Origin of the sequence: Comamonas sp. Z1 (assembly GCF_008121555.1) — a bacterium.
Lineage (GTDB): Bacteria > Pseudomonadota > Gammaproteobacteria > Burkholderiales > Burkholderiaceae_C > Comamonas > Comamonas thiooxydans.
Genome location: NZ_VOQT01000003.1, coordinates 334735 through 391329, shown reverse-complemented (window position 1 = coordinate 391329; position 56595 = coordinate 334735). Strand labels below are relative to the sequence as shown.

The following is a 56595-nucleotide window of genomic DNA, read 5'->3' as shown; positions in this document are numbered from 1 at the left end:
AGCAATTTTGCGCAATATTGGTGAGTACACCGCGTATTTGCTGCAGCTTGCCCATGGCTTTGAGTCGTTCACGTGCGACAGGAAGCAGTCGCTCGTTGGCTTGCCTGGCCGCGCGAAACTGCCCCAGTTCATGCAGCAGATATCCTTCGTCCTCATAGACGCCGAGAATCTGCATCTGGCTCGGAAAATCCAGAGCCCGTGCAGGCCTCACGCTCTCGTCCCAGCGCATTTCGGCGGGTAGCACGGCAATCTGCTGCAGCGGGTATTGAGCCTGAAAGGCTTTGACCCACTTGAGCGCCGCTTCATGCTGCCCGGCATCTGCCAGCCAGCGGATGCTTGAGTAGCGCAGAAAAAAATGAGCGTATGAAAGCTCCGGGTCCTGAGTGCCGGACAAAGCCGTCAGTGCCGTCTGCGCTGCTCCGGCTGCCTCTTTGGGCATGCTTCGGCGGGCGTAGACGCTGGCCTGTGTGTAGTAGAGCCGGAAGATATCGCGTGCAGCGAACCCCGGCTTTTTCAACAGCGGCTCCAGCGCCTGCAGATCGGCACTCATGGCTCGTCCGCTGAAGCTGCCGCCTTCGCTGAAGACAGTGGCATAGAGGGGCGCAAAACGGGCTTCGAATCCCGCATCAGGCTTTGCTGCCTGAGTGCTCAGCGACATGCTCGCCGCAGCGACGGCAAGGGCCTTCATGCCCCGAGCCGCGTGTCGAGCAAGCATGTTCAGACCCATCAGTCCGCCAGGGCGCGGGTGATGACCTCGCGCACGTCGTTGGACAGATCGGGCTTGGCAGCCACACGGGCGATGGCTTCGCGGGCCGCAGAGCGGTAAGGCTCAGCCAGTTTCTTCCAGCGGTCCATCACCCGGGCCAGGCGGGAGGCCACCTGGGGGTTGATGCCGTCGATCTCGATCACGCGATCGGCCCAGAACACATAGCCCGCCGCATCGGCGCGGTGGAAGGCGCCGGCATTGTTGCAGTAGCTGAAGATCAGGCTGCGTGCGCGGTTGGGGTTCTTGATCTGGAAGTCGGCATGCTTCATCAGCGCCTTGACTGCCGGAAGCACATCGCCACTGCGGTCGCTGGCTGCACCTTGCAGCGCAAACCATTTGTCCAGCACCAGTGCGTCCTGCTTGAACAGGGCGTGAAAGCGCTGAAGCGCCTGCTCGGCCAGCGGGCTGGCACTGTAGACCAGGGCGGAGAGGGCCGCCATGCGGTCCGTCATATTGCCGGCATCCTTACAGCGCTGGTAGGCCTTGCCGGGCCAGACCGTGTCGCCGGTGCGGGCCGCCTGCAGGCACAGCATGGACAGGGCGCGGCCCGCCAGCGCACGGCGGCCGGCGCTGACATGGTCGGGGCGATAGGCGCCGGTGTCGCGGTTGGCCTCCCAGATGCTCTCCCACTCGGTCTGCAGGGCGGTCGCCAGCTGCAAGATCATGGCTTCGCGCACGGCATGAACGCGCTGCGGATCGACTTCGGCCAGTTGCTCGGCGATATAGCTCTCGGACGGCAGCGTGAGCACCAGGTCCTTGAACGCCGCGTCCAGCTTGTCGTCGCGCAGCACGCGGCGCATGGCTTCGATAAAGGCTTCAGGCAGGATCTCGGCACTGGCGTCGCCGCTGGCCGCGATGGCCTTGAGGGCATAGCGCAGGCCCAGGCGCTGGCTGGCTTCCCATTGGTTGAACGGGTCGCTGTCATGAGCCAGCAGGGTCAGCAGATCGGTATCGCTGAATTCATGCTCCAGCACCACGGGTGCGCTGAAGGTGCGCAGCAGCGAGGGCACGGGGGCTTCGCTCACATTGCTGAAGACAAAGCTCTGCTCGGCTTCGGTCAATACCAGCATGCGGCTGGTGACTGGCTGGGCCGCATCTTCGCCTTGCAGTTGCAGGGCGATGGGTTGGCCGCTGGCCGTGAGCAGACCCATTTGCACGGGAATGACGAACGGCAGTTTCTCGGCCTGACCCACGGTGGGCGCGCAGCTTTGCGACAGCGTCAGCGTATAGGTCCGGGCGTCGGCATTGTATTGGCCAACCGCCTTGAGCACAGGCGTGCCGGCCTGGCTGTACCAGCGGCGGAATTGCTGCAGATGTTGAGCCAGAGCAGAGTCCGGGTTGGCATCGGCAATGGCTTGCGAGAAGTCATCGCAGGTCACGGCCTGACCGTCATGACGCTCGAAGTACAGCTTCATGCCCTTGGCAAAGCCTTCGCGGCCGACCAGGTTGTGCTGCATGCGCACGACTTCCGCGCCTTTTTCGTAGATCGTGACCGTGTAGAAGTTGTTGATCTCGATATAGCTGTCGGGGCGCACGGGGTGGGCCATGGGGCCGGCATCCTCAGGAAACTGCACGGTGCGCAGCACGCGTACATCGTCGATGCGCTTGACGGCACGGGCCGAAGCCGTGCCCGCCATGTCCATGCTGAACTCCTGATCGCGGAATACCGTCAGGCCTTCCTTGAGGCTGAGCTGGAACCAGTCGCGGCAGGTGACGCGGTCACCCGTCCAGTTATGGAAGTATTCATGACCGACGACGGATTCGATATTGGCGTAATCGGTGTCGGTGGCCGTGGCCTGACTGGCCAGAACATACTTGGTGTTGAAGATGTTCAGGCCCTTGTTCTCCATGGCGCCCATGTTGAAGTCGCTGGTGGCGACGATCATGAAGCGGTCCAGGTCCAGGCTCAGGCCAAAGCGGGCCTCGTCCCATGCAACGGAGTGCATGAGGGAGTTCATGGCGTGCTCGGTCTTTTCCAGATCGCCAGGGCGCACAAAGACCTGCAGCAGGTGGTCGCGGCCGGCACGGCTCTTGATCTTCTGCTCGCGTGCTACCAGATTGCCGGCCACCAGCGCAAACAGATAGCTGGGCTTTTTGTGCGGATCGACCCACTTGGCAAAGTGGCGGCCGTCCTCCAGATCGCCGGACTTCACCAGATTGCCGTTGGACAGCAGCACCGGATACTGGACCTTGCTGGCGCGCAGCGTGACGGTGTACATGGCCATCACGTCGGGGCGGTCCAGGAAGTAGGTGATGCGGCGGAAGCCTTCTGCCTCGCACTGCGTGAAGAACGTGTCCTCGCTCACATACAAGCCCATGAGCTTGGTGTTCTTGATGGGGGCGCAGGTGGTGAAGATTTCCAGCTCCACGGGCTCGTTGCCCTCGGGCAGATTCTCCAGCACCAGCTGGTCGCCATCCATCTTGAAGGAGGTACCACCACCGTTGACCATCACACGTGCCAGATTCAGCTCGTCGCCGTCCAGGCGCAGTGCCTGTGCCGGCACCTCGGGGTTGCGGCGCACGCGCATCTTGCTGAGCACGCGCGTCTTGGCCGGGTCCAGGTCAAAAGTCAGGTCCACCGTGTCGATCCACCAGGCCGGGGCCTCGTAGTCGGCACGATAAATCGCGGTGGCCGGGGCTTGCCCGTCACGCAGTTGCAGCATATCGATTCCTTTCTAGGATCAGAGGCCTTGCTTGAGCGAGGCTTCGATAAACACGTCCAGGTCGCCGTCCAGCACCTTCTGGGTGGCCGAGACTTCGACGTTGGTGCGCAAGTCCTTGATGCGGCTGTTGTCCAGCACATAGGAGCGGATCTGGTGACCCCAGCCCACATCGGTCTTGGTGTCCTCGAGCTTTTGCTGCTCTTCCATGCGCTTGCGCATCTCGAAGTCGTACAGCCTGGAGCGCAGGCGCTGCCATGCCACGTCACGGTTGCTATGCTGCGAGCGGCCGTCCTGGCACTGCACCACGATGCCCGTGGGGATGTGGGTCAGACGCACGGCCGAGTCGGTCTTGTTGATGTGCTGACCGCCGGCGCCGGAAGCACGGTAGGTGTCGGTACGCACGTCGGACGGATTGATGTTGATCTCGATGGAGTCATCGATCTCGGGGTAGACGAACAGCGAGGAAAAGCTGGTGTGACGGCCGCCCGAGCTGTCGAAGGGCGATTTGCGCACCAGGCGGTGCACACCGGTTTCGGTGCGCAGCAGGCCATAGGCATACTCGCCTTCGACCTTGATGGTGGCGCTCTTGATGCCGGCCACGTCGCCCGGAGTCTCTTCTTCCACCGTGGCCTTGAAGCCCTTGCGCTCGGCATACTTCAGGTACTGGCGCAGCAGCATGCTGGCCCAGTCGCAGGCTTCGGTGCCGCCGGCACCGGCCTGGATGTCGATGAAGCAGTTGAGCGGATCGGCTTCGCCGCCGAACATGCGGCGGAACTCGAGCTCCTCGATCAGCGGCTTGAGCTTGGCGGTTTCGGCTTCGATGGTTTCAAGGCCGGCATCATCGCCTTCTTCCTTGCTCATCTCGAACAGCTCGGAATTGTCGGCCAGTTCGGTGGTGAGCTTCTCCAGGGTCAGCACGACGGAGTCGAGCGACTTCTTTTCCTTGCCCAGCTCCTGTGCCTTCTTGGGGTCGTTCCAGACGGCAGGGTCTTCCAGCGAGGCGTTTACCGTGCGCAGGCGTTCGTACTTGGCATCGTAGTCAAAGATACCTCCGGAGATCTGCCGTGCGCTCGGCCAGATCTTGGAGGGTGTTGCCGATAGAGTTGACGCGTTCTGCTTCCATGGTGAATCCGTTGTTCTTGCTGATAAATAAGGGCTGATTTTCTCATGCCGGACGGCTGTAAGGATGCAATGGCCTTCGACAGGGTTTTTGAGTGCTTCATCGGGGTGTCTTTTTGAACCCAGCTATGCCCCTGATACCACCATCGGTTTTATTCATGGATGCCGTTACTCGAAGTAACAAATTCTGAATAGAATTCGCAGGCGCGCGCAGTGTGTACGCGCTTTCAGGCAGTTTTCCCTATATCCCATCTCGCAGGTGCCAGACCTTGCAGGTCGCCCAGGCGCCCAATTCCCCCATGAACTTCTTTCGCAACCTCAAGCTGGCCAACAAGCTGCTGGTGTCTTTTGTGCTGATCCTGCTGATCAGTGCGGTATCGGGTCTGTATGGCCTGGTCCAGATGGAGCGTGTCAATGCCACGGCCACCGATCTGGCGCGCCAGTGGCTGCCGGCGGCCCGCAACCTGCAGGACATGCGTTATCAGCTTCAGCGCTATCGCTCGCAGACCATGCAGCATGTGATGGCGCAGTCGTCCGAGGAAATGGCGGTCTATGACAAGAGCATGCCCAAGCTCTGGGACGAGCTGGTCCAGAACCAGCAGTCGTATGCCAAGTACGTGAGAACCGACAAGGAGCGAGCCCTGCTGGCCGAAATCGGCGAGGAGCTCAAGGCCTATGCCGTGCAGACGGCCAAGGTGGTGGATCTGTCGCACAAGCTGCTCAACGATGAGGCCAGCGAAATCTTGCGCGGCGAGTCGCTCAAGATCAGCCGCGGCATCAATACACGTCTGGATGCTCTCAGCGAGATCAACCATCAGGCGACCGAGGAAACCAATCAGGCCGGCGATGACCTGTATGCCGCTGCCCGCTGGTGGGTGATGGCGCTGCTGCTGGGCTCCATCGTCATCGGCGTGGCGCTGGCGGTGCTGATCGCACGCTCCATCTCGCGTCCTTTGCAGTCGGCCGTTCAACTGGCCCAGTCCGTGGCTGCGGGCGATCTGAGCGCCAGCATCACCGTGCAAAGCCAGGATGAGGTGGGCCAGCTGCTGCAGGCGCTCAAGGACATGAACACCAGCCTGCAGCGCATCGTGGGTCAGGTGCGCCAGGGTACGGACTCGATTGCCTCGGCCAGCAGCCAGATTGCCAGTGGCAACCAGGATCTGTCTTCACGCACCGAAGAGCAGGCCAGCTCGCTGGAGCAGACGGCGGCCTCGATGGAAGAGCTGACCGCCACCGTGCAGCAGAACGCCGGCAATGCCCAGCAGGCCAATCAGATGGCGTCTGCAGCGTCCCAGGTAGCCGTACGCGGTGGAGCCACCGTGGCCCAGGTGGTGCAGACCATGTCGGCCATCAACGATTCCTCGCGCAAGATCGTGGACATCATCGGCGTGATCGACTCCATCGCCTTCCAGACCAATATCCTGGCGCTGAACGCGGCGGTGGAAGCGGCCCGTGCGGGTGACCAGGGCCGTGGCTTTGCCGTGGTGGCCTCCGAAGTGCGCACCCTGGCCCAGCGCTCGGCCGAGGCGGCCAAGCAGATCAAGCAGCTGATCGACGACTCCGTGAGCAAGGTGCAGGAAGGCAGCACCCAGGTCGACGAGGCCGGCAGGACCATGGACGAGATCGTGATGAGCGTGCGCCGTGTCACCGACATCATGGGTGAGATCTCGGTGGCCAGCCACCAGCAGACCTCGGGCATCGAGCAGGTCACCCAGGCTGTGACGCAGATGGATCAGATGACCCAGCAGAACGCTGCCCTGGTGGAGGAGGCCGCAGCCGCGACCGACGCGCTGCGTAGCCAGGCCGCCGCGCTGGCCGAGACGGTGAGCTTCTTCAAGCTCGGCGCCCAGTCCGGTCTGCAAGCCACGCCAGCCCTGGCGCCTGCGGCGCTCAAGTCCGCGCCTGCCAGGGCTGCGATCAAGGTTTCGGCCCCGCTCAAGGCCCCGTCGGCTGCGCTCAAGCGCCCGGCGATGTCGGCGGGGAGCAAGCCGCCGGTCCTGAGCCCCGCGAAAAGCGCAGCAGCGCCCCAGCCGCAAAAGGTAGCAACGGCAGACGATGGCGAGTGGGAGAGCTTCTAAGTCCGGTACGGGCGTGCGGTGCCGGGCCTGGTGTTGTTAGCTATTTTGCTATTGATTAAGGAGCTTCTATCGTATTTATTCATTGAATTTCAATATGTTTTTCATCTGAAATCCTTTGATATAAGGCGGTATAAGCTTCTTTGTTGATAGCGAGTAACAAGCCTGCCTTCGAAACAAAAACACCCCGCAGCCGTGGCTGACGGGGTGTTTTTGTTTCCGGGGAGCAGGAGCGGCGTGATCCGCTCTTGCCGCCTCGCATCAGCCGCCGCGCGTGATGGGCACTTCGGCGTTCTTGCCGTAGCTGCCGTATTTGCCCAGCTCCCATTTGGCGATCGCGTTGCGGTGCACCTCGTCGGGGCCGTCGGCAAAGCGCAGCGTGCGTGCTGCGGCATAGGCATAGGCCAGCGGGAAGTCGTCGCACATGCCGCCTCCACCGTGGACCTGCATGGCCCAGTCTATAACCTGGCAGGCCATGCTGGGGGCGACGACCTTGATCATGGCGATCTCGGTCCTGGCCACCTTGTTGCCGGCCACGTCCATCAGCCAGGCGGCCTTGAGCGTGAGCAGGCGCGCCATGTCGATCTTGCAGCGCGCTTCTGCAATGCGCTCCTGCGTCACGGTCTGCTGGGCCACGCTCTTGCCGAAGGCCACGCGGCTGCTGGCGCGCTTGCACATCAGCTCCAGCGCGCGCTCGGCCAGGCCGATCAGTCGCATGCAGTGGTGAATGCGGCCCGGGCCCAGGCGGCCCTGGGCGATCTCGAAGCCGCGCCCTTCGCCCAGCAAAATATTGCCGACGGGAACGCGCACGTTCTCGAAATACATCTCCATATGGCCGTGGGGCGCATCGTCATAGCCCATCACGTTCAGCGGGCGCTCGATGCGGATGCCCTTGGCATCGGCCGGGATGATGATCATGCTCTGCTGCGAATGCTTGGCCGCTTCGGGGTCGGTCTTGCCCATGGTGATGAAGACCTGGCAGCGAGGGTCGCCGGCACCCGAGATCCACCACTTGTGGCCGTTGATCACGTATTCGTCGCCCTGGCGCTCGATGCGCGTGCAGATATTGGTGGCGTCGGAGGAGGCGACTTCGGGCTCGGTCATGGCGAAGGCCGAGCGGATCTTGCCTTCCAGCAAGGGCTTGAGCCAGCGCTCCTTGAGCTCGGCACTGCCGTAGCGGGCAATGGTCTCCATATTGCCGGTGTCCGGCGCGGAGCAGTTGAAGACTTCGGAAGCCCATGGCACGCGGCCCATGATTTCGGCCAGCGGTGCGTATTCCTGGTTGGTCAGGCCCGCGCCGTGGTAGCCCGAGGCTTCGGCGCTGTCCACGGGCAGGAACAGATTCCACAGGCCCGCGGCCTGGGCCTTGGGCTTGAGCTTTTCAATGGTTTGCAGCGGCGTCCAGCGCTTGCCGGCGGCCGTGTTGGCCTGCATCTCCTCGGCATACTCCTTTTCCGCCGGGTAGATGTAGTCGTCCATGAACTTGAGCAGGCGTTGCTGCAAGTCCTTGGTTTTGGGCGAGTAGTCGAAGTCCATGAGTGCTCCTTTTATTGTGGGACGGTCAAGTTGCGTGGTGGTGGATAAAAAGTCAGGCGCGCTGAGCAAAGGACCAGGCCAGCTCGGCCATGGGGCGGGCGGTGTCGCCCGAGGCCTTGGCCTGGGCGCTGGAGGCCGTTCCGGCCTCGACGCGCTTGGCAATGCCTTGCAGGATGGCCGCGATGCGGAACATGTTGTAGGCCAGGTAGAAGTTCCAGTCGCGCTGCAGCGTGGCCACATCGGCAATGCCGGTGCGCTGGCAGTAGCGCTGGATGTAATCGTGCTCGGCAGGGATGCCCAGGCCCGCGATGTCCAGCCCCGCGATGCCGCGGCCCAGCTCGGCCGGTATATGCCAGCTCATGCAGTGGTAGCTGAAGTCGGCCAGCGGATGACCCAGCGTGGACAGTTCCCAGTCCAGCACGGCGATCGCGCGCGGCTCGGTGGGGTGGAACATCAGGTTGTCCAGACGGTAGTCGCCATGCACGATGGAGACACGTCCCTCGTCGCGCGCGCTGGCCGGCATATGGGCGGGCAGCCACTCCATCAGCTTGTCCATCTCGGGAATCGGCTGGGTGACGGAGGCCACATACTGCTTGCTCCAGCGACCGATCTGGCGCTCGAAGTAATTGCCGCTCTTGCCGTAGTCGGCCAGGCCGCGCTCGGCAAACTTCACGCTGTGCAGGGCCGCGATCACGCGGTTCATCTCGTCGTAGATCTCGGCGCGTTGCGCAGGCGTCATGCCGGGCAGGGACTGGTCCCAGAGCACGCGGCCTTCCATGAACTCCATGATGTAGAAGGCGCGGCCGATGACGGATTCATCCTCGCACAGCGCATACATATGCGGCACGGGCACATCTGTGCCGGCCAGGCCCTTCATCACGCGGTATTCGCGCTCGATCGCATGGGCCGAAGGCAGCAGCTTGGCCACGGGACCGGGCTTGGCGCGCATCACATAGCTTTTGCCGGGCGTGATCAGCTTGTAGGTGGGGTTGGACTGGCCGCCCTTGAACATCTCCACCTGCAGTGGACCTTCAAAGCCTTGGACATGACGGCTCATCCAGTCGGTCATGGCATTGGTATCAAACGCATGCTGATCGGAAACCGCGCGGGTGCCGACGAAATGCTCATAAGTGCTCATGCTGTCTCAGTCCTTTGTTCGATTTGTGATGGGCAAGGCGCAGCCCGCCGTGCCGCACCAGAGGTGCGGCAAGCGAATGCGTGAAAGGGGGGAGTTGCCGCAGAACGCGCGGCGAAGATGCAAGAAAGCGTGAACGCTGAGGACGGCCAAAGATAGCTGCCCCGAAAACAGGCGCAGCCCAAGAGTGAGACATCAAGCAAGGGCCGCCCCGCAGCGAAGATGTCGTCCCCCCTTGGGGGGAAGCGGCGGGGCCGCCCCCGGCAAAGCCGCTCAGGGGGTGAATCAGTGGTCGGTGTCTGCAATACGCAGCAGCGTCACCCGGTCGCGCACGATGAGGCCACCCGGTTCGATGCGAATGACTTCCTCGCGTTCCATGGACTTGAGCTCCTGGTTCACGCGCTGGCGCGAGGCGCCCAGCAGCTGCGCCAACTCTTCCTGCGCCAGATGCAGGCCGATGCGGATCTCGTTGCTGTCCGACAGGCTCATCACGCCATAGCTGCGCGTCAGGTGCAACAGCTGCTTGGCCAGGCGCGCGCGCAGCGGCAAGGTGTTGAGGTCTTCCACCAGGCCGTAGAGCTGACGCACGCGGCGCGCATTGAGGCGCAAGATCGCTTCGGAAAACTCCACATGCTCTGCCAGAATGCGCTTGAAGTCCGCCTTGGAGACGCACAGCAACGTGGTCTCGCCATGTGCATAGGCGTCGTGCGTGCGCTTGTCGCCATCCAGAATCGCCACATCCCCGAACCAGATGCCCGGCTCCACATAGGTCAGCGTGATCTGCTTGCCCGTGATGGAGGTGGAGCTGACCCGCACCGCTCCACGTGCACAGGCAATCCACTCCTCGGGCGGTTCGCCGCGAGCGCAGATGAGCATGCCATCTTTGTATCGTTTGACGTAAGCGCATCGAAGAATGTCGTGCCGCAAAGAGGGCGAAAGGGATGAAAACCAGCGACCAGAGTTGATCGCCTCACGTTCTTCCATACTAAGAATTGGCTCGTCCATGTTCTGTCTTATGCGTGACTGGTAACCGCCCCATTGTCGCGTGTGGGACCGGCTGTGCCGCAACTGCGGGACTCAGGGTTGTCACCTGTGCGTCCGCTTTTACCGCGAACAGGGCTTGCGCCGATCAAGAAAACCCAGCAGATATGCGGTCTGCACAGCGGCTGCCAGCAAAAATGCCCGCTGGCTGCGGGCATTCAATCTTGTCATTTCCGGAGTTTCGTGCACCAGGCATGTTCGGCACTGCTGCAGTCGTTGAGCATGCAGTAAAAAAAGCTGCCGGCACCTATATCAAGCGCTGGCAGCTATTGAGTCGGAGGTAGATGCGCTCAGGCTGCGGCCTGCATGCGCTGCAGCAGATGTTGGGCGGCGGCTTCCGGATCGGGGGCGTTGACCAGGGCGCGCACCACGGCTACCGAGCCCACGCCCGTGGCACGCACGGCGGGGAACAGGTCCTCGGAAATGCCGCCAATCGCCACCAGCGGGTATTGCTGCATCAGTCGCACATAGGCCGCCAGACGCGCCAGACCTTGCGGGGCAGTCGCCATCTTCTTGAGCGTGGTTGGGAATACGGCGCCCAGGGCGATATAGCTGGGCTGGACCGCATGGGCGCGCACCATCTCGGCGTAGCCATGGGTGGAGACGCCCAAGCGTGTGCCCGAGTTGCGGATGGTCTGCAGATCGCGCTGGCCGATCACGTCCAGATCTTCCTGACCCACATGGATGCCGTAGGCGCCTGCGTCCAGCGCAGCCTGCCAGTGGTCGTTGATGAACAGGCGTGCCTGCGTGCCCTTGACGGCTTCGACAGCAGCCTTGACTTCACGGGCCACGGCGGCCTGGTCGCCGGATTTGAAGCGCAGCTGCACCGTGGGCACGCCCGCGCGGGCCATGCGGCCCACCCATTCGGCCGTGGGCAGCACGCCATACAGGCCCAGCTCGCGCGGGCAATGGGCAAAAGCCAGTGCCGGGTCGGCCTTGCCGAGACCGAAGTCGCGTGGGTCGTCGGGCCAGTGGGTGACATCGAAATGATTGTTGCGTTCGCTCTGGCACTGCCAGGCCTGGGCCAGTGTTTGTGCATCCACGGCGATAAAGCCCAGCTCGCTGCAGGCTTCCAGCGCAGCCAGATAGGCGGGCTCCTGGCGCAGCGCGGGCGGCACGGGCTGGGGCGTCAGCTCGACCGAGTTGGCATCGTGGTGCAACTGGGCGCCAAAATGGGCACAGTGCTGGTGGACGATGGCTTGCGCCAGGGCCTTGATTTCTGCGGAGTCCATGGGCCGGCCTTTATTCCTGATGCCAGAAAGGGGTGCCCAGCACGGGCGTGCTGGGCTGGGCGGCGTTCTGTTCGGCCATGGCGCCAGCGCGCCAGGCGGCGTGACCGGCATTGACGGCATCGGAGAATGCGCCGGCCATGGCTACGGGGTCTTCGGACAGGGCCACGGCGGTGTTCAGCAGCACGGCGTCATAACCCCATTCCATCACGGTGCAGGCATGGGAGGGACGGCCCAGGCCGGCATCGACGATCAGCGGCACCTTCAGGCGCTCGCGCAGCATCTGCATGGCATAGGGGTTGATGGGGCCGCGGCCGGTGCCTATGGGCGCAGCCCAGGGCATGACGGCCTGGCAACCCACGTCGACCAGTTTTTGGCACAGCACCAGGTCGTAGGTGGTGTAGGGCAGGACCTGGAAACCGTCCTTGATGAGGATAGAGGCAGCCTCCACCAAGTTGAGCGTGTCGGGCTGCAGCGTGTAGTCGTCGCCGATCAGCTCCAGCTTGATCCAGGGTGTGTCGAAGACTTCACGCGCCATCTGGGCCGTGGTCACGGCTTCCTGGATGGTCATGCAGCCTGCCGTGTTGGGCAGCACGGGCACGTTGAGCTTGCGCAGCAGTTCCCAGAAGCTGGCGCCGGTCTCGGCCGCATTGCTGCCCTGGCGGCGCAACGAGGCCGTGACCATGGCGGGCCTGGAACGCTCCACAGCCGCTTCGAGAATGGCGGGCGAGGGATAGCGCGAGGTGCCCAGCAGCAAGCGGCTTTCAAAACGTTGGCCGTAGAGAACCAGGGTGTCGTCGGTGGTTTTTGTATTCATGATTTATCTATATCTCTTGTCTTTGTACCGCAATGCGTGTGAAGCCCAGTGAGCCTCAAACAGACATGTGCCCAGTCAGTGACACCGAGCAAGAGCCGCCTCGCCGCGAGGGTGTCGCCCCCAGGGGGAAGGCGCGAAGCGACTCAGGGAGGTCATTCCTAGCCGCCTGTCACTGGAGAGATGACTTCCATCCTGTCGCCCTCGTTGAGCGCATGGTCGGCGTACTGCGTCTTGGGCACAAACACCGTGTTGACCGCCACGGCAAACGGGGGCTTGGCCTGCATCTGCGCCAGCGCATCGGCCACGGTGGCATGGGCTTGCAGCTCGGTGGCTTGCTGGTTGAGGGTGATCTTCATGGCATGAAACAGAAAATAAAGCGGGTGCTAAGTTAAACCTCTGCACGGCGGCGCTTGCGTGCGCAGGAGGTGCAAGTGCTGTGCGCCAAAGTTCGGGCTCGCGGCTCAGCCGCGATGCACGGCGACATCGAACTCGCGCGCCAGCGGCGAGTCGTTGCGGTCCACCAGCTCCAGCACCACGTCGAGCATGGCGGGCGAGATCATGAAGCCGTGGCGGTAGAGGCCGTTGACTTCCATGACGCGCGGCGTCAGCAGGCGCACGGCGGGCAGATTATCGGGCAGGGTGGGGCGGCACTGGGTGGCGATCTCCACAATCCGGCCTTCGGCAAAGCCCGAGTGCACGGTATAGGCCGCGCTCAGCAGCTCCAGCGTGGAGCGCACGCTGGCCGGCGACATATCGTCGGATTCGATCTCGGTCGCGCCAATCACGAACAGATGGTCTTCCTTGGGCGCGATATAGATGGGGTAGCGTGGATGGATCAGGCGTGTGGGGCGCTGCAGCGTGACTTCGGGCGCATGGATGCGCACCACCTCGCCGCGAATGCCGCGCAGCTGCTTCCATTGGCTGCGGGCACCCAGGCCCCGGCAGTCGAACACGAAGTCGGGCTGGCCGGCCTCGCCGGGACGTAAGTCGCCGACCTCGCGCGGGCTGTCCCAGTGCAGCTGCACGCCCAGGGCGCTGAGCTTGTCGACCAGCGCCGTCAGCAGCTGACGGTTGTCGAGCTGGCCTTCGCCGGGCAGATAGACGGCCTGGTTGAAGCGTCCCTGCAGCGCGGGCTCGCAGTCCTGCAGCGCCGCGCCGGTCTTCTCCTGCATGGCCGGCAGGCTGGGGTTGATGCGCCGGTTTTTCTCCAGCAGACCGAAAAAGCGCGCCGCATCGCCCTGATCCTGGCGGTGCCAGAGAATCAGCGTGCCGTTTTGCTGCAGAAACACATGCTGCTCGAGCTGAGCTATGAGCTCGGGCCAGCGCTTGAGCCCATGCTGGCCCATGCGCACCACGCCGGGCTCGGTAATGGCCGACTCGGCCAGCGGCGCCAGCATGGCAGCCGCCACGCGCGCCGCAGCACCATCGCCTTGCGGGCCATGGGCGTCATAGAGGTCGATGGCGTGACCGCGCTGGGCCAGGGCCAGAGCCAGCAGACGGCCCATGAGGCCGCCGCCGAGAATTGCGATCTTTGAAGAAGCTTGTAGCAATGACATGTGCAAATCGTTTTCCATCCGGACACAGGAACAGGGCCATGTGCAGGACAAAACGCGGCATGCCTTGCGGCTTGTGAAACTCCCCACGCCAGCATGACCTGGATCGGGTGCAGGGGGCACAGGGCACGGATGGTGCTCTGGTGCGCAGCCCGTGGCTGGCGCAGCCCCAGGGTGTTTCTCAGTCCGCACAGGCTGCTTGCCTGCGGGACACCCCTGTTTCGTCCGTTGGACATTACAGCACAACCGCAAACAGCACGCATTGACCATGCGCATGGGCGATAATTTTTGCCATGACAGTGATTGCTTCTTCCTCCATTTCCGGCGCCGCAAAAAAGCGCTACGCACGCGTGCTCTCCATTGCCGGCTCGGACAGCGGCGGTGGTGCCGGCATCCAGGCCGACCTCAAGACCTGTGCGGCACTGGGTTGCTACGGCATGACGGCGATCACGGCCATCACCGTGCAGAACACGCTGGGCGTGACGGGTATTCACGGCATTCCGCTCGATACCGTGCGCGGCCAGATCGATGCCGTTGTGCAGGACATAGGCGTCGATGCCGTCAAGATCGGCATGCTGGCAACCCCCGATGTGGTGAGCGTGGTGGCGGATGCGATCCGTCGCCACGGGATCAGGAACGTGGTGCTGGACCCCGTGATGGTGGCCACCAGCGGCGATCGCCTGATCGTTCCCGAGACAGCACAGGCGCTGGTCCAGGAGCTGTTCCCGCTGGCGACGGTGATTACACCCAATCTGGATGAAGCAGCTTTGCTGCTGGGTCGCAACATCGACGGCATTGCAGCGCTGGATGCGGCCGTGGCCGATCTGCTGGTCATGGGCGCGCCTGCAGTGCTGCTCAAGGGCGGGCATCTGAGCGGCGACTTGGTCATGGATGTGCTGGGCCGGCAAGGCCGGCAGGCCGGCGACTATCTGCGTCTGCAATCGCAGCGCATCGTCACCCATAACGGCCATGGCACGGGCTGCACGCTGTCGTCGGCGATTGCCTCCTTCCTGGCCCAGGGGCTGGCGCTGGAGGCCGCGGTGACCGAGGCGCGCAGCTATATTCTGGGCGCCATCGAGGCGGGCGCCGAGGTCTATACCGGCCAGGGTCACGGCCCCCTCAATCACGGCTATGCGCCGCGCGCGCAGCTGATCGTCGAAGGCTGATTGCCGGCACCCGCAAAAAAGGCCTGCTGCTGCAGGCCTTTGCTTTGGGTGTTCGTGTTGCAGGGCTTACCAGCCCCAGACCAGATTCTTGGCCACCCAGCCGCTCTGGCCGTTGCTGCGCTGGACCTGGGCCCAGCTGCCTTGCTTTTTCAGAGTCTGCAGCACCTCATGCTGCTCCAGCTTGCCCACGCGCTTGTGCTTCTGGCCGGGGCCGGAGCGCAGATTGGCCGTGCGCGCCGTCACCACCATATGCGGGCTCTTGCTGGTCAGCGGGGCGTGGACCCAGCCCAGCGTGGACTCATGGTCCTTGACGCGCAGCCACTGCCCCTTGCGCTGGGTGACTTGCAGCGGATAGCCCTTGCTCAGTTCCCAGAGGGTTGCGGAGCGGGTGTTGGGCTGCTCGCGCACATTCACGGTCGTGCCCTTGATGCTGACAAATTCCTGGGCTTGTGCGAGGGCCGGCAGCAGGCCGGCGGTGAGCGCACCCAGCGCGATCAGGCTTGAAGTGGCGGCGGTGCGGATCCAGCGGTTGCAAGGCACGGGGCAGATTCTCCTTCGAACGATTAAAAACAGGCTGTAACCCTCATCGGACTTGCGTGGCTAGCTATAGTTCCTGTAGAAAGCTGACAGGGGCTGAACACCCGACAGTCATAAAGGAATGCCATGAACCAGCCAGTTCGCGCCCATGGGAGCGCCTCGTTGACCACCCGATTGACGCTTGCGATGACGGCTCTGGCCGCCGCGACCCTGCTCACGGCCTGCCAGAGTAGGGCGTCGGCGAATGCTCCGGCTGTAACACCTGCCGCCGCTGCGGCGCCAAAAGCCGGGGACCCGCAGATGCCGGGCCAGCAATTGCTGGCCGCTGCCGCGCAGGGCGATGTCGTGGCGGTGCGCAATCTGCTGGCCGGCGCGCAGGGCCGGCTGGAGATTGTGCGCATGACGATTTCCTATGGCGCCGATCTCAAGAGCACCAACCGCTATGGCGGCACGGCCCTGATTCCGGCCTGCGAGCGCGGCCATCTGGAAACAGCCCAGGCGTTGATCACGGCTGGCGTGGATGCGAACCATGTCAACCGGCTGGGCTGGACCTGCCTGATGGAAGCCGTGGTGCTCAGCGACGGCGGGCCGCGCCATCAGGCCATCATCCAGGCCCTGATCGATGCCAAGGCCGATCTGAACCTGCCCGACAAGGATGGGGTGACGGCCCTGGCCCATGCACGCCAGCGCGGGCAGAAGGCCGTGGTTCATATGCTGCAGGCGGCGGGCGCCAAGTAAGAACAGAGGAGATGGCTGCAGAGCCTTTCTACCGCGCGTGTGATGCTATTGCTTTTGAGTTTCAGTCAGGCAGCAACGGAGCGAGGCTGCAGCTGGCGTGTGGCGACTGCCACCACAAAGGTCAGCGCCAGCGTGGGCAGGGCCGAGCCCAGGGCCGTGCTGACATAGGGCAGCAGGTGATAGAAGGCAATCCCCAGCACCCAGATGGTCACGGCATCCCAGCGCACGGCGGGCGCTTTTTGCATCAGTTGTACGGCATCGGTGCCAAAGGCCAGGCGACCCAGCATCACGCCGAACAGCGGCACAAAGCAGGAGCTGAGCAACAGCAAAAACGGTTCCAGACTGTGCATGGGCAGTACCATGGCCAGCGCCGTGCACAGGGCCGCGATCAGCAGGCCCCAACGGCGAATGCTCCAGCGCGGTTGCAGGCTGTGGGCCGACATGGCGCCCGAGTAGGCATCGCCATAGGCGTTGTCCACCTCGTCGATCAGAATCAGCGACAGCGCAATCAGCCCGCCCTGGGCCAGCAGCAGGGCCGTGACCAGGTCTTCGCTGGGCAGGGTCAGGGCCACCAGCACGCCCAGGGAGTAGCACCAGATATTGGCCAGGGCAAAGCCGGTCCAGGCGCCCGTCAGCGCGGACTTTCCGCTTTTGCCGTGGCGCGCATAGTCGGCCACCAGCGGCAACCAACTGATGGGCATGGCGATCACCAGATCGACGGCGCCGAGCATGCTCATGCCGCCTGCACCTTCGCGGGCCATCAAGTTGCCCAGGCCGGTGGCGCCGGCCATTTTGAGGAATTGCCAGCTCAGCCACAGCAGCGAGGCAATCACCAGCGGCAAGGCCACGCGCGAAATGATGCGGCGCACCAGGGTGGTCATGGAGCCGCTCATCAGCAGCAGGATCACGCCACCCCAGAGCAGCGTGGCCAGCCAGGGCCAATAGGCAGCGCCCATGATGCCGCTTTGTTTGCCCAGCGCCACGGTCGCGTCACGCATCACCACCAGCTCGAAACTGCCCCAGCCCAGCAGCTGGATGATGTTGAGCACGATAGGCAGTCGTGCGAAGCGGCGGCCGTAGACACTGTGCATCAGCCCGGCGCTGGACAGGCCGCTGTCGCAGCCCAGCTTGCCCACCCAGCCCAGCAGGCCGGCGCCGATCAGGGAGCCGATAGCTATTGCAATCAGCGCATGCAGCGGGCTGAGCGCAGGCAGCAGATAGGCGCCCATCTGCATGACCAGCAGGCCAACGCCCAGACTGAACCACAGCGAGGCATGGTCGCGCCAGGCAAAGACGCGCTCCTTAGCCGTCACCGGGGCCAGGGCCCGATTGGCCGATGTGGAAGAAGATGAATTCATGAATGCTCCGCCAGAAAAACGAAGCAGGGGCCGCATGGTTTGCGCGGCGAGCCAGCAAAGACATGGCCAGTCGCGGTCTGACACCTTGGACAGCTTCCCTGCGCGAGGATGATCTCGGGCAAGCGGTGGTCAAGACACCGCTTGCGCAATCAGGTTCAAAGGGACTCTCTCAGCCCTGACCGGTCATGGTCAGGACACCCCCAGCATTGCTGCCTGCCTTGGGCTGCAGCGAGCGCGATTGTGCCAGACATGCTGCGGCGGGGCAGAACTGCAGCGCAAAGCTGTGTTGCAAATGCTTGCAAATCAAAGTGCCTGTCTTGACCCCGTTGCGTCTGCTGCTGCGTTTCAGCCTCCGACAAGTTTGTTTCAGCCGCTGTGGCTGTATCTTGAGGAGGCCTTGTCCATGTTGTCTGTCCCTATCGAACCCCCGGTTCCTGGTTTCTTGCTGTCGCGCGGCCGTTTGCTGCGCGCTTCGCTGCTCTGCGCTGCCGCGATGGTGGCCGCCACGCCGGCTTCGGCCTGGATGCGCGGCAACCCAAAGCTGGCCCAGATCAGCATCGTCGAACGCGCCACGGGCCGGGTACTGCCCCAGTACAGCCACGAGGGCGAGCTGTGGGTAGTGGGCCGCCCCGGTGCCAATTACGCGGTGCGCATCCGCAACCTCGAGAGCCGCCGCATTATGGGCGTCATCAGCGTCGACGGGGTCAATGCCATCAACGGCCGCACGGCAAGCTCCCGCGCCGAAGGCGGCTATGTGCTGGATGCGGGCGACAGCTACGATGTGCGGGGCTGGCGCAAGAGCAATGACAATGTGGCCGCGTTCTATTTCTCCGAAAGCGATATGTCCTATGCCGCCAGAACCGGCAGGCCGCAGGATGTGGGCGTGATCGGAGTTGCGCTGTACCGTGAAAAGCTGCCAGAGCCTGCTGCCTACCAGGGGCCGCTCCATGAGTCGCAAGCGCAGGCCAGTGCCTCGTCGGCTGAATCTGCTGCGGCGGATGTCGCCGTGCCTCAGGCTGCCAGCAAGAGCCGCAGCGCCGAGCGCCGTGCGCCACAGGCCTCGCCGACCCCCTCGCTAGGCACGGGCCATGGCGCGGTGGAGCGCTCGCAAGTCACCCAGGTGGACTTCGAGGCCGATACAGACCAGCCCCGGCAGATGGTGCGCATCCGCTACGACAGCTATGCCAACCTGGTCGCCAGAGGCGTGATTCGCGAGCCCCGTCCACGGCCGTCCCAGCCGCGCGCGCCCAATCCTTTTCCCGGGGACAACGGCTTTGTGCCGGATCCACCCCGCAACTGAGTTGATTGCGCTGTCGTCGGAGTTTGCATAATCGCGGGCATGCTTGCACCGCCGCTTGCCCAAGCCCAACTCGCCGATGAAGCCCTGATGCGCAGCTATGCCGCAGGGCAGGCCACGGCGTTCGAGACGCTTTATGCCCGGCACAGCCTGCGCATATGGCGCTATTTCTATCGCAACACGGGCGATGCGGCGCTGGCCGACGATCTGGCGCAAGACCTCTGGCTTACCGTCGTGGACTGCGCCTGCCGCTATGAGGTGCGCAGCAGGTTCACGACCTGGCTGTTCACCATGGCGCACAACCGCCTGGTCGATCACTGGCGCAGGCAGCGGCCGGGCATCAGCCTGTCGGCAGACACGCAAGAGTCCATGCGGCTGGCCGAAAGCCTGTTTGCTGCCTCGGGCTTCGAGCCCGAGCAGCATCTCGATCGTCAACTCATGGCCCAGGCCATCCTGGCAGCGCTGGCCCGGCTCCCGGCCGAGCAGCGCGAGTGTTTTCTGCTGCAGGTCGAGGCTGATCTGACGCTGGCCGAAATTGCCCAGGCCACCGGCGTTGCCGAGGAAACGGCCAAAAGCCGCTTGCGCTATGCGCGTGCCAAACTACGCGCCGCGCTGGAGGAACTGGCATGAATATGCACCCCGAAAACCCGTCTGGCGACGACAAGCCCGATGCGCTGCGCGAGCTCTACCACGAGGCCGTGGCAGAGGATCGTGGCCCCAGTGCGCAAAGCAGCGCAGCCATCCTCAAGCGCGCACGCCAGCGCGCGGCAGCTGTGGGGCAGGAGCCCACGGAGCCTATGGACAAGCCTGCCGCCAATGACCGCTTCTGGCTGCGTCATGCGCTGGGCGGACTGGCGGCCGTCGGACTGGTGGGCTGGCTGATGCTGCAGCACGCCGCCTGGTGGAGTGGGCCGGACAAGGAGGGCGAGCGAGATTCCAGGGCCGAAGCAGTGGCCCAGCCAGCTGAATCGCAGCCGGCTCCGGCAGTTGAGGGTGCGGATCGCGCCGCCCTGGTGGAATCGGCTCCGGGCGCGGCGGCGCTGGCGCAGAAATCCACGGAAAAAAAGACTCGAATCCAGGCAGGGAAAACACCAGAAGCTATGGATATGGAAGCATCTATAGCTGCATCAGCCCCTGTGCTGCGGCCAGAGGTTGCTCCGGCCCCGGGTGCGGCAGCCTCTGCCAGCCTGGCGCGCTCCGCAAAGCCGGCTGCCAAAGCGCCATCCCGCAGCGATGAGACCACAGAACCTGCTGCCACGGCGGAGGCCATGGCGCCGCAGATCTCCAGGTCAAGCGCGCAATTGCCGCTATGCCCCTTGACGGCCGAGGTGCATGGCAACACGCAAGCTGCAAAAGAGGGGGCGGACAAAGCCTCAGGCATCGCAGGCAAGCCGCTGGATTGCCGCCCGCGAAAGCATGGGGAAACGCAGCCGGATGATGCCAGGTCTGGGTGGGATGCTTCTAAATATATAGCATATCCGCCACAGTGAGACAAAAAAAGCCCGCTTGACGCGGGCTTGGGTGATGGTCTGGCCAGTACTTTTGGGTACTGACGTTAGATCATGTTACTGGATTTTTGCGCTTTTGCGCAGCTGATCTTGGAACTGCTGCTCTTTTTGCTGCTGCAGCTGTTGCGTGATCTGGGGTTTGACATCTTCAAACTTGGGCATTTCGGCCTGGCGCTCGTCATCCATGCGGATGATGTGCCAGCCGAACTGGCTCTTGACGGGCGCGTCGGTCATCTCGCCCTTCTTGAGCTTGATCAGGGCTTCGGTGAACTCGGGTACGTAATTGTTGGGGTTGGCCCAGTCCAGATCACCGCCACGGGCACCCGATCCGGGATCCTTGGATTCCTTCTTGGCGATGTCTTCAAACTTCTTGCCGGCCTTCACCTCGGCAATGATGGCCTTGGCGCGGTCTTCGGACTCCACCAGGATGTGGCTGGCCTTGTATTCCTTGCCGCCATTGGCAGCGACGAATTTGTCGTACTCGGCCTTGGCTTCGGCATCGGTCACGGGGTTTTTCTTGCGGAAGTCGTCAAACAGCGCGCGGATCAGCACGGTCTGGCGTGCCATTTCCATCTGCTGCTTGTAGGCTTCGGAGCCGGCCAGACCGCGGCGGTTGGCTTCCTGCATGAAGATTTCACGCGCGATGACTTCATCCTTGATCATCTTTTCCATCTCGGGCACAACGGGCTGGCCGCTGGCTTCGATCTGGGTCTTCAAGGCATTGACGCGGGCCATGGGAACGGCCTTGCCATTGACGATGGCCACATTCTGGGCCGAGGCGGACAGGGCGGCTGCGCCCAGAACAGCGGCGGCCACGATGCGGGCCAGTTGCTTTTGTTTCATGCTCATTCGAGTTGTGATTGAGAAAAGTGAGTGAAGTTCAGTCCATACGCAACAGGCTCCCGTCAAGGAGCCTGTGGTCAGAACAGTGCGTTCTCAAAGTACTTCAATGGCGATGGCATGAACACCCTGGTCAATGAAGTCTTGCAGTGCATCATACACAAGGCGGTGGCGTGCCACGCGGGTTTTTCCATCAAAGGCAGGGCCGGCGATGCGCACGCGAAAATGCGTGCCCACACCGCTGTCGTTGGCGCCGGCATGACCGGCATGCTGATAGCTCTCGTCGATGACTTCGAGTCGGGTCGGGGCCAGACGCTGGCGCAGGGCGGCGTCCATGGCCTGGGCACTGATGGTCACGCTCATGGCTGCTTGTCCTTGGCTTCGGCTGCGTTGGGCACGCCGTCCTGGGGCAGGTAGCGGCTCATGTAGATGGCTTGTGCAATCACAAACACCACCATCAGTCCCATGCCGCCAAACAGCTTGAAGTTGACCCAGGTATCGGTGTCGAAGTTATAGGCTACCCAGATGTTGAGTCCGCCCATGGCGGCGAAGAAAGCAGTCCAGGCCCAGTTGAGTTTGAGCCAGATGGCGTCGGGCAGTTGCAGCTGCGCGCCCATGACGGAGCGCAGCAGGTTCTTTTTGAACACCAACTGACCGATCAGCAGCGCGCCGCCCATGAGCCAGTAAAGCACCGTGGGCTTCCATTTGATGAAGTTGTCGTCATGGGCCAGCAAAGTGGCGCCGCCAAACAGCACGATGACGCCGAGGCTCATCCATTGCATGGGTTCGATCTTGCCGGTCTTGAAGCGCAGATAGGCGATCTGCGCCACGGTGGCGGCAATGGCCACGGCCGTGGCGGTGTAGATGCCCCAGACCTTGAAGGCCACGAAAAACAGGATGATGGGGAAGAAATCAATCAGCAGCTTCATGCGCGAAATGGTAGTCGTTCTGAAATTCAGACTGTGCAGTACCGACAAGGTTCCCGGTGCTGCGAGCAAAGTCGCATCATGCACCAAAGCGCGGGTCTTACCGTGGGCAAAGCCTTGTACGCCGGACGGATTCAGCTATCAAAGCTGATGTGCAAGGCCGGCGCAGTGAGCCCGGTCCGAAGCCGCGCGGCCCTTGCTGCTCAAGCCTTGCCAGCTCTTATTTTGGGGGCTCGTTCTGGAAATCCAGCGAGGCCGAGTTCATGCAGTAGCGCAGGCCGGTGTCGGTGGGGCCGTCGGGAAAGACATGGCCCAGATGGGCCCCGCAGTTGCTGCATACCGTCTCGGTGCGCACCATGCCATGGCTGCGGTCCACGATATTGGTGATGGCACCGGGCAGGGCCTGGTCAAAGCTGGGCCAGCCGCAGCCGGCGTCAAACTTGGTATGGGAGTCGAACAGCTTGTTGCCGCAGCAGATGCAGTGGTAGCTGCCATCGGCCCAGAACTGCTCGTATTTGCCGGTGAAAGGTCGCTCGGTGGCTGCGTGGCGTGTGACCTGGAAGGCCGCAGCTTCGGCGCCCTTGTCCTGCAACAGGGCTTGCCATTCTTGGTCGGATTTCTGGACAGGAAAGCTCATGATGAACAGCTTATTTCAATCGAGGAAGCCCAGTCGGGCGGGAAGCCGGCCCAGTCGGCGTGGTCCGGGTGCGAGTCATAAGGCGTCTGCAACACGGCCAGCATCTGCTGCACAGGCGCAAAGTCACCGGCCTGGGCGGCGCGAATCACGGTTTCGCCCAGATGGTTGCGCAGCACAAAGCGCGGATTGGATTTTTGCATCAAATCGACGGTCTGTGCTTTGTCCACTTGCGCCAGCTGCTCTGAATAAGTGAGTGACCAGGCATCAAAGCTGGCCCGGTCAAGAATGATGTCACGCAGTGGCTCAAAGTCGATTTTCGTTTCCTGCCTTTGTGCAACAGCATCGGTCAGGCGGCTGAAAAAGATGGTGTAGTCCACCTTGCTGTCGGCCAGGATCTGCAGCAGCGGGTTGACCAACTGCGCAAAGCGGCCTTCGGTGGCAGGCGTGCCGGCCTCGTTTTCGGGCAGGCCCAGCTTGGCCAGCATCTGGCGCGCATAGGCGGCGGGGAAGACGGTCTTGTAGGACTCCAGCGCAGCAATCGTCAGCTCTTCGTCGCCGATCAGCGGCAGCAAGGCCTGGCCCAGGCAGTAGAGATTCCAGTAGGCCACCTGGGGCTGGCGGTTAAAGGCATAGCGGCCCTGGCTGTCGCTGTGGTTGCAGATATGGCCGGGGTCGAAGGCATCGAGAAACTGGAAGGGGCCGTAGTCGATGGTCAGGCCCAGAATGCTCATATTGTCGGTATTCATCACACCATGGCAAAAGCCCACGCCTTGCCACTGGGCCATCAGCCGGGCAGTGCGCTCGCTCACGGCCTGCAGAAAATTGGCATAGGGATTGCCGTTCAGTGCAACGGCCGTGCGGCATTCCGGGTAATGCTGGTCTATGACCAGATCGGCCAGGGCTTTAAGTTCGGTCTGCATGTCGCGCGCGGCGAAATGCTCGAAATGGCCGAAGCGGATGAAGCTTTCGGCCACACGGGTCACGACGGCGGCAGTTTCCATGGTCTCGCGCGCCACGGGCAGGGGCGAGCCCGTCAGCGCCAGCGCTCGCGTGGTGGGAATGCCCAGGGCTGCCATGGCTTCGCTGCAGAGAAATTCGCGAATCGACGAGCGCAGAACGGCCCGGCCGTCGCCCATGCGTGAATAGGGGGTGCGGCCAGCGCCCTTGAGCTGGACTTCAAAGCCCTGCTCAGTCTCGCCCAACAGGATGGCACGGCCATCGCCAAGCTGGCCGGCCCAGACGCCGAACTGGTGACCGCTATAGACAGTGGCCAGCGGCTTGCTGCCGCCTTTGCCATGGCCGGAGACGGCATTGCCGCTGAGGATTTGCAGCGCTTCGGCGCTGTGCAGCCACTCGGTGTTCAGACCCATCCAGCGGGCCGTGCTGACGCTGGCGGCAATCCAGTGCGGCTCTGGCACGGGCGTGGGTTGGAGATAGGTGAAAAAAGCCGGGCCCAGAGCTTCGAAGCGGCCGGGCTTGCGCCATTGCGGGGCAGGGGATTCGCTCATGCAATCATTGTGCTTGAGCAGCATCAAGGACAGGGTTTGCAGGGTTGTTGAGCCGGTTTCCGTTGGAGAGCAGCCTAGGTTTTTCCCTGAGTGCGCGCACATCGTTCAGAGGGAGGATGCAGACAAAGGTCGCCAAGGTTACGCATTGGTGACAGTCCTCAGATGACGGCCTGGAAGCCCGCGCTAGGATGCTTCCCGATCATCACAACGATATCCAGGAGACTGCCAATGTTGGGTCTGATGCAAAGCCAGCCGCTGTTGATTTCTTCCCTGATCGAGTTTGCCGCGCGCAACCATGCCGATGGAGAGATAGTCTCCCGCCGTGTGGAAGGCGATATCCACCGCTATACCTACAAGGATCTGGCGGCGCGCTCGCGTCAGCTTGCCAACAAGCTCGATGCCATGGGCCTGGTGCCGGGCGAGCGCGTGGCCAGCCTGGCTTGGAATGGCTATCGCCACATGGAGATGTATTTTGGCGTCAGCGGCTCGGGCCGGGTGTTGCACACCATCAACCCGCGCCTGCATCCCGAGCAGGTCGCATGGATCGTCAATCACGCCGAAGACAAGGTGCTGTGCTTTGACCTGACCTTTTTGCCCATCATCCAGGCCGTGCATGCCAAATGCCCGCAGGTGCAGCAATGGGTGGTGCTCTGCGATGCAGACCGGCTGCCGGCAGACAGCGGCATTCCAGGCCTCATCAGCTACGAGAGCTGGATTGCGGGCCAGTCCGATCAATACCGCTGGCCGCAGTTCGACGAGAACACCGCATCCAGCATGTGCTACACCAGCGGTACGACGGGCAACCCCAAGGCCGTGCTCTACAGCCACCGCTCCAGCACGCTGCACGCCTATGCCGCAGCGCTGCCCGATGTGATGTGCCTGTCGGCCCGTGATTCGGTGCTGCCCGTGGTCCCCATGTTCCACGTCAATGCCTGGGGCTTGCCATATTCGGCGGCGCTCACGGGCTGCAAGATGGTCTTTCCGGGCCCGGCGCTCGATGGGAAGTCGGTCTACGAGCTGATCGAGTCGGAAGGCGTGACCTTTGCTGCTGGCGTACCCACCGTCTGGCAGATGCTGCTCGGCTATATGAAGCCGGGCGGCCTGCGTTTTTCCAAGCTCAATCGCACGGTGATCGGCGGCTCCGCCTGCCCGCCCGCCATGATCACCGCCTTCCAGGACGACTACGGCGTGGAGGTGCTGCACGCATGGGGCATGACGGAGATGAGCCCGCTGGGCACGCTGTGCACGCTCAAGAACAAGCATCTGGAACTGCCCAAGGAAGAGCAGATGAAGATCCGGCAGAAGCAGGGGCGCGCGATCTATGGTGTGGAGATGAAGATCGTCAACGACGCCGGTGACGAACAGCCCTGGGATGGCAAGAGCTATGGCGACCTGCTGGTGCGCGGCCCCTGGATCATCGACAGCTATTACAAAGGCAGCGGCAACCCCCTGGTGCGCGGGGCTGACGGCCACGGTTGGTTCCCGACGGGGGATGTGGCGACGATAGACCCCGATGGCTATATGCAGATCACCGACCGCAGCAAGGATGTGATCAAGTCCGGCGGCGAATGGATCAGCTCCATCGATATTGAAAACATCGCCATGGCCAACCCGGCCGTGGCCATGGCGGCCTGCATAGGCATGCCGCATCCCAAGTGGGACGAGCGCCCCATCGTGGCCGTGGTCAAGAAGCCCGGCGCGGAAATCACGCGCGAGGAGTTGCTGAAGTTCTATGAGGGCAAGACAGCCAAGTGGCAGATTCCCGATGATGTGGTGTTTGTGGACGCTATTCCAATCGGTGCCACAGGCAAGATGCTCAAGACCCGTCTGCGCGAGGAACTCAAGGACTACCAGCTGCCCACGGCGGTCTGAACGTTCCCCGGCCTGGCCGGAGCAAAGCCATCATCGTGAGATGATGGCTTTTTTGCCTGTGCCTTTTCTGGCGCCATTGGTTGACATCCATGCCTTCAGCTCCCGGTTTTTGCGACTGCTCGCCACCCTTGATATCGGATGGTGGTCGTGCCCACGATTTGCCGCGACGCCAGCTTCTCGGAGCCGCCTTGCTGGGCGGGCTGGGGGCATGGAGTCTGCCTGCAGCAGCCTGCGGGCCAGAGACTGTCGCCCCGGCTGCGCCGCGCAATGTGTGTCTGGAATGTCTGGCACGCCGGGCACAGCAGCGCTCGGCCTTTGTGAACAAGGAGTTGCCATGAGCGCCGGGCCGCTGTGGCCGCAAACAAGGCCTGCACGCAAGAGCTGGCCTCTGCGCTGGTCGCAGCTCAATTCGACCGGCAAGCCAACAGGCAAGCCCTTGCAGCTGTATCTGTTGCTGGATGCGGCGCAGAACCAGGACTTGTTGGCACAGGTGCCGGAAAGCGGTGCCGAGGCCTTGTTTGCTTTCACGCGCGCGAGCAAGGAGGGCAAGCTCAGTCCCTGGTTGGTACACCTTGGCAGCACTGCTCAGGCCTTGAAAACGCCACAGCAGAATTTTCTCGATGCCGTGCTCAATGTGGTGCAGGCCAGCCCTTGTGCCAGCTTGCTGGCAAGCGAGTGCGAGATGCCGGTGCTGCTGGCCCATCTGCGCCTGGCCATGGATCCAAGATTGCCTGGCGGCGACGGCAGCTATCTTGCCTTCTGGGACCCTGCCGTGCTGGCGGCCTTGCTTGGGCAAAGCGATCCGGACACGCAAACCGGCATCGAACCCGTGCTGCGCCCCGCTCAGTGCCTGGCCTTGCTGGGTCCGGTTGCATACTGGTGGTGCTGGAGCCGATCGGGCCGGTTGCATGAATATGCGGTGGCTGATCTTTCCGGGCCTGCGGCGCCCCTGCCGCTTCAGCTCGGCACCGCTCAGGTCGATGCGCTGGTAAAGGGCAATGTGCCCGATCTGCTGATCTATTACCTGAATCTGAACCAGGTCCATCTGCGCGACAGATTGCCGCCGCTGGCAATGCATTGGTTTGCGCGTCAGCAACTGGAGTTTGCGCGCCGCCATGGGCTTGCTGGTACGCGCGACCTGCTCAACTATCTGTGTCTGGCGCTGATTGCAGGAGCACGCTTTGATCAATTGCCCGGAGTGGTCGAACTGCTGGCCAAGGTCAAGGCCGGCAGGCTGAGTTTCGACGAGTTGATGCGCGATATAGGTCCGCATCTGGAGGATAGGGAACTGCCGGAGCCGCAGGTGCTGACCAGCTCCAGCGGCCTGCCGCTGACGGAAAGCCAGTTGCCGCTCTAGGTCGCTGAATCAGATAAGTCTCTGCACTTTTATAGGCGGGCGCCAGCAGCTATTGTTTTGGGAGCTTCGGCCTGAGGTAAACCCTGCAGTCGCCAAAGTGATATGCGCTAGGGCAACCCCCAGGCCGCAGGCGCTGGCTTGCCCTTTAGTCTGGGCGTCGCTCATAAACACCAACGGAGACGCTCTATGAAGTTTGCAATCAAGGCTTTGACAGCATCGGTGATCCTGGCGTGCGCGGGGAGTGCGATGGCCCAGAAGGGAGAGACCGTCAAGGTCGCCTGGATTGACCCGCTCTCGGGCCTGATGGCAGCGCTGGGTTCCAACCAGCTCAAAAGCCTGCAGTACGTGGCAGAGGAACTCAACAAGGGCAATGCTTCGGGGGTGAAGTTCGAGATCATCGGCATCGACAACAAGCTCAGCCCGCAGGAGACCACGGCCGCGCTGCGTTCGGCCATGGACCAGGGCGTGCGCTATGTGTTCCAGGGCAACGGCTCGGGACCGGCGCTGGCCATCATGGATGCGCTGGAAAAGCACAATGCGCGCAACAAGGGCAAGGAGGTCGTGTTCCTCAACTATGCGGCGGTGGACCCGGACCTGACCAACAGCAAGTGCAGCTACTGGCATTTCCGCCTCGATGCCGATACCTCCATGAAGATGGAGGCCTTGACCACGTATATGAAGGACGTGCCAGAGGTCAAGAAGGTCTATCTGATCAACCAGAACTACTCGCATGGCCAGCAGGTGTCCAAGTTCGCCAAGGAGATGCTCAAGCGCAAGCGCCCCGATGTGGAAATCGTGGGTGATGACTTCTCTCCGCTGGCCCAGGTGCGAGACTTCGCGCCCTATGTGGCCAAGATCAAGCAGTCGGGCGCCGATACGGTGATCACCGGCAACTGGGGCTCGGACCTGGCGCTGCTCATCAAGGCCGCCAACGATGCAGGTCTGAACAACGTCAAGTTCTACACCTATTACGGCATTGCCACGGGCGCGCCCACGGCCATGGGGGCGGCGGCGGCGGGCAAGGTCTATATGGTGGGCTACGGCCACCTGAACATGCCCGGCACCATGGACAAGATCGTCAAGGGCTTCAAGGCCAAGGTCAACGAGGATATGTACACCGGCACCGTGTACACGGGGCTGAACATGCTCGATCAGGCTTTTGCCAAGGCCAAGACCACCGATCCCGTAAAGGTCGCGGCGACCATGGAGGGCATGAAGTTCCAGAACTACAACGGCGAAGTCGAGATGCGCAAGAGCGACCACCAGCTGCAGCAGGGTCTGTACATCGCGCGCTGGGAAAAGGCCGGCGGCAAATACCCCATGGACTCCGAGAACACGGGCTATACCTTTGCACCCGTGAAGTACTTCGAACCCTATGTGGCCAGCACTCCCACCAGCTGCCAGATGAAGCGTCCCTCCTGAGGCGATGCGAGAGAAGCGGATTTCGGGGCGCCCAGGTGGCGCCCTTTTTTGATCTCGGGTTTCATTCGTCTGCAAGTGCGATCAGCTGTCGCGCAAGTGTCGCCAACTGCCGCGAATCGGCCCGGCAAGTCGCATGCGTGATAGTTCCTAAGGCTTTCCCCAGCGGGAAAAAGTCTACCGGCCGGTAGATTGGCGTCAGTCGCTAGCAAAAATGGTGAAAGGAGACAAGTATGAAATGGGTTATGCGAGCAGTGGCCGTCTCGGCCATGGCAGTGAGTGCAGGTGGAGCCTGGGCTCAGAAGGGCGAAACCGTCAAGGTCGCCTGGATTGATCCCTTGTCGGGTCTGATGGCTGCCGTGGGAACGAATCAGCTCAAGACCTTTCAGTTGCTGGCGGAGGAGTTCAACAAGAAAAATGCCTCGGGCGTGAAGTTCGAGATCGTGGCGCTGGACAACAAGCTCAGCCCGCAGGAGACCACGGCCGCGCTGCGCTCGGCCATGGATCAGGGCGTGCGCTATGTGACGCAGGGCAATGGCTCGGGCCCGGCGCTGGCGATCATGGATGCGCTGGAAAAGCACAATGCGCGCAACAAGGGCAAGGAGCTGCTCTATCTCAACTACGCGGCCGTGGATCCCGACCTGACCAACAGCAAGTGCAGCTACTGGCATTTCCGACTCGATGCCGATACCTCCATGAAGATGGAGGCGCTGACCACCTTCATGAAGGACGATGCCGAGGTCAAGAAGGTCTATCTGATCAACCAGAACTACGGGCATGGTCAGCAGGTGTCCAAGTTCGCCAAGGACCTGCTCAAGAGAAAGCGTCCCGATGTGCAGATCGTGGGCGATGACTTCTCTCCGCTGGCCCAGGTACGCGACTTCGCGCCCTATGTGGCCAAGATCAAGCAGTCGGGAGCCGATACGGTAATCACCGGCAACTGGGGCGCGGATCTGTCGCTGCTGCTCAAGGCTGCCAACGACGCGGGCCTGAACAACGTCAAGTTCTATACCTATTACGCGTTTGGCGCCGGCGCTCCCACAGCCATGGGCGCGGCCTCCGACGGCAAGGTCTATACCGTGACCTACGGGCACTACAACATGGGCGCGCCGATTCAGGCCAGCATGGACAGCTTCAAGAAGAAGTTCAATGACGACCTGACGCAAAGCTCGATCTACCATGTATTCGCCTTGCTGGATGCGGCCTTTGTCAAGACGGGATCCACCGACCCGGTCAAGGTTGCGGCGGTGCTTGAGGGCATGAAGCTCAAAAGCTTCAACGGCGATGTCGAGATGCGCAAGAGTGACCACCAGCTGCAACAGGGCCTGTACATCTCGAAGTGGCAGAAGGCGGGCGGCAAGTTCCCCTATGACGCGGAAAACACCGGCTACACCTTCGCCCCCGTGAAGTACTACGAGCCCTATGTGGCCAGCACGCCCACCAGCTGCCAGATGAAGCGTCCGTCCTGAGTCAGGCTCGCATATTCTCACTCTCCCTCGTGCTGCAGCATCCGCACCCACAAGAGCGCATAACAGGTGCAGTGCTGCAGCGGTCTTTTTGCTAATGAGAACAAGGCAAGTCGATGACGCCTGAATTTTTCACCATATCGATGCTCAACGGAGTGAGCTACGGGCTGTTGCTTTTCATGCTCAGCTCAGGCCTGACGCTGATCTTCAGCATGATGGGCGTGCTTAATTTCGCTCACACCAGTTTCTACATGCTGGGCGCGTATTTCGCGTACACGCTTAGCGGCATCATCGGGTTCTGGCCCGCGCTCTTTTTCAGCCCGGTGCTGGTGGGCGTGCTGGGAGCGCTGTTCGAGCGCTACAGCCTGCGCCGCGTGCACAAATACGGCCATGTGCCCGAGCTGCTGGTGACTTTTGGCCTGTCCTATCTGATTCTGGAAGTGGTGCAGCTCGTCTGGGGGCGCGGCACAGTGCCTTATGCGCTGCCATCGGCGCTGCAGGGGCCGCTGTTTACCTTGTATGGCACACAGTTCCCCAAGTCGCGTTCCTTTGTGATGCTGGTGGCGCTGCTGATGCTGGTGGCCGTCTGGCTGCTGCTGACGCGTACGCGCATCGGCCTGGTGATTCAGGCCGCGCTCAAGAACCCGGAAATGGTGGAGGCGTTGGGCCACAACGTGCCGCGCGTGTTCATGCTGGTGTTTGGCGGCGGCTGCGCGCTGGCCGGTCTGGCCGGCGTGATTGGCGGCAACACCTATGTGACCGAGCCCGCCATGGCGGCCTCCGTGGGCTCCATCATTTTCGTGGTGGTGGTGGTGGGCGGCATGGGCTCGCTGGCGGGGGCTTTCGTGGCTTCGCTGCTGATCGGCGTGGTGCAGACCTTTGCCGTGGCGCTGGACTGGTCGCTGGCCGGCCTGTTCGCCTCCATGGGGCATCAGGTCAATGAATCCACCTTCGGCTGGCCCGTGCTGCGGCTGACGCTGTCGCAGGTTGCGCCCATCCTGCCTTACCTGTTCCTGGTGCTGATTCTGATCTTCCGCCCCAAGGGCTTGCTGGGTACCAGAGGGGATTGAGCCATGTCTTCGATTGCAAAAACATCCATGAATTCTTCTGCTGCCGACAAAGCTCGGGCTCAGGCGCATTACCGCTTCAAGCCCTTGAACATAGGGCGAATTCTGATCTGGGGCCTGTTTGCGCTGGCGCTGATCGTGGCACCGCTGATCTTCACCAGCTCGCTGGCGCTGACCATGCTCAGCCAGATCGGCTATCTGATCATCATCTGTCTGTCCTACAACATCCTGCTGGGGCAGGGCGGCATGCTGAGCTTCGGGCATGCGGTCTATACTGGCCTGGGCTCGTTTCTGGCCATTCATGCCATGAACAAGGCTGCTGCAGGCGAGATGGCAATTCCGCTGGTGCTGATTCCCGTGGTGGGTGGCCTGGCGGGCATGTTCTTCGCTGCGCTCTTCGGCTATGTGACGACCAAGAAATCGGGCACCACCTTTGCCATGATCACCATGGGTCTAGGAGAGCTGGTGGCCTCCATGGCGCTGATGTTTCCCGAGTTCTTCGGCGGCGAGGGCGGTATCACCACGGACCGGGTCTACAGCAAGTTTTTCGGGCTGGATTTCGGCTCCGGCCTGCAGGTTTACTACCTGATTGCCGTGTATTGCTTTGTCTGCACTGCTGCCATGTTTGCCTTCACCGGCACGCCGCTGGGGCGCATGCTGAATGCCGTGCGCGACAACCCGGAGCGTGTGGAATTTGTGGGCTACAACACCCAGCGCGTGCGCTACTTCGCCTTCATCATTGCAGGCTTTTTTGCGGGTATCGGTGGCGGGCTGACGGCCATCAATTTCGAGATCATCACGGCCATGGACAGTGTCAGCGTGGTGCGCTCGGGCGGCTATCTGCTGTTCACCTTCCTGGGCGGCGCCACCTTCTTCTTCGGCCCCATCATCGGTGCGGTGCTGCTGGTGCTGGCTTCGGTGCTGCTGTCCGAGCTGACCAAGGCCTGGCTGCTGTACCTGGGCCTGGTGTTCCTGCTCATGGTCATGTACGCGCCCGGCGGTGTGGCCAGCCTGATCATGATGAATCTGCGCGTAGCCAAGTTCGGTCATTTCAAGCGCCTGCTCATGCCCTATCTGGGCATTCTGGCGGCCGGCATCGTGACGGTGGTAGGTGCCGCGTCGCTGATCGAGATGATCTATCACATGCAGCTCAATGCGGCGCTGGGCCCCAAGGTGCCCTTCATGGGCGCCGAGCTGGACACTAGCGCAGCCTCCACCTGGACCGTGGCGATTGTGGTGTTCGTGGTGGGCCTGGGCCTGCTGGAGGGCGTGCGCCGCCTGACGGCCCGTCGCTGGGGTCGCATACAGGAAGCGATTGAAGAAAGCATCAAGAAAGGGGAGGGCTGAACCATGTCCAGCATCGCCATCCATCAACCGGCTGCGCAAGCGGCGCAGCAGTCAGGCCATGCACTGGAGCTGCGCGATCTGCGCAAGAGCTTCGGCAAGACCGAGATCATTCGCGGCGCCAACCTGGCAGTCAATGCCGGCGAACGTATTGCCATCATCGGCCCCAACGGTGCTGGCAAGAGCACTCTGTTCAATCTGATCAGCGGCCGTTTCGAGCCCAGCAGCGGCGAGGTGCTGTTGCACGGCCAGCGCATCAACGGCAAAAAGCCGTTCGAGATCAACCGCATGGGGCTGTCGCGCAGCTTTCAGATCACGAATATCTTCCCCAAGCTTTCGGTGTTTGAAAACCTGCGCTGCAGCGTGCTCTGGAGTCTGGGCTACCGCTATAGCTTCTGGCGTTTTCTCTCCAATCTGCACGATGCCAACGAACGCGCCAACGAGCTGATGGAGATGATCGGTCTGCACCGCAAGCGCGACACGCTCGCGGTGAACCTGACCTATGCCGAGCAGCGTGCGCTGGAGATCGGCATCACCATCGGCGGCGGTGCCAGCGTCATCTTGCTCGACGAACCCACGGCCGGCATGAGCAACAGCGAAACCGCGCATTTCATACAGCTGATCAAGAAGGTTACCGAAGGCAAGACGCTGCTGACCGTGGAGCACGATATGGGCGTGGTCTTCGGGCTGGCGGACAAGATTGCCGTGGTGGTCTACGGCGAGGTCATCGCCTATGACACGCCTGAAGCCGTGCGTGCCAACGCCAGAGTGCAAGAAGCATATCTGGGATCTTCCGTCGCAGACCAACAGGCAGGAGCGCATTGAGATGCTGAAGATCAACGATTTGCATGCCTACTACGGCAAAAGCCATGTGCTGCATGGCGTGGACTTCGAGGTCCATGCTGGCGAGATCGTGGCCTTGCTGGGGCGTAACGGCTCGGGCCGCTCCACCACAGCCAAGGCCATCATGGGACTGGTGCACTGGGAGGGGGCACTGGACTGGAAAGGCAAGAACCTGCATGGCAAGAAAGCCTATGAGGTGGCCCATCTGGGTATTGGCTATGTGCCGGAGAGCCGCGATGTGTTCCCCAATCTGACCGTACATCAGAACCTGATGCTGGGGCAGAAAGGCAAGGGCAAAGGCAGTCGCTGGGGTTTTGACGACATGTATGCCATGTTTCCCCGCCTCAAGGAGCGTCAGCACACCGAGGCCGGCGTGATGTCGGGCGGCGAGCAGCAGATGCTCACACTCTGCCGCACGCTGATGGGCGACCCGGATCTCATCATCATCGACGAACCCACGGAAGGGCTGGCACCCAAGATCGTGGAGCTGGTGGGCGAATACCTCAAGAAGATCAAGGATCGCGGCGTGTCCGTGCTGCTGATCGAGCAAAAGCTGACCATCGCCATGAATATCTCGGACCGGGCGCTGGTCATGGGCCATGGGCATATTGTTTTTGACGGAACTCCCGAAACCCTCAGAGCGAACGAAAAGGTTCGCAAGGAGTGGCTGGAGGTTTGAGCTGATACACCGCCTTGAGCGGCTTTGCCGCTTCCCCCTCTCTCGCTTTGCGAGAGGGGGACGACATCCTGGCTGCGGGGCGGCGGGGCCGCCCAGGCCCTTGCTTGATGTCTCTGATATGAGGTGTGCTCATTCTGTGAGCTGTCTCGCTCAGGACAAGCATCAGTTGCGCAACGCAGCAAAATTCGGAAAATAAAAACGCACGACCGTTCTTTTCTATTTATTGAACAGGGGACAACAGCATGACTGCTGAATACAAAGTGGACGGAGCCATCGCCGTCATTACCTTGAACAACCCGCCGGTCAACGGCCTGGGTCTGGCCACCAGACGAGGTGTGGTTGAGGGTTTGCGCCAGGCTCTGGCGGATGACGCCGTCAAGGCCATCGTCATTACCGGCGCCGGCAAGGCCTTCTCGGGCGGAGCCGATATCACAGAGTTCGGCAAGGAAGATGCCTACCGCGAGCCGCATCTGATTTCGGTCATCCAGCAACTGGACCTGTCGACCAAGCCTGTGATCGCCGCGATTCACAGCGTCTGCATGGGGGGCGGGCTGGAGCTGGCGCTGGGATGCCATTACCGCATTGCCGCCCCCGGCACGGCCGTGGCGCTGCCCGAGGTCAAGCTGGGCCTGCTGCCAGGCGCCGGCGGCACCCAGCGCCTGCCTCGCGTACTGGGTGTGGAAGCCGCACTCAATATGATTGTCAGCGGCGAGACCGTGATGAGCGAAATGCTGGCCATGCTGCCCGGCCAGAAGCTGTTCAACAAGATGTCTGCATCGGCCGAGACGCTGCTGGCCGAGGCCAAGGCCTTGGCGCTGGAGGTCGCCGATGTCCGCCCGCTGCCGCGTGTGCGCGACCTGTCCTGCAAGCATCCCCAGGGCGAGGCCTATTTCGAGTTCGCCGCCACCATGGTGCAGGGCATGTCCAAGAACTTCCCTGCGCCCCTGCGCTGTCTTGAGGCCGTCAAGAACGCCACGACCAAGAAGTTCGACGACGGCATGGTGGCCGAGCGTGAAGCCTTCATGCAGCTGATGATGACGCCCGAGTCGCGTTCGCTGCGCCATCTGTTCATGGCCGAGCGTGCCGCCTCCAAGATCCCCGATGTGCCCGGCGATACACCGGTGCGCGAGATCCGCACCGTGGGCGTGATCGGCGCCGGCACCATGGGCGGCGGCATTTCCATGAACTTCCTCAATGCGGGCATTCCCGTCACGATTCTGGAGACCAAGCAGGAAGCCCTGGATCGCGGCGTTGCGACCATCCGCAAGAACTACGAAGCCCAGGTCAAGAAGGGCAAGCTCTCCGAGCAGAAGTACGAGCAGCGCATGAGCCTGCTGTCCACCACGCTTAACTATGGCGATCTGAAGAATGCCGACCTCATCATCGAGGCCGTGTTCGAGGAGCTGGGCGTGAAGGAGCAGGTCTTCAAGCAGCTCGATGAAGTGGCCAAGCCCGGCGCGATTCTGGCATCCAACACTTCGACCCTGGATGTGGACAAGATCGCCGCCTTCACCAAGCGTCCACAAGACGTGGTGGGCATGCATTTCTTCAGTCCCGCCAATGTGATGAAGCTGCTGGAAGTGGTGCGCGGCAAGGCCACAGCCAAGGATGTGCTGGCCACGGTGATGAAGGTGGGCAAGAAGATCAAGAAGACGGCCGTGGTCTCCGGCGTCTGCGACGGCTTCATCGGCAACCGCATGATCGAGCAGTACTCGCGCCAGGCCGGCTTCCTGCTGGACGAAGGTGCATCGCCACAGCAGGTGGACAAGGCCATCGAGAAGTTCGGCTTTGCCATGGGCCCGTTCCGCATGGGCGATCTGGCGGGCAACGACATCGGTTGGGCCATCCGCAAGCGCCGTTATGTCGAAAAACCCGATATGAAGTACAGCGCCAGTGCGGACCGTCTGTGCGAGCTGGGTCGCTTCGGCCAGAAGACTGGTGCGGGCTGGTATGACTATGTGCCCGGCAAGCGCGATGCCATCCCTTCGGAGGTGGTGGCCAAGATGATCGACGAGCACCGCAAGAGCCTGGGTATCACGCCGCGCAAGATCTCCGACGAGGAAATCGTGCAGCGCCTGGTCTATGCGCTGGTCAACGAGGGCGCTCAGATTCTGGAAGACGGCATTGCCAGCAAGTCCGGCGACATCGACATGGTGTATCTGACCGGTTATGGCTTTCCGCTGTGGCGTGGTGGCCCCATGCACTATGCGGGCGAGGTCGGCCTGTTCAACGTGGTTCAGGCGATGGGTCGCTTTGCCAAGAACCCCAACGACGATGCCAAGTTCTGGCAGCCCGCACCGCTGCTGGCCAAGCTGGCCGCCGAAGGCAAGCAGTTCAGCTAGGCGCGGACGATTTGCCACGAAACACCCAGAATCAAAGGACAGAACATGACATCCGCAGTGATTGTTTCTACCGCGCGCACTCCGCTGGCCAAGAGCTGGAAGGGCGCTTTCAACATGACTTACGGTCCCACCCTGGGGGCCCACGCCGTCAAGGCCGCAGTGGAGCGCGCCGGCATTGAGGGTGCCGAGGTCGAGGACGTGATCATGGGCATGTCCCTGCCCGAAGGCACGACCGGCGGCAACGTCGCCCGTCTGATTGCCATGCGTGCAGGTCTGCCGGTCACCACATCGGGTCTGACCATCAACCGCTTCTGCTCTTCGGGTCTGCAGGCGATTGCGCTGGCTGCCCAGCGCATCATCGCGGGCGAGAACGATGTGCTGGTGGCGGGCGGTCTGGAGAGCATCTCCTGCGTGCAGCCCCACCTGAATCCGCACATGGCCTTCGATCCCGAGCTGACGGCCATGAAGCCCGAGATCTACTGGAGCATGCTGCAGACTGCCGAACAGGTGGCCAAGCGTTACAACATCAGTCGCGATGCCCAGGATGAGTACGGCGCCTCCAGCCAGCAGAAAGCGGCTGCGGCACAGGCGGCCGGCCTGTTCGAAGCGGAAATTGCTCCCATGAAGACCGTCATGGGCGTGGCCGACAAGGTGCGCGGCCTGATCACCAAGGAGGTGACCGTCAGCAAGGATGAGGGCATTCGCGAGGGTACGACCAAGGAAGGCATCAGCGGTCTGCGCAGCGCGCTGCCCGGCGGGGTGATCACGGCCGGCAATGCGAGCCAGTTCTCCGACGGGGCCGGCGCCTGCGCCGTGGTCAGCGAGGAATATGCCTCGCGCAAGGGCCTCAAGCCCCTGGGCCGTTTCCTGGGCTTTGCCGTGGCCGGCTGCGAGCCCGACGAAATGGGCATCGGCCCCATCTACGCCATTCCCAAGGTGCTCAAGAAGCTGGGTCTGTCGATCAACGATATCGACCTGTGGGAGCTCAACGAAGCCTTTGCCGTGCAGGTCATCTACTGCCGCGACAAGCTGGGCATTCCTGCCGACAGGCTCAACGTCAACGGCGGCGCGATTGCTGTGGGCCACCCCTATGGTGTCTCGGGCCAGCGCCTGACGGGGCATGCACTGATCGAAGGCAAGCGCCGCGGCGCCAAGCGTGTCTGCGTGACCATGTGCATTGGTGGCGGTATGGGCGCAGCGGGCGTGTTTGAAGTGCTGTAAGCAGGGCTTCAGCCAAGCCGCCTTCTGGTCACCTTGGGGTAGGGGCTGGAGGCGGCTTTTTTCTCCTCTGGATATATGAAATTGATAGCTTCAAGCGCTTTATCCATAAGCGATGAAGCCTGCTTTGATAGGTAATCTATGCGCCTGCGTTCCACCATTGACTTTCTGCTCTACGACTGGCTGCAGGCCGAAGGCCTGACCAGCCGCCCCCGCTTTGCCGATCATTCGCGTGATACTTTCGATGCGGTGATGGATACCTGCGAGCGTATCGCGCGCGAGAAATACGCGCCCTTCAATCGCACGGTGGATCTGCAGGAGCCGCAGTTCGATGGCGAAAAAGTCATCCTGCCTCAATGCACCTATGAAGCCCGCGAGGCCTATGCCGAATCGGGCATGCTCAGCGCGGCTCAGGACTACGAGATGGGCGGCATGCAGCTGCCCTACACCGTGGAGGCGGCGGCCAACTGCTTTTTCGCGGCGGCCTCGATCAGCATAGGCTCGAACATGCTGACCTCGGGCAATGCCAATGCCATCATGGCCCATGGCAGCGAGCGGCAGAAAAAAGTCTTTGCCGCCAATGAGTTCAACGGCAGCTGGGCCGGCACCATGGCCTTGTCCGAGCCGCAGGCGGGCTCGTCGCTGTCGGACATCGCCACGCGCGCCGAGCCCGATGGCATCGAGCATGAGAGTGACGCGCTGGGGCCGCGCTATCGCCTCAAGGGCAACAAGATGTGGATCAGCTCGGGCGACCACGAAATGACCGAGAACATCGTGCATCTGGTGCTGGCCAAGATTCCGGGCGCCGATGGCAAGACCATTCCCGGCGTGAAGGGCATTTCGCTGTTCATCGTGCCCAAGAAGCTGGTCGATGCCGAGGGCCGGCTGACCGGCGAGCGCAACGATGTGGCCCTGGCAGGCCTCAACCACAAGCTGGGCTGGCGCGGAACGACCAATACCTTGCTCAATTTCGGCGAAGGCAAATACCCTGTGCGCGGTCAGCATGGTGGTGGTCTGGACGGCCGCGGCGCGGGTGCGATCGGCTATCTGGTCGGCAAGCCCGGCGAGGGCCTCAAATGCATGTTCCACATGATGAACGAGGCGCGCATTTCCATCGGCATGGCGGCCTCCATGCTGGGCATGGCCGGCTATCACGCCAGTCTCGAATATGCGCAAAGCCGTCCTCAGGGCAGGCCCATAGGCGAGGGCGGCAAGGATGCGAGCCGGCCGCAGTCGCGCATCATCGAACATGCCGACGTCAAGCGCATGCTGCTGGCGCAGAAGGCCTATTGCGAAGGTGCGCTGGCCTTGAACCTGCTGTGCGCCAGATTGGTGGACGAGCAGTACACGGGCGAAGCACAGCAGGCGGCAGAAGCCAGGCTGCTGCTGGAGGTGCTGACGCCGGTGGCCAAGAGCTGGCCCAGCGAGTTCTGCCTGGAGGCCAATTCGCTGGCCATCCAGATCCATGGCGGCTATGGCTATACGCGCGATTTCGCGGTCGAGCAGTACTGGCGCGACAACCGCCTGAACATGATTCACGAGGGCACGCACGGCATACAGGCCATGGATCTGCTGGGCCGCAAGGTCGTCATGGATGGCGGCAAGGGCCTGCAACTGCTGGCTGCACGCATCAATGCCACCATTCAGCGGGCCATGCAGCATGAGAAGCTGGGCAGCTATGCCAATCAACTGGCGCGTGCGCTGGCCGATGTTGGATCAACCACCAAGGCAGCCTGGGCCACGGGCAACCCGCAGGAGGCACTGGCCAATGCCGTGCCCTATATGCAGGCCTTCGGTCACCTGGTGCTGGCCTGGATCTGGCTGGATGTGGCGCTGGCCGTTCTGGCCATGGACAAGGATCTGGCAATTGCAGCTCATCGCGGCAGCATGGCGGCGCAGCGCTACTTCTTCCATTACGAGTTGCCGCGCATCGGCGCCTGGCTACAGGTGGTCAAGGCGCGCGACATGACCTGTGCAGGGATGGAGGAGGAGGCGTTCTGAGCCTCGCAGTGCAATAAAAAGGCCCGCATCAGCGGGCCTTTTTCATGGAGCAGGTTCAGCTCAGGGCTTTTCGCAGTTGCCGCTCATACCCACCATACCGGACAGCTTTTGAAGGCTGGAGCGCTGTTTCAGGCAGTCCTGATAGCTGGCTTCGGCGGCTTTCTGCTGCGCTATTTGAGTGGCTTTGGTGCGTTCGGCGCGCAGCTGGGCGATGCGTTCGCGAATCTGCGGCATCAGTGCAGTGGCGGCCTTCTCGCCTTCCACAATCGCGTGGCTGCGCTGTGCGAAGTCGGCCGGGCCGATGTCCAGCACCTTGGGACGAATGATGATGTCGGCACGCGCCAACTCGGCCTGGCCCAGCTTCTGACCCATGATGGCAATCGACTGATTGAGCGCTCCCAGCATATTGGCGGGGGTCTTGCCGCTGGCCTTGTTGGAGATGTCCACGGCGATCACGATGTCGGCCCCCAGATTGCGCACGGCATCCACCGGCACGGGGCTGACAATGCCGCCGTCCACATAGTGGTGCCTGCCGATGGTGACGGGCTGGAACACGCCCGGCACGCTGCTGGAGGCACGCACGGCCTGGCCTACATTGCCACGTGCGAACACGGTGCGTTCACCGTCTTCCAGGCGCGTGGAAACCGCAACAAAAGGCTTGGCCATCTGCTCCAGCGGTTTGCGGCGGACTTGTTCATTCACATAGTCCTCAAGCTTCTGGCCCAGCACCAGGCCGCCAGCGGACAGCTGCAGGTCGCGGATCTTGGCTTCGTCCAGCGCCACGGCTTTTTCCTGCAGCTCAAATGCGTTCATGCCGCTTGCATAGAGCGCACCCACCACGCTGCCGGCGCTGGTGCCTGCCACGAACGAGGGCGTGAGGCCATTGGCCTCGAGCATCTTGATGACGCCGATATGGGCAAAGCCCTTGGCCGCACCGCCGCCCAGCGCCAGGCCGATCTTGATCGGAGGGGCTGATGCGGTGGTCGAGGGGGCCTCAGGAGTCGCTGCGGGGCTGGGGGGATTGCTGCCGCAGGCGGCAAGGCCAAGCAGACTCAAACAGACCAAGGGGCGCAAAAAAGCATTCAGGCACATGCCGGGAAATCCTGCTGTCATTAGGGCGCAAAGTATAGCGACGGGTGCTTGAACCATTGACGTGCTGGTTTTGATCAGCAAAAAGCATAGCTTCCTGTACTTGATAGCAAATAGTTTGGGGCATGTATCCTTTGTTTGGCCTATGCGTGCCGATGCGGCTTTGCAGACAATGTTCTCATCACAAGCAAGTGGCTGGCCCGCTCTGACGGCGCGGCAGGACCAACGACTGTCCGCTCTGTCCCTGTCGCAGGCCCGGCCCGATCAAGAGGCAGCAAATGTCGCAAAGCAATACATGGCAGGCCGGCGCCACAACGGCACAGGCCTCGGTCTGGTGGGTGGGCTTCGGCCTGGTGGTGGGTGTGCTGGGGGCGGCGCTGATCAGTCCCCTGTATGCGCTCTATCAGCAAGCCTGGCAGTTGCGGCCCAGCGATATCTCGCTGATCTATGTGCTCTATATGTGCGGTGGCCTGTGCGCCCTGCTGTTTCTGGGGCGTCTGCCCGACCGCATCGGCTTTCAGCGCGTGATGCTGTGTTTCCTGTGCCTGACGCTGGCAGGCACCCTGATCTCCATGCTGGCCTGGAATCTGCCCAGCCTGATCGTCGGGCGCTTTGTGGTGGGGCTGTCCTCAAGCCTCATCACCATCAGCGCCACCACGGGGCTGACGCTGCTGGCTTCCAGCGCAAGCACCGGTCTGCAGCCGCAGCGCGTGGCCATGGTGGCCAGCTTTCTCAATGTGCTGGGCTTTGGTCTGGGGCCCTTGATCGGTGGCGTGGCGGGGCAGTGGCTGCCTCAGCCCTTGACGACGGCCTATCTGGTGCCGCTGGTGCTGGGCTGCATCGGTGTGGCGGGCGTTGTCACGCTCAAGCTGCCGGAGTCGGTGCTGCGGGGTGCGGGCCAACTGGGGCAGGCCCCGGGCCGCCTGCACTGGCGGGACTGTCTGCCGCGGCTGACCTGGCCTGTGCACGAGGATTCCCTGGCCTTTGCACTGACCTGTGGCTACCCGTTCGTGGCGTTCGGCGTATTCGGGCTGTATGCCTCCATGGCGCCGCTGTTTCTACAGCAGATGATTCCCTGGAGCGGCCCGGTGGTCAGCGGTACGGCCATTGCGGTGATTTTGCTTGTCTCTGCAGGCATTCAGCTGGTGGCTGCCAGCCTGCCGCTGCACCGCTGCGGTTTTGCCGGCATGGCGCTGCTGGTGCTCAGCAACGGCATGCTGTTGCTGAATCTGCAGATGCGCTCGACGCTGCTGTTCATCTTGGGCGTGTGTTTGACGGCACTGGGGCATGGCATGTGCATGCTGGCCGGCATGACCATGGTGGGCCGTCTTGCCAGACCCGACAACCGGGCAGGCATGTTGTCTACCTATCAGACCATCGGTTTGCTTGGCTCCATGCTGCCCATGATGGCAGTGGGCTGGATTGCCGACCACTGGAGCATCAAGCTGGCCGTGAGCCTGTTTGCCTGCTTTGTCATGCTGTTGGCTACCCTGCTGGGCTTGGCATTTGCGCGCCATCCGCGCATGCAAGAGGTTGCGGATTAGTGCATGGCTTGCATAGAGTTTCTGTAAATCACAGAAGAAAACACTTATTAATCAAATGTCACAAATTCGGGCAAATTTGTCCTACAGGGATGCGGGAAAAGTTCGTATCCGAGCCAAAATGGTGGTTCGTTACAGTTGACCGTCATGTTTTTGCAAGCATTAAGGGAGAAATCGATATGACCACTATGTTCAAGCGTTCCGCTCAAGTTCTGGCCATTACCGCCTTGGCCTTTGGCTTGGCTGCCTGCGGCAAGTCCGACGACAACAAGACCGCTGGCCAGAAGCTCGATTCCGCCATTTCCCAGACCGAGAAGGCTGCGGAAAATGCTGGCAGCAAGATTGAAGAAGGTACGGCCAAGGCCGGCGATGCAGCTGCCGATGCATTGGCCAAGGCTGGTGAAGCTACCGGTGCCGCCATGGAAAAGGCTGGCAACAAGATGGAAGAAGGCGCTGCCAAGGCGGGTGCTGCCCTCGATGACGCCGGCATTACCGCTGCCGTCAAGACCGATTTGATCAAGGCCCCGGAAATCAGCGCTCTGCAGATCAATGTGGACACCAAGGGCGGCGCAGTGACCCTGACTGGCACCGTGCCCAGCGAAGCCGTCAAGACCCAGGCCGGTGAGATCGCCAAGGCTGCCAAGGGCGTGACCTCGGTCAACAACAACCTGACCGTGAAGGCTGGCTGATCCCCCTAGGTCGCCACCTCGCATGAAGCCAGAGCGCGCAAGCCCTCTGGCTTTTTTGTGGCTGCATGGCACTAAGATCAGGGCATGACCCAAGCCGACCACAAGCTATCCACCCATCTGATCCATCATCCCTACAAGCCACCGACGGACTTCGAAGGCCCCCAGCTTGCCGTGCACAAGGCCTCGACTGTGTACTTCGAGAATGTGCAGGCCATGCGCGAGCGCCGCTGGCTTGACAAGAGCAGCTACACCTACGGTCTGCATGGCACGCCCACGACCTATGCCCTGGAAGAACGTCTGGCCTCGCTGGAAGGTGGTCTGCAATGCCTGCTGGTACCCAGCGGCCTGGCCGCGATTGCCACGGTGTCGCTGGCGCTGCTCAGGACGGGCGACGAGGTGCTGGTGCCCGATAACGTATACGGTCCCAACAAGACGCTGACCGAGGGTGAGCTGGCTCATTTTGGCATTCGCCATCAGTACTATGACCCCATGTGCGTCGAAGACCTGGCAGCCAAGATCACGCCGGCCACCAAGCTGGTCTGGCTGGAGGCTCCTGGCTCGGTAACCATGGAGTTCCCCGATCTTGTCGAGCAGGTGCGCCTGTGCCGGGCCAGGGGAGTGACCATGGTGCTGGACAACACCTGGGGCGCGGGTCTGGCTTTCCGTCCCTTCGACCTGCTGGGCGATGGCAGCCTGGGCGTCGATGTCACGGTCCATGCCCTGACCAAATACCCCAGCGGCGGCGGTGATGTGCTGATGGGCAGCATCATCACGCGCAACCAGCCCCTGCATATGCGCATCAAGCTCGCGCACATGCGCCTGGGCCTGGGCGTGAGCGGCAACGACGCCGAAGCCGTGCTGCGCAGCCTGCCCAGCATCGGCCTGCGCTATCACGCGCAGGATCGCTCGGCACGCCAGCTGGCGCAGTGGCTGGCTGCCCAGAGTGCCGTGGCGCAGGTGCTGCACCCCGCCATGCCTGATGCCCCGGGCCATGCTTGCTGGAAGCAGCTGTGCGGACAAGGGCAGGGCCAGGATGGCGTGGCCGCCGGTCTGTTCAGCGTGGTCATCGACGAGCGCTTCGACCAGGCGGCCGTCGATCGCTTCTGCGACAGCCTGCGCCTGTTCAAGCTGGGCTACAGCTGGGGCGGGCCCGTGAGTTTGGTCGTGCCCTATGAGCTGCCCGAGATGCGCAGCCGTGCCACACCCCACATCAAGGCGGGCACTGTGGTGCGCTTTGCCATCGGCCTTGAGGATACTAGCGATCTGCAGGCCGACCTGGCCCAGGCCCTGCTCAGGGCCTTTGGTTGAAGCTATTTAAATAGGAGCTGACAGCGCTTGTCGAGAAGCGATTTCAATGCTTTTATTGACTGAAGTCAATAAAGAATGGGCGCTATAAGCTCTTGTTTTCATAGTGAAAACGCGGAGGCCGGCATGCGGGCTTTCCGCAATGCAGATTCGAGGTTGAGCGGGTAACTTGTTCCTGTCAGCTGCCGCCACCGAGGCGCGGTACGGGCGACAAGGAGGGTCTCGCATGCAAGCTTCCCCTGTTTCCGAGGTCAAGGCCGAGTCCGGCAATCTGCAGATTCTGCAACTGCGCTGGAGCGAGCCCTGGCAATGGCTGCTGCTCGGCCTTAGCGATGTGCGGCGCGCACCAATGATTGCGCTGTTCTATGGCCTGTGTTTCTGGGGCATGGCACGTCTGATGGCCTGGGTGTTTCGCTCCAGCCCTGAATATCTGATGTCCATGGCCAGCGGCTGTCTGCTGGTAGGCCCCTTCCTGGCCATGGGCCTGTACTACGTCAGCAAGCAACTGGAGCAGGGCAAGCCCGTGCTGCTGTCGGAGTCGTTGACCTGCTGGGACAAGCATCTGGCCAGCATGGGCATGCTGGTCATGGTGCTGATGGTGCTGGAGATGCTCTGGGGGCGCGCCGCCATGGTGGTGTTCGCCATTTCGTTCGATACCGGCATGCCCAGTACGGCAACCCTGCTGCAGACCCTGCTGCGGCCCGAGAACTGGGAGTTCCTGCTGGGCTACACCGCGGTTGGCGGGATATTTGCTGCCTTGGTGTTTGCCAGCATGGTGGTTTCACTGCCCGCCATTCTTGATCTGGATACCGATGCCTTGACGGCCTGCATCACCAGCATGCGCGTGGTGGGTGCCAACACGGGTGTGATGCTGCTGTGGGGGCTGATCATCACCGTGTTGATCGCGGTCTCGCTGCTCTTCTACAGTGCAGGTCTGATCGTCATCGGGCCGCTGCTGGGTTGCACCAGCTGGCATGCTTATAAAGCCAGCGTCCGCGCCGAAAGCAAGGAGAACCCTGCTTAAGGTGCAATGAGGGGGGATGTCATGGAGTTCTGGAACTGGTTGAAAAAAATCTTCTCGCCTCAGTCCGGCGTGCCGGGGCGCAGCGCTGATTCGCAGCTGGCCTGGACTTCGGCAAGCAGTCGTGAAGACGGCAGCGACGTCTTCAACGACAGCTATTTTTGTGGCTCGGGCAGCGGCGAAGGTGTCTGCAGCACGGACGGCGGCGACTCCGGCGGTGATGGCGGAGGCAGCGGCGACTGAGGCCGCGCGGCCGTCACTTATTTCAGCAATGGCCTGAGCTTGGGCCAGACATTGGCCAGCATCTGTGGCTGAGCCTGGGCATTGGGGTGAATGCGGTCGCTCTGAAACCATCGCTCGGCGTCCGCAGCATCGCCGATGCCCGACAGCAGAAACGGCACCAGCGGCAGCTTTTGCGCGTCGGCAATGCTCCTGAACATCTCGGCAAATTGCTCGGTATAGGCCGCACCATAGTTGGGCGGTACCTGCATGCCCACCAGCAGCACCTGGGCCCCGGCCTCCCTGGCGGCCTTGATCATGACTTCCAGATTCTGCTGAGTGCTCTGCAGCGCCAGGCCGCGCAATGCGTCGTTGCCGCCCAGCTCCAGAATCAGGATGCCCGGCTCATGCTGCCTGAGCAGCGATGCCAGGCGCGCTCTGCCGCCGGCCGTAGTCTCGCCGCTGATGCTGGCATTGACCACCTTGCGCGGATTCTTTTCGTCATTCATGCGCTGCTGCAGCAACTGCACCCAGCCCTTGCCGCGCGTCAGGCCGTATTCGGCGCTCAGAGAATCGCCAAGTACCAGCACCGGGCCGGGTTTCGCGCCGGGAGCGGCCTTGGCCGGCTCCTTGTTCCTGGCGGGCGATGAGGCCACTGCCGCACCGCAAGCCCCTGAAATGGCGAGCGACAGAGCAACAGCGATACAGTGACGGCGCTGCAGTGCAAAGTGCTGGTTGCGACTCTTGACGTTTTTGCTATCCAATTGATTCATGTCCACAACTCTTGCCATTCCTTTGATTGCCGTTGAGCAACTGTCCAAATCGGTGAGCGATTCCACAGGCGTGCTGGATATTTTGCGGGATATCAATCTGAGTTTCACGGCCGGCGAAACCGTTGCCATTGTGGGTGCCTCCGGCTCGGGTAAAAGCACTTTGCTGTCGATTCTGGCCGGCCTCGATACCCCCAGTCGCGGCACGGTCCGCTTGCTGGGCCAGGATCTGTTTGCACTCAGCGAGGACGACAGGGCAGCGGTGCGGGCACAGAAGATGGGCTTTGTCTTCCAGAGCTTTCAGTTGCTGGGCAATCTCACGGCGCTGGAAAACGTCATGCTGCCGCTGGAGCTGGCGGGTCAGCGCGATGCGAGAGCACGAGCTTCGCAGATGCTGGAGCGCGTGGGCCTGGGCCAGCGTCTCAATCACTATCCCAGGCTGATGTCGGGCGGCGAGCAGCAGCGCGTGGCCCTGGCGCGTGCTTTTGTGGTGGAGCCGACCGTGCTGCTGGCCGACGAGCCCACCGGCAGTCTGGACTTCGCCACGGGCCAGACCATCATGGAGTTGATGTTTGCGCTCAACCGCGAGCGCGGCACGACTCTGATTCTGGTGACGCATGACCGCGAGATTGCGGCGCAATGTGATCGAAGCATCACCATAGAAGCCGGGCGCTCTGTCTGAAAAACCAAAAGGCCTGTGTGATCACAGGCCTTTTTGGGGATCTGGCGCTTATCAAATAAGCGCTTGCAGCTATCAAATCAGTAGATTCTGAGTTCAAGCCTCAGATGCGCGCGACTTCCAGCCCGGCCCTGCGCTCTGCGGCGCGGCAGGCGGCCGCGGTAAACAGCACGTCGGTCGAGGAATTGAGGGCTGTCTCGGTCGAATCCTGAATCACGCCGATCACATAGCCGACACCGACCACCTGCATGGCCACATCGTTGGGAATGTTGAACAGGCTGCAGGCCAGCGGAATCAGCAGCAGCGAGCCACCGGGTACGCCCGAGGCACCGCAGGCACAGACCGCAGAGACCACGCACAGCAGTATGGCCGTGGGAATGTCCACCGAGATATTGAGCGTATGGGCAGCGGCCAGTGTCAGCACGCTGATGGTGACGGCAGCGCCGGCCATATTGATGGTGGCGCCCAGCGGGATGGAGATGCTGTAGGTGTTCTCGTCGAGCCTGAGCTTCTGGGCCAAGGCCAGATTGACGGGAATGTTGGCTCCCGAGCTGCGCGTGAAGAAGGCGGTCACTGCGCTTTCGCGCAGGCAGGTCAGCACCAGCGGGTAGGGGTTGCGGCGAGTCTGTGTCCAGACAATGACTGGGTTGATCACCAATGCCACAAACACCATGCAGCCGACCAGCACGGCCAGCAGATGGGCGTAGTCCTTGAGTGCTTCCAGCCCGCCGGAGGAGAAGGTGGCGACCACCAGGCCGAAGATGCCGAAGGGGGCCAGGCGAATCACGCCTTGAATCACGCGGGTGATGGCATGGCCAAAGTCCTCCACCATGGTGCGGGTGGTGGGCGTGGCGTGGCGTAGTGCCAAGCCCAGCGCGATAGCCCAGGCCAGAATGCCGATGTAGTTGGCGTTCAGCAATGCATTGACGGGGTTGTCGAACAGGCTTTGGACGACGGTGCTCAGCACCTGGCTGATCTCGCCGGGCACGCTCTGGACTTTGGGCGCTTCACGAAAGTGAATCACCGAGGGAAAGAGCGCGCTGGCTGCAACGGCCACGCAGGCCGCCGCCAGCGTGCCGATGACGTACAGCCAGAGCACGGGCTTGATTTGCGTTTCCTGGCCGGGGCGGTGGCTGCTGACGGCAGCCATGACCAGCAGCAGCACCAGAACCGGAGCGACAGCCTTGAGCGCGGCAATGAACAAGCTGCCCAACAGGGAAACCGACTGGGCGGCGGCCGGCCATAGCCAGGCCACCAGGCCGCCCAGAATCAGGGCAATCAGAATCTGCAGCACCAGGCTGCTGCGGTTGAACCAATCGAGCAAGGCGTTGAGCATGCTGGGTATTCGTTATGGGATGGGAGGGAGATACAAACACGTAAGCCTCCTCATGCCGGACATGAAGAGGCTATATGCGTGAATGCCGGGGCAGCAGGCTCAAGCCTGTTGCCAGTCGTTCTGGGCGGCAGTGGAGCTTCATGTGAAGACTCGCACTCGGAAAAAACCATGCTGGTACTGCTTGATGAACCGGTGCCTTGCCCGTTGGGGGCGCAGTGTAGCGGCAATGGAAAACCTCAGCTGTCAGCCCAGACATGGCCCTGCGAGTCTCAGGTCTGCCGTAAACGCCGGGATAATGTGGCCCCATGTCGTCCCCCAAAGTTCTTTTCGGCTTTCACGCCGTAGGCGTGCGTCTGAAGACCGCCCCCCAATCCATCATCGAAGTCTATTTCGAGGCTTCGCGCCGCGATGCGCGCATGCGCCAGTTTCTGGAACGTGCCAAGGAAGCCGGGGTGCGTCTGATCGAGGCCGATGCCCTGCGCCTTGCCAAGCTCGCCGGCTCTCACGGCCATCAGGGCGTGGCTGCACGCGTGGAAGAAGTCAAGGACACGCGCACGCTCGACGAGCTGCTCGACGACCTGGAGGAGGAGGGGGTGAAGGCCCCGCTGCTGCTGGTGCTCGATGGTGTGACCGATCCGCACAACCTGGGGGCCTGCCTGCGTGTAGCCGACGGCGCCGGTGTGCATGCCGTGATCGCTCCCAAGGACCACGCGGCCGGCATCAACGCCACCGTGGCCAAGGTGGCCAGCGGCGCGGCCGATACCGTGCCTTACTTCATGGTCACCAATCTGGCGCGCACGCTCAAGGAACTCAAGGAGCGCGGCATCTGGATCATCGGCACCAGCGGCGATGCCGACAAACATCTCTACCAGATGGATCTGACCGGACCGACGGCACTGGTGCTGGGGGCCGAGGGCGATGGCATGCGCCAGCTGACCCGCAAGACCTGCGATGCGCTGGTCAGTATTCCCATGCAGGGCGCGGTGGAGAGTCTGAATGTGTCCGTGGCCAGCGGTGTGTGTCTTTATGAGGCTTTGCGCCAGCGCCTGGCCGAAGCCGTGGCGATCAAGGCCTGAGCCGGCTTTCCCTGTATCTGAGGCAAGGCGTGGCTGAGAGAGCAGCCACGCCTTTTTTGAAGGTCCGGCCGAGCCGTTCTCAGACGGCCGGCAGATCGGCTGGCGTCGTGAAGTCCGGATGCAGCATGCGCTGCACGGTGCGTGCCAGCTCGCCAATCTCCATGGGCTTGCTCAGCACCACGTAGCGGCATTCCTGGGCATGCGGCACTTCGGCCTCTTCGCTGCTGGTCATGAGGATGAGCGGAATGAGAACATGCTCCCGGGCCAGCTTTTCCTGCATTTTTGCGATGCTCAAGGCACCGGAAAACTCATCGGCGGCAATGATGAGATCCACCTTCATGCCGCTGTTGATATAGCGCAGCGCGACTTCGGGTAAATATGCGGTCACGACCTGATAACCAAGTCGGTAGAGCACCTGGGCCATGGCATTGCGCGTGGCCAGATCAGGCTCGATGAGCAAAATCGTTTCCTGCCGGCCCGCAGGGGCCGAGGCTTGCGGGCTCTGCGGCACGACCGGTTGTGCACGCGGAAAGTACAGGCTCACGATGGTGCCCAGGCCTGGAGTGCTTTCCACTTCGATCAGGCCCTGGACATGGTCCATGAAGTTCTTGACCATGGGCAGGCCCAGGCCCGCGCCCTTGCCTTCGGGCTTGGTGGTGAAGAACATGTCGAAGATGCGGGCCTTGATCTCCTCACTCATGCCCATGCCGTTGTCGGCCACGCTGATCATTACGTAGTCACCCGCATGGCTGGTGCGCTTGAGCAGCACGTTCTCCGCTGTCAGCGTGATCTGACCGTGTTCTTCGGTGGCATCACGCGCATTGATGCAGAGATTGATCAGCGAGTTTTCGAAATACAGCTTGTCCACGCTGATGGGCCAGATGCTGGACGCCATATGCAGCTGCAGTTCAGCGTTCTGGCCTACGGCCTTGCTCAGCAGAGGCTCCAGATCCTGCACCAGTGCACAGGGGTCGGCGGCAGCCAGCTGCATGGATTTGCGACTGCTGAATCCCGTCAGATGCGATGCCAGGCTGCCTGCTTTCTGAATGGTGTTGAGTATCACATCCACATGTTCGAGCTGCTCGGGCTCGCCCAGCTGCTTCTCCAGCATGCCGGCATGCAGGCCGGTGATGAAAAGCAGGTTCTTCATGTCATGCGCGACACCGGCAGACAACTGGTTCACCATGCCCATTTTCTGGGCTTGGGCGAGGTAGGTTTCGGCCTGATCCAGCGCCTGCTGCTTGAGTCTCAGCTGGTGGCTCAGCGTGGTGATCTGGTCGCGCAGCTGATTCTCGGATTGCCGGACGCTGTCTATGCCCAGGTTGGCGCCGACCCAGTAGAGAATTCTGCCCTGCGCATTCTTGACGGGAGACAGCGACGAGAAAAACCAGTGGAACTGTCCGTCATGGCGCTTGATGCGCAGCCGGTATCCCGTCGGCTTTTCGGTGATCAGGGCGCGCGACAGCCCGGTGTTGACGGTCGCCAGATCGTCTGGATGCACGATATCAATCCATATGCCTTCGCGCAGGCTCAGGGGGCGTACTTCCCGGTAGGCGTATTCATGCAGGGCCCGGTTGAGCCAGGTCACCTCTCCATGGGGTGTTGCAATCCAGACCTGGTAGGGCAGGTGGTCCAGAAAGTCCTCAAAGCGGTTGACATGCCTCAGCCCGAGCTCGTCATCGGGTTCACGAAACGAGGTTTCGGTCGGCAATACATAGCATTGCACCGCTTCTGCCGCGCCATTGCCCTGAATCGGCGAAAAATGCCAGAGTCCGGGGTGATCGGGCAAGTTTGCAGTCGCTTCCAGGCCTGTCTCCACGCACTGCCTGATAGCCAGCCTGGCTGTTTCCAGAATCTCGCGCGCGGGAATGCCGGGTGCCTGGTGACTGGGCTGCAGAAGGCGCTGCAATGCAGGATTGGCAAAGCGCAGTTCCAATGTCTGGACATCAACAAGACCCCATGCCAATGCTGCAGGCGTCATGGCTTGCTGAAGTGCGAACAATTGGCCCGATTCGTTCATATGCTGGTGTGGTGCAATATCAGGCAAAGAAGAAGCTCCGCAGGGAAATTCAAGTATTCCACGTTGCAACTCGATTTTTGAGGTTATAGCCTTGGTTCAAGCACTTATTGACAATTCTTCGACGTCCTTGGGTGCGATTGCCTGCGTACGTCGCTGGCTGGGCGAGGCGCAGCGACTGGCCGTGCTGACCGGGGCAGGTGTCAGCGCCGAGTCGGGAGTGCCCACTTTCAGAGAGGATGCAAACGGGTATTGGTCCCAGTTCAAGCCCGAGGAAATGGCCAGCGAGTTGGGGTATCGCCGCGATCCGGCTCATGTCTGGCGCTGGTACGAGCACCGACGTGCGCTGGTTGCCAAGGTGACTCCCAATGAGGGGCACCTGGCGCTGGCGCGTTGGGCAAGGCAGCATCCCGGTCGAATGACACTCATCACGCAGAATGTGGATGGTCTGCACCAGCAGGCGGGCAGTGAAGGTGTGCTGAGCCTGCATGGGGAGCTGAGCAGGAATCGCTGGCTGAATCGCCGTTGTGCGTCCTGCGACATGGAGCAGGCTGTCCCGGGCGAGCCGCCTCATTGCGCCGCCTGCGGCAATTTGCTGCGGCCTGCCGTCGTGTGGTTTGGCGAGTCTCTGCCGAGCCAGACCTGGGCCAGGGCAGAGCAGGCGGCAGAGCAATGTCAGCTGATGCTGGTGATCGGCACGTCGGGCGCAGTCTACCCGGCAGCAGGTCTGGCCAAGATCGCACGGCGCAACCGGGCGCGCGTGGTCATCATCAACCCCCATGCCAGCGAGCTGGACTCGGTGGCCGACCAGATGATCGCCATGCCATCGGCACAGGTGCTGCCCTTGCTGCTGGCAAGTCCCGAGTAGGCCAGGATGGGATTGCTAGCGGCTGTCTCGGTGAGGAGACTGCTTTGGCAGTTGACGTCGATCTTCCGACCCCGGGGGGCGGTACTGCGTTTACACCCAGCCCAGCGCACCCAGCGCCGCGCCGGCAGCCAGCAGCCACAGCAGATGAATGCGTGTGCGCCATACCAGCAATGTGCATGCAAGGCTCAGCAGCCATAGCTTCCAGTCCCTGCCAGGGTTGCCGTTGGCGCTGCCCAGCAGCCAGCCTGTCGCCAGCAGCAGACCAATCACCAGCGGAGCCATGCCTTGCTTGAAGGCGCGCACGCCGCGTTTGTCCCGGTTGCGCTGACCCCAGCGCGAGGCCTGCCAGGTCAGCAGCGAGCTGGGCAGCAAAATGCCCACCATGCATACGGCAACTCCGAGTGCTCCCAGTCCCCAGGCCGCCGGGCCGGTGCCGCCTCCTGCATTCAGACCCACGTTCCAGCCCAGCAGGGCGATGAACAACACATTGGGGCCGGGGGCGGCCTGGGCAATGGCGATGGAACTGGTGAACTGGGTTTCCGACAGCCAGCGATTGCCGTCGACCAGATAGCGGTGCATATCGGGCGCAGCGGTGATGGCTCCACCCACGGCCATCAGCGACAGCGTCAGGAAATAGGCAAACAGATGCAGCCAGTCCACGGTCTGCAGCTCGATCGTCAGCGTGCTCATGCCAGCCTCCGGTAGGTCAGCACGCAGCCTGTTGCGCCCACCAGCAGCAAGGCCCAGAACAGCGGCAGGCGCAGCACGGCCACCAGCACAAAGGCGGCGATGGCCAGCCCTGCGCAATACCACTTGCCCAGCGGGTGCTTGCGCAGCGTGCCAGCCAGCTTCAGGCCCATGCCCGCCACCAGCCCTGCCGCCACGGCGCCCATGCCGCGCAGGGCTCCGGCCACGGCCGGGTTGGCCGCAAACTGGGTATAGATCAGGGTGAGGCTGATGACCACCAGCATGGGAAACGTCAGCATTCCGCACAACCCCACGATGGCGCCGCGCCAGCCGAAGTAGCGTTCGCCCAGCATGATGGAAAGATTCACCACATTGGGGCCGGGCATGATCTGTGCCACGGCCCAATCCTCCATGAACTCCTCATTGCTCAGCCATTGGCGTTTTTCGACCAGTTCGCGCTGCACCACGGCCAGCACACCGCCAAAGCCCTGCAAGGCCAGAAAGGTCAGCGACCAGAACAGTTCGCTCAGATGGCGCGGGCGTGGCCGCTCGGCTTGCGGCAGCGAGGAAGGGGCGGGTGAGCTCATTGAAAGGGCCTCTGGGCCTCTGGAGAAAGTGATGGCGATCAGCCGTGGATGCTAATGCGGACGCCCCTGCCCGGATAGCTGCCAGCCATCTTCAGTAGAGAAGGGCGTATCGATCACTTTGATGGCTCCCGTTGCCGGATCGCGACGCCTGGCGCAGGTCAGAGGTCGCCCAGTATCTGTTCCAGATCTGCGTCGTCGGCATCGGCCTCCAGGCGCAGGCTGCCCTGTATGTGATCCAGATGGCTGAGCATCAGCTGTTCTGCCAGCTCGCCATTGCCCGCGACAATGGCATCGACCACGGCCTCGTGCTCGTCCACCAGACAGCAGGTGTTGACCGCCGATTCATACAGCGAGATCGTCAGGCAGGTCAGCGTGGACAGTTCACGCATGCTGCGCAGCAGCGCGGAGTTGCCGGCCAGTTCGGCAAGCAGTACATGAAATTCGCCGGACAGGCGAACCGTGGCTCGCTTGTCGGAATTGGCGCGAGCATCGCGCTCCTGCTTCAGATGAGCCTGCAGGCGACGGATCTTGCTGTTGTCCATGTTCAGAACGAGGCGACGCACAATGCCTGGCTCTATCAGCCGGCGCGCTTCGAAGACGTCCAGCGCCTGCTCGATGCTGGGCTTGGCAACAAAGGCTCCGCGCTGCGGGAACAGCTCCACCATCTGGTCGCGGGCCATGCGGGCAAGGACCTCGCGCACGCGAGCCCGGCTGGTGTTGAAGATATTGGCCAGCCTGTCTTCGCCGAGCTTGGTTCCCGGCAGCAGGCGGTGCTCATGGATGGCTGTGGCAATGCGGGCTGCCATTTCATCCACGGTAATTTCAGATCGAGATGTGTTGCTTCGATTGTTCACTTTTGTAGTGTGTTTTGTCGACATGCCGGTGAATTCTAGTGTCACGCGGCATGTCGGATTCGAACATCCCGATTGAGGTTATCCCGCAGCCTGTTCAGGGCAGCTGGCTCAATAGCTGGGTGAGCCCCGGGGGGAGGTTCTTGAAGTCCTTGCGCGGTGGTTTGGCAAAACTGCCTGCGCGTGCCGCAGCGGGAGCCAGCGAGACCAGGCTCTGCGCATGATTGACGGCGCTGGAGACGCCATCGACGGCTGGCACCGGCAAACTCTGCTTGATGGAGCGTGCCAGGCCCGCCAGCGGGGCGCCGGCAATGATCAGTACATCGGCGCCATCTTCGCTGACCGCTGCTTCGCACAAGGCCTGCAGGCGTGCTGCATGGTCATCCTGCACACTTCCGATATCTCGCAGAGGCTCGTCCAGGCAGCGAATGCTGGCCAGCCGGTCTATGAGTCCGTTGCGCTCGACCATATCTCGGTACCAGGCGGTAATGCGCCTGGAGATGGCAATGATCGAGAAGCGTTTGCCCAGCATGCAGGCGCTCATGAGTGCGGACTCGGTCATGCCCAGCACGGGAATGTCCAGAGCCTCGCGCAGGCCTTCGAGGCCCGGATCGCCAAAGGCCGCCAGGATGACGGCGTCATGTTGGTGCGCATGTTCGGCGGCCAGCTCGGCCACGGCGTAGGCGGCAATCATGGCCTCGAAGCGCGTCTCGATATAGGCCACCCCCATGGGAGCGGTCAGCATGGTGATTTCCGTGTCTGGCGCGGCGGCCAGCCTGGCCTCTTTCTCGATGAGCGCGGTGACGCTCTCGGAGATATTGGGGTTGATGATGAGCAGTTTCATGGTGTGTTCGTGCTGAAGTTTCAGAAGCGGGCCTGGTGGCGCTTGGGCAGCAGTGTGGGCGCGCCGCGCTGCAGGAAGCGGCCGCTGCCGGCGCGGGCGTGGAATTGCTCGCCGTCCCAGACTACCTGTCCCGCAGACAGGGTGAGGCAGGGCCAGGCCTTGAGCTGCTGGCCTTCATAGGGCGTGTAGTCCACGTTGTGGTGCAGATCGCGGTTGCTGATGGCGCGTTCGCCTTCCTGCCAGACCACGAGGTCGGCATCGGCGCCGATGGCAATGCTGCCCTTGCGCGGATGCAGGCCGTAGACCTTGGCCGGGTTGGTGGAGGTCAGCTCCACGAAGCGGTTGAGTGTCATGCGGCCCGTCAGCACACCATGCGTGTAGAGCAGCGACAGGCGGGTTTCGATGCCAGGAATACCGTTGGGAATGTGACCAAAGGACACCTCCTCGCCATTGGGCTTCTTGCCTTCGGGTGAATCGTAGTTGAACGGCGCATGGTCCGAGGAGAACACGGTGAACAGGCCGTCGTTCAGCCCGTTCCAGATCACTTCCTGGTTGGCCTGATCGCGCGGCGGTGGGCTGCACACGCACTTGGCGCCCTGATAACTGTCATCTATGCCCAGATCCTCGGCGCTGAGGAACAGGTATTGCGGGCAGGTCTCGGCCATGATGTTCATGCCGTGGGAGCGGGCCCAGCGGATCTGCTCGACGGCCTCGCGGCCCGAGACATGGACGATGAGAATTGGCACATCGGCAAGCTCCGAGAGCGCGATGGCGCGGTGGGTGGCTTCGCGCTCCACCAGCATGGGACGAGAGACCGCGTGGTAGCGCGGAGCGGAGCGGCCGCTGGCTTCCAGGCGCTTGGTCAGCCACTGGATGCAGTCGGCGTTCTCGGCATGGATCATGGCGGTGGCGTCGTACTTGCGCGCCACGTCCAGCACGTCGAGGATCTGGCCGTCGTT

General features: G+C 62.3%; 52 protein-coding genes and 1 riboswitch (2 of these 53 cut by a window edge). Of the genes, 26 read left to right on the top strand and 26 right to left on the bottom strand.

The window, feature by feature from the left end:
* The 3 genes from FSY45_RS08525 to prfB all read right to left on the bottom strand — a co-directional run.
* A protein-coding gene (locus FSY45_RS08525; RefSeq protein ID WP_231879697.1) for a hypothetical protein crosses the window boundary here: on the bottom strand, positions 1–715 show its 5' portion. It extends 269 nt beyond the left edge of the window; 715 of the gene's 984 nt are visible here — the first part of the coding sequence; it begins with the start codon at positions 713–715; its stop codon lies beyond the left edge, outside the window.
* An 11-nt stretch (positions 716–726) separates the two neighbouring features.
* A complete protein-coding gene (gene pepN, locus FSY45_RS08520) occupies positions 727–3429 on the bottom strand; it encodes an aminopeptidase N (RefSeq protein ID WP_046460806.1) in 2703 nt (900 codons plus the stop codon).
* An 18-nt stretch (positions 3430–3447) separates the two neighbouring features.
* Positions 3448–4552, bottom strand: a protein-coding gene (gene prfB / locus FSY45_RS08515) for a peptide chain release factor 2 (RefSeq protein WP_100086375.1) whose coding sequence is annotated in 2 segments (ribosomal slippage) — positions 3448–4470 and positions 4472–4552 — 1104 coding nt in all. Because the reading frame shifts where the segments join, the coding sequence is not laid out codon by codon here.
* 295 nt (positions 4553–4847) lie between these two features.
* Between prfB and FSY45_RS08510 the strand changes: the two genes are divergently transcribed.
* The gene (locus tag FSY45_RS08510; RefSeq protein ID WP_046460807.1) at positions 4848–6626 is read left to right on the top strand and encodes a methyl-accepting chemotaxis protein; all 1779 of its coding nucleotides are present in this window, start codon (positions 4848–4850) and stop codon (positions 6624–6626) included.
* A gap of 258 nt (positions 6627–6884) precedes the next feature.
* Here the strand turns inward: FSY45_RS08510 and FSY45_RS08505 are convergent, their stop codons facing one another.
* The 7 genes from FSY45_RS08505 to FSY45_RS08470 form a co-directional block, all read right to left on the bottom strand.
* Complete coding sequence (locus FSY45_RS08505) at positions 6885–8159, bottom strand: acyl-CoA dehydrogenase family protein (RefSeq protein ID WP_012838936.1); 1275 nt, start codon at positions 8157–8159, stop codon at positions 6885–6887.
* 52 nt (positions 8160–8211) lie between these two features.
* Positions 8212–9297, bottom strand: a complete 1086-nt coding sequence (locus FSY45_RS08500) for a phosphotransferase (RefSeq protein ID WP_046460808.1) — start codon at positions 9295–9297, stop codon at positions 8212–8214.
* A 282-nt stretch (positions 9298–9579) separates the two neighbouring features.
* Complete coding sequence (locus FSY45_RS08490; protein ID WP_034349335.1) at positions 9580–10299, bottom strand: Crp/Fnr family transcriptional regulator; 720 nt, start codon at positions 10297–10299, stop codon at positions 9580–9582.
* Between the two features lie 326 nt (positions 10300–10625).
* Complete coding sequence (gene thiE / locus FSY45_RS08485; RefSeq protein ID WP_046460809.1) at positions 10626–11567, bottom strand: thiamine phosphate synthase; 942 nt, start codon at positions 11565–11567, stop codon at positions 10626–10628.
* 10 nt (positions 11568–11577) lie between these two features.
* Positions 11578–12381 carry a thiazole synthase gene (locus tag FSY45_RS08480; RefSeq protein ID WP_003061258.1) on the bottom strand — a complete coding sequence of 268 codons (804 nt, stop codon included), beginning with the start codon at positions 12379–12381 and terminating at the stop codon, positions 11578–11580.
* 158 nt (positions 12382–12539) lie between these two features.
* Positions 12540–12737, bottom strand: a complete 198-nt coding sequence (gene thiS / locus FSY45_RS08475) for a sulfur carrier protein ThiS (protein WP_003061260.1) — start codon at positions 12735–12737, stop codon at positions 12540–12542.
* Positions 12738–12842: 105 nt separating this feature from the next.
* A complete protein-coding gene (locus FSY45_RS08470) occupies positions 12843–13937 on the bottom strand; it encodes an FAD-dependent oxidoreductase (protein WP_080944408.1) in 1095 nt (364 codons plus the stop codon).
* A 63-nt stretch (positions 13938–14000) separates the two neighbouring features.
* A riboswitch (TPP riboswitch) is annotated at positions 14001–14162 on the bottom strand.
* A gap of 65 nt (positions 14163–14227) precedes the next feature.
* Between FSY45_RS08470 and thiD the strand changes: the two genes are divergently transcribed.
* Positions 14228–15100 carry a bifunctional hydroxymethylpyrimidine kinase/phosphomethylpyrimidine kinase gene (thiD, locus tag FSY45_RS08465; protein ID WP_046460811.1) on the top strand — a complete coding sequence of 291 codons (873 nt, stop codon included), beginning with the start codon at positions 14228–14230 and terminating at the stop codon, positions 15098–15100.
* 66 nt (positions 15101–15166) lie between these two features.
* On the opposite strand, the gene FSY45_RS08460 is transcribed toward thiD, so the two are convergent.
* Positions 15167–15640: an SH3 domain-containing protein gene (locus FSY45_RS08460; RefSeq protein ID WP_003061264.1), complete on the bottom strand. Its 474-nt coding sequence runs from the start codon at positions 15638–15640 to the stop codon at positions 15167–15169.
* 123 nt (positions 15641–15763) lie between these two features.
* Between FSY45_RS08460 and FSY45_RS08455 the strand changes: the two genes are divergently transcribed.
* Positions 15764–16375 (top strand): ankyrin repeat domain-containing protein, encoded by a 612-nt coding sequence (locus FSY45_RS08455; protein ID WP_046460812.1) that lies wholly within the window; start codon positions 15764–15766, stop codon positions 16373–16375.
* A gap of 65 nt (positions 16376–16440) precedes the next feature.
* Here FSY45_RS08455 and FSY45_RS08450 read toward each other — a convergent pair whose 3' ends face one another.
* Positions 16441–17733, bottom strand: coding sequence for a cytosine permease (locus tag FSY45_RS08450; protein WP_003061268.1), 1293 nt, complete (start codon positions 17731–17733; stop codon positions 16441–16443).
* A 403-nt stretch (positions 17734–18136) separates the two neighbouring features.
* Here FSY45_RS08450 and FSY45_RS08445 point away from each other — a divergent pair, with 403 nt between their 5' ends.
* Genes FSY45_RS08445 through FSY45_RS08435 form a run of 3 tightly spaced genes read left to right on the top strand, consistent with a single transcriptional unit; the run spans position 18137 to position 20520 of the window.
* Positions 18137–19033 carry a hypothetical protein gene (locus tag FSY45_RS08445; RefSeq protein ID WP_046460848.1) on the top strand — a complete coding sequence of 299 codons (897 nt, stop codon included), beginning with the start codon at positions 18137–18139 and terminating at the stop codon, positions 19031–19033.
* 39 nt (positions 19034–19072) lie between these two features.
* On the top strand, positions 19073–19660 hold the full coding sequence (locus FSY45_RS08440; RefSeq protein WP_003061273.1) for a sigma-70 family RNA polymerase sigma factor: 588 nt from the start codon (positions 19073–19075) through the stop codon (positions 19658–19660).
* A complete protein-coding gene (locus tag FSY45_RS08435) occupies positions 19657–20520 on the top strand; it encodes a hypothetical protein (protein WP_046460813.1) in 864 nt (287 codons plus the stop codon). Before FSY45_RS08440 ends, FSY45_RS08435 begins: the two co-directional genes overlap by 4 nt.
* Before the next feature lie 75 nt (positions 20521–20595).
* Here FSY45_RS08435 and FSY45_RS08430 read toward each other — a convergent pair whose 3' ends face one another.
* From FSY45_RS08430 to FSY45_RS08410, 5 genes are all read right to left on the bottom strand, one after another.
* Complete coding sequence (locus FSY45_RS08430) at positions 20596–21381, bottom strand: peptidylprolyl isomerase (RefSeq protein WP_034358635.1); 786 nt, start codon at positions 21379–21381, stop codon at positions 20596–20598.
* A 93-nt stretch (positions 21382–21474) separates the two neighbouring features.
* The gene (locus FSY45_RS08425; RefSeq protein ID WP_003061279.1) at positions 21475–21741 is read right to left on the bottom strand and encodes a BolA family transcriptional regulator; all 267 of its coding nucleotides are present in this window, start codon (positions 21739–21741) and stop codon (positions 21475–21477) included.
* The gene (locus tag FSY45_RS08420; protein WP_003061281.1) at positions 21738–22307 is read right to left on the bottom strand and encodes a septation protein A; all 570 of its coding nucleotides are present in this window, start codon (positions 22305–22307) and stop codon (positions 21738–21740) included. The genes FSY45_RS08425 and FSY45_RS08420 overlap by 4 nt, the downstream gene beginning before the upstream one ends.
* Before the next feature lie 217 nt (positions 22308–22524).
* Positions 22525–22941 (bottom strand): peptide-methionine (R)-S-oxide reductase MsrB, encoded by a 417-nt coding sequence (gene msrB / locus FSY45_RS08415; protein WP_012838923.1) that lies wholly within the window; start codon positions 22939–22941, stop codon positions 22525–22527.
* On the bottom strand, positions 22938–24473 hold the full coding sequence (locus tag FSY45_RS08410) for a YdiU family protein (protein WP_122975072.1): 1536 nt from the start codon (positions 24471–24473) through the stop codon (positions 22938–22940). The genes msrB and FSY45_RS08410 overlap by 4 nt, the downstream gene beginning before the upstream one ends.
* 204 nt (positions 24474–24677) lie before the next feature.
* Here FSY45_RS08410 and FSY45_RS08405 point away from each other — a divergent pair, with 204 nt between their 5' ends.
* From FSY45_RS08405 to FSY45_RS08350, 12 genes are all read left to right on the top strand, one after another.
* Entirely contained in the window at positions 24678–26321 is a 1644-nt protein-coding gene (locus FSY45_RS08405) for a 3-(methylthio)propionyl-CoA ligase (protein ID WP_046460814.1), read from the top strand.
* An 89-nt stretch (positions 26322–26410) separates the two neighbouring features.
* On the top strand, positions 26411–26659 hold the full coding sequence (locus FSY45_RS08400) for a hypothetical protein (RefSeq protein ID WP_123975007.1): 249 nt from the start codon (positions 26411–26413) through the stop codon (positions 26657–26659).
* Entirely contained in the window at positions 26656–27678 is a 1023-nt protein-coding gene (locus tag FSY45_RS08395; protein WP_046460815.1) for a DUF4123 domain-containing protein, read from the top strand. The genes FSY45_RS08400 and FSY45_RS08395 overlap by 4 nt, the downstream gene beginning before the upstream one ends.
* A gap of 186 nt (positions 27679–27864) precedes the next feature.
* Positions 27865–29100, top strand: a complete 1236-nt coding sequence (locus FSY45_RS08390) for a branched-chain amino acid ABC transporter substrate-binding protein (RefSeq protein WP_046460816.1) — start codon at positions 27865–27867, stop codon at positions 29098–29100.
* A gap of 230 nt (positions 29101–29330) precedes the next feature.
* The gene (locus FSY45_RS08385) at positions 29331–30566 is read left to right on the top strand and encodes a branched-chain amino acid ABC transporter substrate-binding protein (protein ID WP_034349325.1); all 1236 of its coding nucleotides are present in this window, start codon (positions 29331–29333) and stop codon (positions 30564–30566) included.
* Positions 30567–30679: 113 nt separating this feature from the next.
* Positions 30680–31633 carry a branched-chain amino acid ABC transporter permease gene (locus FSY45_RS08380; RefSeq protein WP_003069495.1) on the top strand — a complete coding sequence of 318 codons (954 nt, stop codon included), beginning with the start codon at positions 30680–30682 and terminating at the stop codon, positions 31631–31633.
* A 3-nt stretch (positions 31634–31636) separates the two neighbouring features.
* Positions 31637–32977 (top strand): branched-chain amino acid ABC transporter permease, encoded by a 1341-nt coding sequence (locus FSY45_RS08375; RefSeq protein WP_034363099.1) that lies wholly within the window; start codon positions 31637–31639, stop codon positions 32975–32977.
* Between the two features lie 3 nt (positions 32978–32980).
* Positions 32981–33799 (top strand): ABC transporter ATP-binding protein, encoded by an 819-nt coding sequence (locus FSY45_RS08370; RefSeq protein WP_046460817.1) that lies wholly within the window; start codon positions 32981–32983, stop codon positions 33797–33799.
* A 1-nt stretch (position 33800) separates the two neighbouring features.
* Positions 33801–34496 carry an ABC transporter ATP-binding protein gene (locus tag FSY45_RS08365; RefSeq protein ID WP_003069489.1) on the top strand — a complete coding sequence of 232 codons (696 nt, stop codon included), beginning with the start codon at positions 33801–33803 and terminating at the stop codon, positions 34494–34496.
* A gap of 242 nt (positions 34497–34738) precedes the next feature.
* A complete protein-coding gene (locus tag FSY45_RS08360) occupies positions 34739–36838 on the top strand; it encodes a 3-hydroxyacyl-CoA dehydrogenase NAD-binding domain-containing protein (protein WP_046460818.1) in 2100 nt (699 codons plus the stop codon).
* A gap of 45 nt (positions 36839–36883) precedes the next feature.
* The gene (locus FSY45_RS08355; protein ID WP_003069486.1) at positions 36884–38059 is read left to right on the top strand and encodes an acetyl-CoA C-acyltransferase; all 1176 of its coding nucleotides are present in this window, start codon (positions 36884–36886) and stop codon (positions 38057–38059) included.
* Positions 38060–38197: 138 nt separating this feature from the next.
* The gene (locus FSY45_RS08350; RefSeq protein ID WP_046460819.1) at positions 38198–40057 is read left to right on the top strand and encodes an acyl-CoA dehydrogenase; all 1860 of its coding nucleotides are present in this window, start codon (positions 38198–38200) and stop codon (positions 40055–40057) included.
* Between the two features lie 60 nt (positions 40058–40117).
* Here FSY45_RS08350 and FSY45_RS08345 read toward each other — a convergent pair whose 3' ends face one another.
* Positions 40118–41149 carry a patatin-like phospholipase family protein gene (locus tag FSY45_RS08345; RefSeq protein ID WP_034390795.1) on the bottom strand — a complete coding sequence of 344 codons (1032 nt, stop codon included), beginning with the start codon at positions 41147–41149 and terminating at the stop codon, positions 40118–40120.
* A gap of 275 nt (positions 41150–41424) precedes the next feature.
* Here FSY45_RS08345 and FSY45_RS08340 point away from each other — a divergent pair, with 275 nt between their 5' ends.
* The 5 genes from FSY45_RS08340 to FSY45_RS08320 all read left to right on the top strand — a co-directional run bounded on the left by FSY45_RS08340 (position 41425) and on the right by FSY45_RS08320 (position 45945).
* A complete protein-coding gene (locus FSY45_RS08340) occupies positions 41425–42690 on the top strand; it encodes an MFS transporter (RefSeq protein WP_052951059.1) in 1266 nt (421 codons plus the stop codon).
* Between the two features lie 176 nt (positions 42691–42866).
* Entirely contained in the window at positions 42867–43376 is a 510-nt protein-coding gene (locus FSY45_RS08335; protein WP_003069479.1) for a BON domain-containing protein, read from the top strand.
* 84 nt (positions 43377–43460) lie between these two features.
* On the top strand, positions 43461–44684 hold the full coding sequence (locus FSY45_RS08330; protein ID WP_046460820.1) for a PLP-dependent transferase: 1224 nt from the start codon (positions 43461–43463) through the stop codon (positions 44682–44684).
* A gap of 223 nt (positions 44685–44907) precedes the next feature.
* Positions 44908–45705 (top strand): DUF2189 domain-containing protein, encoded by a 798-nt coding sequence (locus FSY45_RS08325; protein ID WP_003069476.1) that lies wholly within the window; start codon positions 44908–44910, stop codon positions 45703–45705.
* Positions 45706–45726: 21 nt separating this feature from the next.
* Positions 45727–45945: a hypothetical protein gene (locus FSY45_RS08320; protein ID WP_148748024.1), complete on the top strand. Its 219-nt coding sequence runs from the start codon at positions 45727–45729 to the stop codon at positions 45943–45945.
* Between the two features lie 17 nt (positions 45946–45962).
* Here FSY45_RS08320 and FSY45_RS08315 read toward each other — a convergent pair whose 3' ends face one another.
* On the bottom strand, positions 45963–46694 hold the full coding sequence (locus FSY45_RS08315; RefSeq protein ID WP_046460821.1) for an arylesterase: 732 nt from the start codon (positions 46692–46694) through the stop codon (positions 45963–45965).
* Here FSY45_RS08315 and FSY45_RS08310 point away from each other — a divergent pair.
* Positions 46693–47373: an ABC transporter ATP-binding protein gene (locus FSY45_RS08310; RefSeq protein WP_046460822.1), complete on the top strand. Its 681-nt coding sequence runs from the start codon at positions 46693–46695 to the stop codon at positions 47371–47373. The two genes, FSY45_RS08315 and FSY45_RS08310, sit on opposite strands and share 2 nt — an antisense overlap.
* Before the next feature lie 100 nt (positions 47374–47473).
* On the opposite strand, the gene sstT is transcribed toward FSY45_RS08310, so the two are convergent.
* The gene (gene sstT / locus FSY45_RS08305) at positions 47474–48706 is read right to left on the bottom strand and encodes a serine/threonine transporter SstT (RefSeq protein WP_003069469.1); all 1233 of its coding nucleotides are present in this window, start codon (positions 48704–48706) and stop codon (positions 47474–47476) included.
* A 305-nt stretch (positions 48707–49011) separates the two neighbouring features.
* On the opposite strand from sstT, the gene rlmB reads away from it, so the two are divergent.
* Positions 49012–49782 carry a 23S rRNA (guanosine(2251)-2'-O)-methyltransferase RlmB gene (rlmB, locus tag FSY45_RS08300; RefSeq protein WP_046460823.1) on the top strand — a complete coding sequence of 257 codons (771 nt, stop codon included), beginning with the start codon at positions 49012–49014 and terminating at the stop codon, positions 49780–49782.
* A 79-nt stretch (positions 49783–49861) separates the two neighbouring features.
* Here rlmB and FSY45_RS08295 read toward each other — a convergent pair whose 3' ends face one another.
* On the bottom strand, positions 49862–51802 hold the full coding sequence (locus tag FSY45_RS08295) for a hybrid sensor histidine kinase/response regulator (protein WP_046460824.1): 1941 nt from the start codon (positions 51800–51802) through the stop codon (positions 49862–49864).
* 91 nt (positions 51803–51893) lie between these two features.
* On the opposite strand from FSY45_RS08295, the gene FSY45_RS08290 reads away from it, so the two are divergent.
* Positions 51894–52667: an NAD-dependent deacylase gene (locus FSY45_RS08290; protein ID WP_012838903.1), complete on the top strand. Its 774-nt coding sequence runs from the start codon at positions 51894–51896 to the stop codon at positions 52665–52667.
* 90 nt (positions 52668–52757) lie between these two features.
* On the opposite strand, the gene FSY45_RS08285 is transcribed toward FSY45_RS08290, so the two are convergent.
* The 5 genes from FSY45_RS08285 to hydA all read right to left on the bottom strand — a co-directional run.
* Positions 52758–53357 (bottom strand): chromate transporter, encoded by a 600-nt coding sequence (locus tag FSY45_RS08285; RefSeq protein WP_012838902.1) that lies wholly within the window; start codon positions 53355–53357, stop codon positions 52758–52760.
* A complete protein-coding gene (locus FSY45_RS08280; protein WP_003062711.1) occupies positions 53354–53941 on the bottom strand; it encodes a chromate transporter in 588 nt (195 codons plus the stop codon). Before FSY45_RS08280 ends, FSY45_RS08285 begins: the two co-directional genes overlap by 4 nt.
* Before the next feature lie 158 nt (positions 53942–54099).
* A complete protein-coding gene (locus tag FSY45_RS08275) occupies positions 54100–54747 on the bottom strand; it encodes a GntR family transcriptional regulator (RefSeq protein WP_003062712.1) in 648 nt (215 codons plus the stop codon).
* 142 nt (positions 54748–54889) lie between these two features.
* Entirely contained in the window at positions 54890–55636 is a 747-nt protein-coding gene (locus tag FSY45_RS08270) for an aspartate/glutamate racemase family protein (RefSeq protein WP_039050572.1), read from the bottom strand.
* Between the two features lie 20 nt (positions 55637–55656).
* Positions 55657–56595 carry the 3' portion of a dihydropyrimidinase gene (gene hydA / locus FSY45_RS08265; protein ID WP_003062715.1) on the bottom strand. It continues 495 nt past the right edge of the window, so the window shows 939 of its 1434 coding nt (coding positions 496–1434); its start codon lies beyond the right edge, outside the window — the gene reads right to left on this strand; its stop codon occupies positions 55657–55659.

Bases quoted from the DNA above. Each gene is read 5' to 3' on its own strand.
- pepN (WP_046460806.1), bottom strand. From the start codon at position 3,429: ATGCTGCAACTGCGTGACGGGCAAGCCCCGGCCACCGCGATTTATCGT.
- FSY45_RS08510 (WP_046460807.1), top strand. From the start codon at position 4,848: ATGAACTTCTTTCGCAACCTCAAGCTGGCCAACAAGCTGCTGGTGTCT.
- FSY45_RS08505 (WP_012838936.1), bottom strand. From the start codon at position 8,159: ATGGACTTCGACTACTCGCCCAAAACCAAGGACTTGCAGCAACGCCTG.
- FSY45_RS08500 (WP_046460808.1), bottom strand. From the start codon at position 9,297: ATGAGCACTTATGAGCATTTCGTCGGCACCCGCGCGGTTTCCGATCAG.
- FSY45_RS08490 (WP_034349335.1), bottom strand. From the start codon at position 10,299: ATGGACGAGCCAATTCTTAGTATGGAAGAACGTGAGGCGATCAACTCT.
- thiE (WP_046460809.1), bottom strand. From the start codon at position 11,567: ATGGACTCCGCAGAAATCAAGGCCCTGGCGCAAGCCATCGTCCACCAG.
- FSY45_RS08480 (WP_003061258.1), bottom strand. From the start codon at position 12,381: ATGAATACAAAAACCACCGACGACACCCTGGTTCTCTACGGCCAACGT.
- thiS (WP_003061260.1), bottom strand. From the start codon at position 12,737: ATGAAGATCACCCTCAACCAGCAAGCCACCGAGCTGCAAGCCCATGCC.
- FSY45_RS08470 (WP_080944408.1), bottom strand. From the start codon at position 13,937: ATGTCATTGCTACAAGCTTCTTCAAAGATCGCAATTCTCGGCGGCGGC.
- thiD (WP_046460811.1), top strand. From the start codon at position 14,228: ATGACAGTGATTGCTTCTTCCTCCATTTCCGGCGCCGCAAAAAAGCGC.
- FSY45_RS08455 (WP_046460812.1), top strand. From the start codon at position 15,764: ATGAACCAGCCAGTTCGCGCCCATGGGAGCGCCTCGTTGACCACCCGA.
- FSY45_RS08450 (WP_003061268.1), bottom strand. From the start codon at position 17,733: ATGAATTCATCTTCTTCCACATCGGCCAATCGGGCCCTGGCCCCGGTG.
- FSY45_RS08445 (WP_046460848.1), top strand. From the start codon at position 18,137: ATGTTGTCTGTCCCTATCGAACCCCCGGTTCCTGGTTTCTTGCTGTCG.
- FSY45_RS08440 (WP_003061273.1), top strand. From the start codon at position 19,073: ATGCTTGCACCGCCGCTTGCCCAAGCCCAACTCGCCGATGAAGCCCTG.
- FSY45_RS08435 (WP_046460813.1), top strand. From the start codon at position 19,657: ATGAATATGCACCCCGAAAACCCGTCTGGCGACGACAAGCCCGATGCG.
- FSY45_RS08430 (WP_034358635.1), bottom strand. From the start codon at position 21,381: ATGAAACAAAAGCAACTGGCCCGCATCGTGGCCGCCGCTGTTCTGGGC.
- FSY45_RS08425 (WP_003061279.1), bottom strand. From the start codon at position 21,741: ATGAGCGTGACCATCAGTGCCCAGGCCATGGACGCCGCCCTGCGCCAG.
- FSY45_RS08420 (WP_003061281.1), bottom strand. From the start codon at position 22,307: ATGAAGCTGCTGATTGATTTCTTCCCCATCATCCTGTTTTTCGTGGCC.
- msrB (WP_012838923.1), bottom strand. From the start codon at position 22,941: ATGAGCTTTCCTGTCCAGAAATCCGACCAAGAATGGCAAGCCCTGTTG.
- FSY45_RS08410 (WP_122975072.1), bottom strand. From the start codon at position 24,473: ATGCTGCTCAAGCACAATGATTGCATGAGCGAATCCCCTGCCCCGCAA.
- FSY45_RS08405 (WP_046460814.1), top strand. From the start codon at position 24,678: ATGTTGGGTCTGATGCAAAGCCAGCCGCTGTTGATTTCTTCCCTGATC.
- FSY45_RS08400 (WP_123975007.1), top strand. From the start codon at position 26,411: ATGCCTTCAGCTCCCGGTTTTTGCGACTGCTCGCCACCCTTGATATCG.
- FSY45_RS08395 (WP_046460815.1), top strand. From the start codon at position 26,656: ATGAGCGCCGGGCCGCTGTGGCCGCAAACAAGGCCTGCACGCAAGAGC.
- FSY45_RS08390 (WP_046460816.1), top strand. From the start codon at position 27,865: ATGAAGTTTGCAATCAAGGCTTTGACAGCATCGGTGATCCTGGCGTGC.
- FSY45_RS08385 (WP_034349325.1), top strand. From the start codon at position 29,331: ATGAAATGGGTTATGCGAGCAGTGGCCGTCTCGGCCATGGCAGTGAGT.
- FSY45_RS08380 (WP_003069495.1), top strand. From the start codon at position 30,680: ATGACGCCTGAATTTTTCACCATATCGATGCTCAACGGAGTGAGCTAC.
- FSY45_RS08375 (WP_034363099.1), top strand. From the start codon at position 31,637: ATGTCTTCGATTGCAAAAACATCCATGAATTCTTCTGCTGCCGACAAA.
- FSY45_RS08370 (WP_046460817.1), top strand. From the start codon at position 32,981: ATGTCCAGCATCGCCATCCATCAACCGGCTGCGCAAGCGGCGCAGCAG.
- FSY45_RS08365 (WP_003069489.1), top strand. From the start codon at position 33,801: ATGCTGAAGATCAACGATTTGCATGCCTACTACGGCAAAAGCCATGTG.
- FSY45_RS08360 (WP_046460818.1), top strand. From the start codon at position 34,739: ATGACTGCTGAATACAAAGTGGACGGAGCCATCGCCGTCATTACCTTG.
- FSY45_RS08355 (WP_003069486.1), top strand. From the start codon at position 36,884: ATGACATCCGCAGTGATTGTTTCTACCGCGCGCACTCCGCTGGCCAAG.
- FSY45_RS08350 (WP_046460819.1), top strand. From the start codon at position 38,198: ATGCGCCTGCGTTCCACCATTGACTTTCTGCTCTACGACTGGCTGCAG.
- FSY45_RS08345 (WP_034390795.1), bottom strand. From the start codon at position 41,149: ATGTGCCTGAATGCTTTTTTGCGCCCCTTGGTCTGTTTGAGTCTGCTT.
- FSY45_RS08340 (WP_052951059.1), top strand. From the start codon at position 41,425: ATGTCGCAAAGCAATACATGGCAGGCCGGCGCCACAACGGCACAGGCC.
- FSY45_RS08335 (WP_003069479.1), top strand. From the start codon at position 42,867: ATGACCACTATGTTCAAGCGTTCCGCTCAAGTTCTGGCCATTACCGCC.
- FSY45_RS08330 (WP_046460820.1), top strand. From the start codon at position 43,461: ATGACCCAAGCCGACCACAAGCTATCCACCCATCTGATCCATCATCCC.
- FSY45_RS08325 (WP_003069476.1), top strand. From the start codon at position 44,908: ATGCAAGCTTCCCCTGTTTCCGAGGTCAAGGCCGAGTCCGGCAATCTG.
- FSY45_RS08320 (WP_148748024.1), top strand. From the start codon at position 45,727: ATGGAGTTCTGGAACTGGTTGAAAAAAATCTTCTCGCCTCAGTCCGGC.
- FSY45_RS08310 (WP_046460822.1), top strand. From the start codon at position 46,693: ATGTCCACAACTCTTGCCATTCCTTTGATTGCCGTTGAGCAACTGTCC.
- FSY45_RS08315 (WP_046460821.1), bottom strand. From the start codon at position 46,694: ATGAATCAATTGGATAGCAAAAACGTCAAGAGTCGCAACCAGCACTTT.
- sstT (WP_003069469.1), bottom strand. From the start codon at position 48,706: ATGCTCAACGCCTTGCTCGATTGGTTCAACCGCAGCAGCCTGGTGCTG.
- rlmB (WP_046460823.1), top strand. From the start codon at position 49,012: ATGTCGTCCCCCAAAGTTCTTTTCGGCTTTCACGCCGTAGGCGTGCGT.
- FSY45_RS08295 (WP_046460824.1), bottom strand. From the start codon at position 51,802: ATGAACGAATCGGGCCAATTGTTCGCACTTCAGCAAGCCATGACGCCT.
- FSY45_RS08285 (WP_012838902.1), bottom strand. From the start codon at position 53,357: ATGAGCACGCTGACGATCGAGCTGCAGACCGTGGACTGGCTGCATCTG.
- FSY45_RS08280 (WP_003062711.1), bottom strand. From the start codon at position 53,941: ATGAGCTCACCCGCCCCTTCCTCGCTGCCGCAAGCCGAGCGGCCACGC.
- FSY45_RS08275 (WP_003062712.1), bottom strand. From the start codon at position 54,747: ATGGCAGCCCGCATTGCCACAGCCATCCATGAGCACCGCCTGCTGCCG.
- FSY45_RS08270 (WP_039050572.1), bottom strand. From the start codon at position 55,636: ATGAAACTGCTCATCATCAACCCCAATATCTCCGAGAGCGTCACCGCG.